This window comes from Shewanella sp. SM74 (genome assembly GCF_025653725.1).
Taxonomy (GTDB): Bacteria; Pseudomonadota; Gammaproteobacteria; order Enterobacterales; family Shewanellaceae; genus Shewanella; species Shewanella oncorhynchi.
In genome coordinates this window covers 230,686-288,356 of sequence record NZ_JAKKRZ010000003.1, presented here as the reverse complement: position 1 = coordinate 288,356, position 57,671 = coordinate 230,686, and the positions used below count along the sequence as shown (strand labels likewise).

Below are 57,671 nucleotides of genomic sequence, written 5' to 3'. Positions count from 1 at the left end.
AACTATGGCGGTTCAATCGCTTAGGGATGAGCTATTTCTAGCTCACCTTGGGCAACAATCTGTATTTAACCGCGGCAACCACAGCCGCCATTGCCGTCACAACCTGTTTTAGGTGTGTCACAGGCTTCGTGCTCTTCATGGTGATGTCCATGATCGTGGTCTGAACCACCACAACAGCCGCCAGCTTCTTCTTTGCCTGAACCGCCACAGCATCCACCACCGTGGTCGTGATCATGTCCATGGCTTCCACAACCGCCTTGGGCATGAATGTGGCCATGAGCGATTTCTTCGGCTGAGGCTTCACGAACGTCAACGATTTCGACGCTGAAATTGAGTGATTGGCCCGCTAAAGGATGGTTGCCATCGACGATAACCACATCGTCTTTCACTTCCATGACTTGAACTGGGCGCTGACCCATTTCAGTTTCAGCGATGAAGCGCATACCTGGGACGATATCTTCGATATCACCAAAGGCTTCTAATGGCACGGCTTGACGTAGGCCATCGTGATAAGGGCCATAGGCTTCTTCGGCACTAATAGTGACATCGAGTTTTTCGCCTTTGCTTTTACCGTCTAATGCGGCTTCTAAACCTGGGATCAGGTTTTCAGTGCCGTGTAGATATAGCATAGGTTCAGAGTCGAAAGAGTCTTCTAATAGTCTGCCTTCTTGATCTGATAAACGGTAATGAATGGTTACCGCGCTGTGTTGAGTGATCTTCATATCGCCTCCAATTCGTAATGTGCGCGCATAATAACGTGCTTTTTTAGTGCTGGCGATAATTTGAAGTGGCTTATGTTAGATATCGCACAGGTTTTTTTTAGGAAAATTTGTCGGTGCTTTACGGTAGAAAGGATGAGTAATGTGATTTTTGCTCGTTAGCCGGTCAATTTAGCCTGAGTGATGAGGTAGAACAAATAACGCATTATTTTAAAGTGCATTATAAATAATTAGATGTAAAACAAATGATTATCTAATGTTTTTCGTGCAGCGTTACGTTGACGTTAACAGTTATCTATTGAGTAAATCGCATTTTTACCCCTAGAAAACTTCATATTAACGAATCTTGATGCAGTATTTTATCGAGCGTTAATATTTACCTATAAATAATCCATTTTAGGGGTTGACAAGCGCGGGTAAAAAAAGCAATTCTGTTTATCAAGAAATTAACATGGATTAGCCCAAACACATGCATAGCCTAGGTTTCGTAGTAACTACCATTATTACAACCACCACTACAACAACAGTGGGGGCGGGCTGATACACCCTAAAGAATTTTAACGATGAGCCCGCTTCCCACAAAGAAGCGGGCTTTTTTGTTTCTAGCTCTTATTTCTAAGTCGGGCGCGGTACAGGAGAACAAGATGAAAGTAATGAAATTTGGTGGTACCTCGCTTGCAAATTGGCAGCGATTCTCGATGGCGGCGGATATCGTTGCCAAGTCATCTAAGCTTGAGCCAATAGCCACAGTGCTATCTGCCCCGGCGACTGTGACCAATGCGTTATTAGAAATGGTCGACGTTGCAGTTAAAGGCGAAGATTATTCCCCAGTGATACAACATGTTGAACGAGTATTTACCTCGCTTTACCAAGATGCTGTTACTTCAATGTTGTCGAGTGAGCAGAGTGAACAGCTCTTTTCTGGACTTAATGCACAGCTGGTGATTTGGCAGGATAGATTACGTGGCATTAGCTTACTGCAAGAGTGTCCCGATGGCATACGTGCTGAAATCGTGGTGGCAGGTGAGCGTTTATCTGCAGCCTTGATGGAACAAGTGATGCTATCTAAGGGGATCACGTCTGCTCAACTCGATCCGCGCGCTTTGTTTCTAGGTCGTGGTCGGCCGTTAGAATCCGTGGTCGATATCGCTGTGAGTAAGCCAAGGTTTCGTGCGTTGGCATTAGGTGAAAAGCGCGTATGGGTAATGCCAGGATTCACCGCCGCCGATGAACAGGGCAAAGTGGTGACATTAGGCCGTAATGGTTCTGACTATTCTGCTGCAGTGCTCGCCGCCTGTTTAGATGCGTCAAGTTGTGAAATCTGGACCGATGTTGACGGTGTTTATAATACCGATCCCCGTGTGGTTGCCGATGCTAAGCTGTTATCACAACTCAGCTATCAAGAGGCGATGGAACTCTCCTATTTTGGCGCTAAGGTGCTGCATCCTAAGACGATTGCGCCTATCGCCCAGTTCCATATTCCCTGTTATATCAAAAACAGTTTTAACCCCGATGCGCCCGGCACTCTGGTATCAAACCAAGCCGATGAAACCGGCTTGCAGGTTAAAGCTATCTCCAATTTAGATAACCAGACCATGTTCGATATATCAGGCCCAGGCATGAAAGGCATGGTTGGCATGGCGAGCCGTACCCTCGCGGCGATTTCTCGCAGCGGCGTGTCTGTGTCTTTAATCACCCAAAGTTCCTCTGAATACAGTATTAGCTTCTGTGTGGCGACGTCTGATTCGGCCAAAGTGAAATGGGCCTTAGAGCAAGAGTTTGAATTAGAAATAAAAAGTGACTTGCTTGAACCTATCGCTATGCGTCATGAGCTCGCCATCGTTTCTTTGATTGGTGATGGCATGCGCACTCACAAAGGGGTGGCGGCGCGTTTCTTCCAAGCGTTAGCACAGGCAAGCGTGAACATTATCGCCATCGCTCAAGGATCGTCCGAGCGGTCGATTTCGACTGTGATCGAGCAGCGTAAGACTAAGCACGCAGTAGCGGCTTGTCATCAAGGCTTTTTCGATGTGCAGCAGTATTTAGATGTGTTTTTAGTGGGTTGCGGCAATGTAGGGGCTGGCCTGCTCGAGCAGATAAAACAACAGTCTGCCATGCTCAAAGAGCAGCACATCAGTATCCGTGTTTGCGGCATAGTGAATTCGAACAAGATGTTACTCGACAGCGCAGGCATCGATTTAAGCAACTGGTCTAGCTTGCTTGCCGATAGTAAGCAAACCTGCGATATCCCAGCGTTACTCGCATGGGCAAAAGAGCAACAATTGCTTAATCCAGTGCTGGTGGATTGCACTTCCAGCGAGCAAGTATCGGATCTGTATTTGGATGTGATGAACTCAGGATTGCATGTGGTCACGCCGAACAAAAAGTCGAACACTCGCGATTATGCTTATTATCAAGCACTTCGCCAAACGGCATTAAAACAGCGTCGCCAATTCTTATACGAAACCACAGTCGGTGCGGGTTTACCTGTGATCGATAACCTGAAAAAACTGTTATTTGCGGGTGACAAACTGCATAAATTTAACGGTATTTTATCGGGCTCTTTATCCTTTATCTTCGGCATGCTCGATGAAGGTATGACGCTTTCTGAAGCGACTGGTCTGGCGCGAGAAAAATGTTTTACTGAGCCCGATCCCCGTGATGATTTGAGTGGTATGGATGTGGCGCGTAAGGTGCTCATTCTTGCCCGTGAAGTGGGACTAAAGTTAGAGCTCAGTGATGTGCAGGTTGAATCTGTATTGCCAGCAGAGTTTGATGATTCAGGTGATGTTGAAAGTTTTATGGCGCGTTTGCCGCAGGTTGATGCTGCAATTGCCGCAAAAGTGGCGCAGGCCAAAGCCCAAGGTAAAGTGCTGCGTTATGTTGGGCAAATTGAGGATGGTGTGTGCCGTGTGCGTATCGCCGAAGTCGATGCACAAGATCCTCTTTATAGTGTTAAAGGCGGCGAAAATGCCTTGGCATTCTACAGCCGTTATTATCAGCCCATTCCCTTTGTGCTGCGCGGTTATGGCGCGGGAACGGAAGTGACTGCCGCTGGCGCTTTTGCCGATGTATTAAGAACCTTGAATTGGACTCGTGAGGTGAGTGTATGAGTTTGACCGTTTATGCTCCAGCCTCTATGGGTAACGTGGGAGTCGGATTTGATTTACTGGGCGCCGCTTTGGCGCCTATCGATGGCAGTTTACTCGGCGACAGAGTGACTATCGCGGCGGCAGCGTCGGGTGTGAGTCTGGCGCAAACTGGTGCTTGGGCCCATAAACTGCCTGAAAATCCGCAAGATAATATAGTGTACCAATGTGCCGAATTCTTCTTAACCGCCCTGAGTAAGGAGTATTTAGAAGCGCTTGGTAAAGCAGATGAAGGCGTAGCGCTGACACTGGAAAAGAACCTGCCCGTCGGCAGTGGTTTAGGTTCGAGTGCAAGCTCTGTCGTGGCAGCGTTATATGCCCTGAATGAACATTTTGACAGACCTTACAACGAACAAGCCCTGCTGGAACTGATGGGCGAGTTTGAAGGTAAGATCAGCGGCAGTGTGCACTATGACAATGTCGCCCCTTGTTACTTAGGCGGCATGCAATTGATGCTCAATGTGCCGGGCACTGTATGTGAAGCGATACCGAGTTTTAAAGAATGGTATTGGGTTGTGGCCTATCCAGGGATTTCACTCTCAACGGCAATGATGCGTAAACTCATGCCTGATCAATATGATAAAAGTGTCACTATCGATTTTGGTCGTTATTTAAGTGCCTTTGTACATGCCTCTTATCAGCAGAATGCCAAGCTTGCGATCAGCGTATTAAAAGATGTGTTAGCCGAGCCTTATCGCGCAGCTGCGATTCCGGGTTATGACAATGCCAGAGTCGCTTTAGCCGATTTAGGCATGTTGACTACGGGGATTTCCGGCAGTGGCCCAACGCTGTTTTCGATTACCGATGATTTAGCCACGGCAAATACCGCTAAAGCTTGGTTAGAACAGCATTATCTCACCGAGGTGGGTGGCTTTGCCCACGTGTGTCGCCTCGATGAGCAAGGCACGCGTAGAGTCGATTAATCGTTAATTTAGCTAAGACTAAGTACCCCAAATTAGCATTGAAGGTTTAGCATCAAAAGGTTGAGTTGAGCATGGAACTATATAATTTAAAACACCCTTCGCAGAAAGTGAGCTTTAAAGAAGCAGTGCAATTAGGTTTAGGTCTGGACAGAGGTTTGTTCTTTCCCACCCAAATTCCGGTCTTGGACGATATTGAAGGGCTGCTGGCGCTGCCATTTGTTGAGCGCAGTAAGAAAGTGCTCGGTGCATGGCTTGCCTCTGAATTAGGGCAAGATGCGGTAGATGAATTAGTTGAGCGTGCCTTTAACTTCGATTTACCTTTAGTTGCCGTCGATGAGCAGCGCGCTTGCCTCGAATTGTTCCACGGTCCTACTCTGGCATTTAAAGATTTTGGTGCGCGTTTTATGGCGCAATGCGTCAATGCCTTTGTGGGCGACACGCGCTTAACCATTTTGACTGCGACCTCGGGCGACACTGGCGCAGCGGTTGCCGATGCCTTTTATGGGCTTGAAAAAGTCAATGTAGTGGTGCTCTATCCTAAGGGCAAGATCAGTGAGCTACAGGAAAAGATGTTCACTACGTTGGGCAAGAATATCCATACAGTTGCCGTATCGTCCGATTTTGATGCCTGCCAAGACTTAGTTAAACGCGCCTTTGATGATCCAGAAGTCCGCGAGGGGTTGAGCTTAAACTCGGCGAACTCTATTAACATCAGCCGCTTACTCGCGCAAATTTGTTATTACTTTGAAGCAGTTGCCCAGTCTAAACAACGCCACGACGCCGATCCTGTGATTTCAGTGCCAAGTGGTAACTTTGGTAACCTGACGGCGGGTTTATTCGCCAAAGCCATGGGGTTACCGGTTAAACGCTTTATCGCCGCAACCAATGCGAATGATACTGTGCCGCGCTATTTAGAAAACGGCCAATGGCAGCCCAATCAAACCCAAGCGACCATGTCTAATGCGATGGATGTGAGTGAGCCAAGTAACTGGCCGCGAGTGGAAGCCATTTGTGAGAAATTAGCATGGCCGCTGAGTAACTTAGTGGGCATGCGTTTATCTGAAGAGCAAACTTCACTGGCATTAGCTGAGTTGCATGCACAAGGTTATGTGTCTGAGCCCCATGCGGCGATTGCAGCTAAAGCCTTGTCTTTAACCTTAGTGCCTGACGAAGTGGGTATATTCTTGGGGACGGCGCATCCCGCTAAATTTAAGGATGTTGTGGATAGAGAATTAACGCTTAACTTACCCTTGCCGCCTGAGCTTGAAGCTGTTGCGAGTAAGCCCATCTTATCCGCGGAATTAGCGGCAGATTTTGCTGCATTAAAAGTGCATTTATTCAAAATATTAGCTTAAGGGCTTTAGCCCTACTGATGTCTGCCTAGCAGTGGAATAACATGGCGTAAAAGCAGGAAGGGAGCTTGGCTCCCTTTTTTTACAAGTGTGAATTTTATGGTGAGAAATTGATGAGCTTGTGTTAACGGTGAACATAAAACAACCATTGGTTAACTACATGATATTTAATTAATATTTGTAACTTTCTGTATTATCCTTGGTTTCTTATATGTGACATTGTTCACAATTTTATCGATTGCAATTAGTTATGTTCACCCGCGTGTTTAATCTGTGGGTTAATTGATTTGTCTAAATTTTTTCTGTTAAGTACATGTTTTTGCGTTTTAATATCTGGATGTGCGACCAAGCAGCATGAACTATATCGTCGCATTAACGTGGCCTACGATTTTGAAGTCACCCACTGCGATAGTTTTGCTTTAGTCACTGGGGTGAGCCGCCATGAAAACCAGCTTGATGAAGCTAAAGAGTCCGCCACGGCTCAGGGGGAGGAATTGGGGGGGACACACATAGTTTGGTTACAAGTCGATATGGGGGATCCCACTAAAGTTGTTGCTATTATTTATAAGTGTTTGATTTAATTTATAAAACTTTATTTTATCTCCTGCGTTCAGGCTTAGCCTTTATCGCAGTATAGTGAGTCGTTTAGATCTCACTCTTGGCTGTTGTGCTTTTTTGTTATAATTCCTCGCCCTTTTTTAGGCTAATTACTGTGATCTCGCCGGTGTTTATGGCGCGCTATCTAAGTGACAACTACGCTTACTGAGGTAGAACCCCCTCGCGGAAGTCTGACACTGAATCGTTATACTTCATCTTAATCAAGAGAGGATCGTCAACTTAAGAGGCAAGTAACTTAGCCTATGCCATGGTTTAAATACGTTCCTGTCTTATTTTTGCTTTTTTTAGTCTTGCCCGCTGTAAGTGCGCCGCAGGTCAATAGTTCTTTACCTTGTAAGAACATGATTAAAGTCGGTTACAACGATTGGCCTCCCTATGCTTGGCAAGATCCTCACGGAGAAGCCCAAGGCTTAGATGTGGATCTGATGCGGGCATTTGCAGTGTATCTTGGTTGTGAAGTTCATTTTATTAATGTGCCTGCTAAGCGCTCGCATCAGATGTTGCGAGCAGGACAGTTAGATGTGTTGATGGGAGCGACTATGACGGATGAACGTCAAAACTATGCTCTTTTTTCAACCTATTACCGAGATGAAGAGCTACGCTTATTTGTACTTTATGAGCAAAAAGATCAGATTAATATCGATAAATGGGAGGACATTTTTACCAAAAAATTGCGTCTACTTGTCCCTTCTAGCGGTTGGTATGGTGCAGATTATCAAGAATCTCAATATAGATTAGAGCAGGAGCACTTGTTAGTATTAAGTCCAGACTCAGATAAGTCTGTGCAAATGCTTATCTACGGTAGAGGAGATATGATCGTCGGAGATACCTTAGCCATGCCCTATATCGCCAGCCAGCATCAACGCATCAAGCTAGTGCCACTTAAGTTAGTGTTAGATCAAAACCATATTCATTTAATGTTCAGCAAAGCGAGTATCAAGACAAGCCAGTTAGAGCAGTTTAATCATGCGATTAAGGCATTGATGGATAACGGTGAAATTGCACGAGTGATCAATAAATGGCAACAAATGACACTGGCGAAACAGTCTAATATGAGCCGCCTAAACAGTCCGCTAAAGACGCTGTATGTCAGCCCTTAACATTAGCCCTTCACGTTAGCCACTCGTGTCCGACTCTGGTATATTTTTATCCTAGTGCAATATGGTAACGCTATGATCTTTGATGTTTTCCTCTAATGAATCCTGTCTTTTATTCAGTTGTTCCTCCGCGATTTAAGATGTGACACATTTGCTAAAACTTCTCTGACTTGAAGTTACTGAACTCTCTATCAAATTCTGCTAGCTTGTTGGGCTCAATTGTCATGCTTTGGACTTGATTGTGGTTTTTTACAAAAGCCCATGGCAAGAATTTCTTCGCTAAATCTGCTAGCAAAATCTCGTAGTAAAGAGTCTATTGCTAAAAATAACAATAGGATAGAGGTCATACATGAAACTTCGCCATTCTGTCGCCTGCTGTATGCTTGCCCTAGGCACATTAACAGCGTTCCAAACCATCGCTGCCGATGCGGTGAGCAATCAAGGGTATTACCGTGCGCCCGCGTTGCACGATCAAACCTTAGTCTTTACTGCAGAAGGGGATTTATGGACTCAGACCTTAGGTCAAAAAGCGGCGACTCGCTTAACGAGTTTACCTGCGGAAGAGCTAGGGGCGACTATTTCGGCCGACGGTAAGTGGGTTGCTTATGTTGCCAACTATGAAGGCGCGAGCGAAGTGTATGTGATCCCCATTACGGGCGGTGTTGCTAAACGGGTGACTTTTGAGAATAGCCGTGTACGAGTTCAGGGCTGGACTGCCAAAGGCGAGATTTTATATTCTACCGACACTGGTTTTGGTCCTGCTAATAATTGGATGCTGCGCAGCGTCGATCCTCAAACCCTCACCACTACAGATTTACCCTTAGCCGATGCGGTCGAAGGTGTGATTGATGATCGCAACGAATACGTGTACTTCACCCGCTTTGGTCTGCAAGTGACTGGTGATAACGCCAAAGTGTACCGTGGCGGTGCAAAAGGCGAATTATGGCGCTTTAAACTCGGCAGCAAAACCGAAGCACAGTTGCTCAGCGGCCAACACGACGGCTCAGTGCGCCAACCTATGCTATGGCAGGACAGACTCTATTTTATTAGCGACAGCGATGGCAACGACAACCTCTGGTCGAGTGCGCTCGATGGTTCAGATGCAAAACAGTTAACACAATTTAAAGATTGGCAGGTCCGCGGTGCGCGGATGGACCAAGGCAAAGTGGTATTCCAGTTAGGTGCGGATATCCATGTGTTTGATATTGCGGCCGCTAAAGACTCGTTACTCAATATTGAACTCACTTCCGATTTTTCCGAGCGCCGTGAGCATTGGGTGACAGAGCCTATGGATTACGCTTCTTCAACTAATTTGGCCCCCGCTGGCGATAAAGTGGTGATCACCGCCCGCAGCCACGTGGCGATCGCGGGTATTGATGGCTCGCGTTTAGTTCAAGTTGCACTGCCGGGGACTTATCGCGTAAGGGAAGCGGTGTTGAGCCAAGATGGCAAGTCGGTTTATGCGATTAGCGACATGACAGGTCAGCAGGAAATTTGGCAATTCCCTGCTGATGGCAGCAGTGGCGCTAAACAGTTAACCAAAGACGGTCATACTTTAAGAATGAGTCTTAATTTGTCCAGTGACGGTCGATTTATCGCCCATGACGATAACGATGGTAACGTTTGGCTGCTCGACTTAAAGAAAAATACCAATCAAAAAATCATCACTAACGGCGAGGGACTTGGGCCTTACGCCGATATCCGCTGGTCCGGTGACAGCCGTTTTATTGCATTAACTAAGTCGGAAATCGGTAAACAACGTCCGCAAATCGTCCTGTATTCTGTGGATGAAAATAAGGCCGAGACGCTCACAAGCGACAAATACGAGTCCTATTCGCCAACCTTTAGCAGTGACGGCCAGTGGCTATATTTCCTATCGAATCGCCAATTCAGCGCAACACCAAGTTCACCTTGGGGCGATAGAAACATGGGCCCTGTGTTTGATAAACGCAGCCAAATTTTTGCCATCGCACTGGTCAAAAATGCCAAATTCCCCTTTAGTAAACCCAATGAACTCGAATCTAATCAAGTTGAAAAAACCGATGTTAAGGATAAACCGAGTCTAGTGAAAATCGATTGGGCAGGGATCTCCCAGCGTTTATGGCAAGTGCCTGTCGATTCAGGCAATTACAGTAAGCTGCGCGTCGTCGATGATAGACTTTATCTGTTAGATCAAGCTATTGGTGACGATGTCGCACCTAATTTAATGACCATCAAATTTGACCGATTAAGCCCCAAAGCCGAGGTTTTTGCCGAGGACATTGGCCAATATGAGGTTTCTGCCGATGGTAAAAAGCTGATGCTACGTAAGCACAGTAATGAGAAATCTCTCCTGATTGTTGATGGCGGCGATAAATTAGGCGATACGGATAATGCCAAAGTGCAAACGGAACAATGGCAGTTAGCGATTTCTCCGCAGCTTGAATGGCAGCAAATGTTTGAAGATGCGTGGTTGATGCACCGAGAATCTTTCTTTGACAAGAAGATGCGCGGCCTCGATTGGCAAGCCACTAAGGCTAAGTATCAGCCTTTGCTCGACCGCCTGACCGATCGTAACGAACTGAATGACATCTTCATGCAAATGATGGGCGAGTTAGATTCTTTGCACTCACAGGTGCGCGGTGGTGATTTACCTCAAGATCCCGATGCGGCTAAAGCGGCAAGCCTTGGCGCGCGCCTACAACAAACTGCAGATGGCGTTAAAATCGCGCACATTTACAGTAACGATCCTGAGTTACCGGCTAATGCTTCACCGTTAAATCGTATCGAAGTCGATGCTAAAGAAGGCGATATGCTGTTGGCTATTAATGGCACGCCAGTGGTGAATGTGGCCGACGTCACGCGTCTTCTGCGCAATCAACAGGATAAGCAAGTATTACTACAGCTTAAGCGTGGTAGCCAAACCCATAAAACCATCGTCATGCCCGTTAGCGCTGTGGTGGACAGTCAATTACGTTACTTAGATTGGGTGAGCCATAACGCGGCTGTGGTCGAGGATGCAAGTCAGGGCAAGATGGGTTATTTGCACTTATATGCCATGGGCGGTGGTGATATTGAAAGTTTCGCCCGTGAGTTTTATGCCAACTACGATAAAGAGGGTTTGATTATCGATGTTCGCCGTAACCGCGGTGGCAATATTGACAGTTGGATTATCGAGAAGTTACTACGCCGCGCTTGGGCGTTTTGGCAACCGACCCACGGCACGCCAAACACCAATATGCAACAAACCTTCCGCGGTCATTTAGTGGTGTTAACCGATGAACTGACCTATTCCGACGGCGAAACCTTCTCCGCAGGGATTAAAGCACTCGGTATTGCGCCCTTAATTGGTAAGCAAACGGCAGGTGCGGGTGTGTGGTTATCTGGGCGAAATGCGTTGACTGATAAAGGGATGGCGCGGGTGGCCGAGTATCCACAGTATGCAATGGATGGCCGCTGGGTGCTTGAAGGCCATGGCGTAACGCCGGATATTGAAGTTGATAACTTACCTTTCGCTACCTTTAATGGCAAAGATGCGCAGCTTGAAACTGCAATAAGTTATTTGAAGGATGAGTTGGTTAAACAGCCAATCCCAGCCTTAAAAGTGCAACCTTTGCCTGTAAAAGGTATGGCACAGGATATTAAAGCTAAGTAATTGATATTTAAATTCAGTATTTAACCGAAATTTAAGGTATCTCGGCTAGCATGTCCGCGTACAAAGTTAGGGTGTTGTCTCTTGGTTCCCGAGACAACACCCATTTTTATGCCCATTCATTAATACTTCTATTCCCATTTTTACTTGTTTCCGCATAGGTTTGCATAGTGTTCACTTGCTGTTGTTGGGCAAGGTGATTCACTGTCATTGCTCTCGCGTCTTCGTTATGGCTTAGATAATAGGCCGTTGGTGCTGAAATCCCTTGGCTCGTTCCTGTCGCTAAATTGGTCATGTCGGCGATCACTTGATACTTCATCTTCGCGTGTTTCAATTCGACTAAGGTTTCTATGTTATCCCTCAGTGCTGGCATTTCTGCTGGTTTTTGCGTATTCGCCGCCAATTGTTTTGCATCGCTAGAAAGCGTTACTGTATCAGTTGACGCTGGTGCGCTGGTTTGAACGGCATTGTTAACTTGTGCAAATTCAGCAGTGGAGACATTTTTTTGTGGGCTTACAGACAGGGAATTTCGCAGTGGTTGAATGTGCATCTTTTAATTCCAACAGATGATACCAAGCTAAGATTGGCTTCTATCGTACTGTTTAAAAGCTGGACCTGAGCTGAATAATGGTGAAAAGTTAGACTCTGTGGATGGTTAGGTGGCGCGGATAATTCGATGATAGCAATGATTCAGACAGCTATTAATTTACGGTGCGGCAATAAAAAAGCCCGCTTAAGAAAACCATCAGCGGGCCATAAAGATCTGCTCAAATCCTAAAACTTGATTTGAATATCTGTTGCTAAACTATTAGCGATAAAGCAATTTGCATGTGCTTTCTCGTGAATTTTCTCAAGGGTTTCTTGGCTGACTTCGACCCCTTCAGCGAAAATGACCTTAGGATTGAGCACCATCTTTGTCACGGCCAACTTGCCCGCCTCGTTTTTACCCAGCTCTGCAGTGGCATTATCCACATAAGAGGTTACAGGTAAGCGCTTAAGATGCGCAATCGCTAGAAAGGTCAACATATGGCATGAGGATAATGCAGCCAACAGGCTTTCCTCTGGATTGACATTTTGCCCATTGCCTTTGTATTCCGGTGCCGACGAGGCTTGAATCGTCTGGCCGCTGCCAAAGGTAATACTGTGGTCTCGACAAAATTCGCCTTCTTCGGCGGGCGAGGTTTGCCAGTTAACCGTTAAGTTAAAGCCCATTATTTTCTCCTATCTGAAGGACATCAGGGCACTATAGCCTAGCGGTGCTCACTTAGCCATGATCGCCATGCCAGTGTTAGCTGGACATTAGATCCCAGCACTCAGTAATAGAGTGCCAGTGAGCACGCTGCCAGTGACGATTCCTATCGGTAAATGGCGCGGGCTGTAGCTTAACGTTAGGATGACCAGCATTGCCGCGAGGGAAATTATTCCCATAAACAAAATGCTCCCGTAGGCCCAGCCCTGATCGCTCGCGCAGGCACTTAAGCTAAATGCTAGTAGTAACCAAGCAAACAAGGTTAGCAAACGACTTTGCCATTGTGCTGGTGGACGATTGAACACATCCTTGAAGTGACCAAATTTAGCTAAGGCAAACAGGGCGAGGGAAAGATAACTCAAACCTAAGATCCCAAGTAGGGGAATAAATTCTGGCATCATGATTTGGCTTCCTCCAATGAAGATGACGAACTAAGGTCGCTGGCAAGGGATGTTTGGGATTCGCTTCTACGTGCATTTTTTGCTTTTGCTGGGCGTTTAGTGGGGGCCTTAGCAATCAAAGTCACTCTTTTACTGGCAAATAGCATAGCGCCACCAAGTAGCACTGCGAGCACGTCAAATCCGACTAAAGCCCATTGATGGGATTGGATATTGTCGATGATATTGCTTGGTGATGTGAAGGCATTGAGCACGGGCAGCGCACAGCACAAAGTCCCTGTGAGTCGTAATGCGGTTTGCCACTGGCGACGTGAACGACCCAAGAAAGCCCAAACTCCCATTGCCGCTAACGCGATAAAGAAACTGTGAACTTCCCATTCAGAGCGGCTTGCAAAACTTGTCGATAAGAGACGATTGGCGTAAAAGAAGGCTACAGTGCCTAAGGGTAATCCTAAGATAAACATGAAGTTTAACCCTTCAACTAAACGTAATCCAAAGCTTGGTTTCTCGCCTTTATCGATCAATTTTTGCTGTTTTTGACGTAGACGAATGGCCCACATCAAAGTGCCTGTCGCGATCATAGCGCAGCCTAATAAACCGCAGAAAAAGAATAAAAATCTTAGCAGCGGGGCGGCAAAACGTGCCGTGTGCAGCGACATCATAGTATCGTAAGTCGCGGATGCTCCAGAGGCTTCGTGCGGGCTGGCATATTTAAGCTCACCATTTACCCCGTTGAATATCAAAATATTGGCTTCATCGGTCACATCTTTACCTGTGTTTTGGTAAAAGGTCACTTGGCTATTTTGATCTTTAGGGTATGACACTATCACTTGCTTAATTGGCGCATCGCCCCATGCGGCTTTCACTTGAGGTAGTAATTGGCTCAGTTGCACCTGTGGCGCACTAATCCCCGCGGCTTTCTCGGTTTGTCTGGCGGGATTAAGTTCTTTTAAAAAAGCTTGGTTATCACCCGAATAGGCAGTATTAACCGTCCATGGGATATAGATAAGCATTAGGGTAATAAGCCCTGTATAAGTGATCATCAAATGGTAGGGCAGGGCGATGACAGAGCTCACATTGTGCGCGTCTAGCCAAGAGCGAGCGCCTTTATCCCGTCTAAAACTGAACAAATCTTTGAAGATCCGTTTGTGGATCACTATGCCACTGATAAGGGCGATCAGCATAAACATAGTGCAAACGCCGACGATATAGCGGGCTGTAATAGCGGACATATAGTGCAAGTCAAAGTGCAGACGATAGAAGAAATCACCGCCGCGACTCTCACGCACTTCAGAGATCATGCCGCTGCCATCTGCTAAGGCTACATGTTCTTCAGTCTTGCCACGACGCTGACCTTTTTCAGGTGGCAGTTGCCAGCTAACGCTTTGAAAGGGGGTCCGTTCAGTTGGAAAACCTATCATCCAGCGCTGCGCTGTTGCCGGCGAATGCGCTTCTATGTAACTTTGACCTTTATCTAATTGGTTTTCGAGGGTATCGGCTCGGTAGTCTTGATAAACCCCTTTGTGTAATTCGGGTTCATTCCAAAGGCTGATCTCATGGCGAAAATAGCTCAAGCTACCCGCAAAAAAGATCAACAATAATACCCAACATACCAGCAAGCCTGCCCAGGTATGTAGCCAAGATAAAGTTCTAAAAAATGTCTCTTTCATCTTATTGCCCACATACCTTGATCAATCCAAAACATAACAAACTCACTAAGCCTAAATCTCGCCATGCATGCCAGGTTTTACGCACACAAAAGGCATAAATAATAGCGACGGCATAAAACAGGAAAGCTAACATATTGGCCGTTATCGTGCTTTCAAAGCGCGGCATAGGTAGTACTAATGTCAGCAGGCAAGCCAAGGTTGCTGCCGCAACATAACCCGCCAGTAGAGCGGCACTCGCACGGGCAAAGACTTTGAAGGCAAACTGCGATTGCTCTTGCTTAAACCATTGCACAATTCCCCGCGAAATCAGCGAGAACGAGCGCATTTGAGTTGTAGAAGATTGCGTTGAGGTTTCAAACGCGGGTGTATTAGACATAAGTGCCACTTCTCATTTCGAGCCAATATGGGTCTGTTATGGCTATCCGTTACTGTTGATTCTGCAAAGTGTGCTTGAGCTTTTTGGCTTAACGACGAATGCATTTCTATAGCAGTAGATAGCTAACCGCGAGAAGTATAACTTAGTTAATTCAAATGATAAACGATATCATTTAGATTCGAATGTGAATTTGTGATCTTAAGCTGATCTGCTTTAGCGAGTGTAGGGTGACGAGTTTAACGTATGTAGCGTAACGAGCGCCCTGTCACAATTGTTTGTTTTTATTTGTTGATATGTGTTTAGTGGTTACTGCTTGTTTAGCATTAGGTTAATTTTTATGCTGCCAATGTGAGCTTTATCAATTTTGATAGACGACGGTTTTGGCAGAATGCGTTATCTTTTTTACCGAGACCTAGCCTGATAACCCTATGCATAAAAATTCTACAAATGGTGAAACACACCTGTCAGATAATGCGATTTTACTATCAACGACGGATCTGAAGGGAAATATTAAATATGTGAATCAGACCTTTTCGCAGATCAGTGGGTTTAGTGTTGCTGAGTTGCAAGGGAATCCACATAACATAGTGCGCCATCAAGATATGCCTGCGGCTGCATTTAAGATCCTCTGGGAGCGAATTAAGCAGGGCAAGCCTTGGATGGGGATAGTTAAAAATCGCACCAAAACGGGCGGCTATTATTGGGTGAATGCCTACGTCGCGCCAGTGTATGAAGATGGTAAAGTTCATGAGTATCAATCTGTTCGTCGCCAAGCTACCCCTGAGCAGATTAAAGCCGCTGAGAGTATTTACAGTGATATTAATCAGGGCAAGCAACCTAAAGTATTGCGTAAAGATAGGTTAGGTTTCAGTGGTAAAATACTGCTGGCCATGTTGGTTTCGATTACGGCTACGGCGATGATTGCCAGTTATTCCCCCATAGTTGCCGCGATGGTGGGAATGAGTCTCGCGTGCCTAGCATGGTATTACCTGATGCAGCCGCTGCAAAAGCTTGTGTCTATGGCAACCAACATTATTGACGATCCTGTCGCTACGGGCGTCTACACCGGCCGCCAAGATGAGATCGGTAAATTAGACCTCGCCCTACGTTTTTTGATCACTGAAATTGGTGGCGTTGTTGGCCGTATGGCTGATTCTGCCAGTGAGATCCAAGCACAAAGTGTCAGCCTTAAACAAACCATTACAAACACTTGGGAGCATGCCGATAGTCAGAGTGAACAAACCACGCAAGCTGCGACGGCGATGGAGCAGATGAGTGCCAGTTTTGCTGAAGTAACGGGAAACATTCATCGCACTGCCTCGGAAATGGTGTCGAGCCATGAGGCGGCTCAACGCGGTCATTCACGTTTAGAAACGGTTATTGATGCGATACATCAGTTAAGTGTACAAGTGAGCCACTTTTCCGATGTTGTACAAGCTATTGAACAAGATAGCAGTGCGATTCACCAAGTGCTCGAAGTCATACGTGCCATTGCCGACCAAACTAACTTATTAGCCTTAAATGCGGCAATTGAAGCGGCGCGGGCTGGGGAGAGTGGTCGTGGTTTTGCCGTGGTGGCCGATGAGGTCAGGCAGTTATCGAGCCGTACTAGCCAATCCACCTCGCAAATTGAGTTAATTGTTAGCCGTTTTAGGGAAAGCACTCAAAGGGCAACCTCGACCATGATGGCAGGGCAGGAGCAGGTAAAACGTTCGGTAAGCTTAGCGCAAGATGCGAGTGTGGCTTTTGGCGAGTTGCTTTCATCTATTTCGCGAATTAATTCTTTGAGTGATGATAATGCGGCGGCGATGACGCAGCAGACTTCGGTGGCCGCAGAAATTAGCCGAGCTATCCATGTGATCAGCGACTTGGCTCAGCAGAGTTTAGAGCAGACGCTCGATGCGGCAGCGCGGGGTGATCAAGTGTCGCGTTTATCGACCAAGACGCATCATTTGTCCCAACAGTTTTGGCAGCAGAGTGTGCAACGTAAATATTAAGCGTATTTACCTTATGTCGTATTGCATTTTGTGATTGATTTATTATTAATGCCTGTTTATAAATCAATCACTTAATCATGTTTTTCTCGCTGTTTTATTTTTGACTTCTTGATGGAGGTCACATTTAGGAGATGCTAATACCTGAGTTGACCGAAATATTTGCCAATAACCCTTGTGTTTTATCCTGCATGCCCCAAGCTCTATTAGTGAAGCAAAAATAAAAGTAATGACACTAAAAGGGACAACCTATGAAAATAAATATTTCTGGTCACCACGTCGATGTTACTGATTCTATTAGAGAAGATGTTAACGAAAAATTTGCAAAAATCGCCACCCATTTCCCCTCTCTGATCGCACTGGACATTATTATTGCGAAAGAGCATGGCGAGTATCAGGTTGAGCTTCGTACGAATTATGAAGGAAGCCGTATTTCTGCTTCAGGTACCGATGAGGTTATGTACCCAGCAATCAAAGCCGCATCGAAAAAATTAGATGCAGCACTTAAGCACCGTAAAGGTCAGTTAAAAGCGGATTTGCATGAAACCCCGAGCTGTACAACGCCAGCTATTGCCCATGAAATTATCCAAGAGATGGATCTTCGTTAGGTTTTAGCTATAACTCATTGCTTTAGATGAGCACAAAAAGGGCCTTAAATGGCCCTTTTTGTTGGCAATCGGGTTTGGTTTAATGCTAATGGGTTAAATCAATGCCAGTTGTAATCCCTTGAGCACAGCTTGGGTACGGTCTCGGCAATCGAGTTTAGTGAGTATGTTAGAGACATGATTCTTCACTGTGCCCTCGGCTAAAAATACCGCATTGGCGATTTCCTTGTTGGAGAAGCCGCCCGCCATAAAACTGAGAATTTCCCGCTCCCGTTCCGACAATAATTCATTTCTAGTTACCCCAACGCTAGGTGCAGGTTTAGGCTCACTCATCTGTTTGAGTACCGAAGGCTCTATCAAGTAGCCGCCTTTGGCGACGGTTTCGATGGCGTGCAGTAACTTGTCGAGTGACACGTCCTTGAGCAAAAAACCATTGGCGCCCGCCTGCAAACTATTGAGGAATAACTCACTGTCATCGAAGGTGGTTAACATGATGATAGGTAAACTATTGGCACTCTGGCGTATCTGTTTGAGCATGGCGATACCATCAAGATTTGGCATGCGGATATCACTGAGCAGTACATCGACGGGATTGCTGGCAAGCTTTTTGAGTGCATCTTGGCCGTCTTCGGCTTGCCATAACACGCGAATGTTGTCGGAAATGGCGAGCAGGCTGGCGATACCTTGGCGAACCAATTGTTGATCTTCTACTAAACCGACACTGATAATGTTGTTTTGCATATCCATAGAGATCCCAAAGCGTTTTTAATAAAAAGTTAAGCGAGTGCAGGGAGTGTGAGGGTGAGTTGGCAGCCGGGCGCCGAGTCATTTGCTCTTAACTCCAAGGTGCCATTAAAGGGTTGTAGCCTTTCCTGCATGCCGCCGAGCCCAGTACTGAACTGTCCAGTGCCGCTTTTAGCTGATGCGTTTCGCGCGGATCCCCGTGTTAGCCCCATGCCGTTGTCGCTTAGTTGCAATACCAGCGCGCTTTGGGAGTCTTGCATGCTCAATTGCAGTTGATTCGCCTTGCCGTGACGAACGGCGTTGCTGATGCCTTCCTGCAGCACTAACAGTAGTGCCTGAGTCAGTTCGGCTGTTTGCAGTGGCTTCATCCCTTTGCAGTTAAGAGTCACGCTGGGTAAGCGGGTCATCAGTGCCTCTAAAGGTGGGACTAAATCCAATCCCACTTGCACTCTTTGAGCCCTGACGACGGCGCGAATACTTTCAAGTAGCTCTTTAGCTAAGGATTTACTTTGGTTCACTTGAGGTTTGAGTTCCTCGGGCGCTGTATGGCTTAGTACTTCCAATTGCAGGGAAAGCGCTGTGAGTTGGTGGCCGAGAATGTCGTGCAAATCGCGTGATATCCGCAGTCTTTCTTGCTGTTCGCTGGCTTGGCTCAGTAGGGCGCGAGTGGCAATAAGCTGTTGGTTTAGCTGTTCTTGTATCAAACGTGATTTACGTTCAGAAAGCCTTGCTTGGCTACTGCTGTAGGCAAAGAATTGAAAGCCAAGATAAATCAAAATATTGAACACATTGCTTTGTTCATGCAATTGCCATTTCAGCAGCGCGTAATAAACAAGGTTGGCTAGCAGCAGCTGTGAAATAGCTTGGCGACGACTAAAAAACTCAGGCAACAGTGACGCCCAAATGACGAAGAGGATCGGCAGCAATGCATGGTTTGCCGTGAGTAATAAGCTCAGTACGATCAAGGGCATTGCTAGCGTGGTTATGCGGCGAAGTTGAATATTATTATGTGGAGCTATGTCCGTTGCTATTAGTATAAATTGCACTAAAAACAGCCCATACAGTACGGCATTTAGCATGCCTTGCCATGTATGCAATGCGGCTTGGGTTATTCCGACCCAAGCGATTAATGCCCAAGTGATCACTCCAGCGGCAATCAACATGCTCTCTTCTTTTGCTAATCGATTTTCTAGCACGAATGTCTATTCCTTAATCCGATTCTGCCGACCATTCTAAGGTATCAGCGCCAGATGTCACTATGCCAAAAGTCATCTTGTTAAATTCTTGTTTCATGACTTTTGGCACCTGTTTTTCGTCCTGTGATTTTTTAAGCTAACTCCATCGCAGTCACTTATCAGCGCAAATAACAGGAGCAAGACATGAAACACGTGAACTTAACGATGACAACAACCCAGATTCGCCGAGCAAATATGACCAAAAGGACGTTATCAGCGATTTGGGGCGTAGGCTTAGCTTGCTTGCTCTTGTCGGCTGGAAGTGTATCGGCTGGAAGCATGTCGGCTGAGAGCCAGGCACATACCCTGACTGTGGATATCGATAATATTCAAGTACAAACCGGCGCCTTGATGGTTGAGCTTTACGCCAATGCCGAGGATTACGCCGCAGGCCACAATCCTAGTGCGTCTATGATAAAACCCGTCACTAAGACAGAGCATAGGCTGGTATTTAGCGATCTCGCTGATGGCCAATATGCGGTCAAGGTCTTTCACGATGAAAATGGCAACCACAGCTTAGATACCAATATGTTAGGTGTGCCGAGTGAAGGCTATGGTTTTAGCAATAACGCCGGCAGTTTTGGACCTGCGAGCTTTAAAGACGCCAGCTTTAGTTTGCAGGCCGATGCGCAAATCACTATACACATTCGCTAAGGGAGGGCTGCACCATGGATAGACGTCAATTTCTAGCAGGCTCAGCCGCCCTAATGACGACCGCTGTTTGGGCCAGTTCAGTGGATAAATTGCTGGCGCTGGATAACGCACAAACGGTCGCACGTGAGCCATGGGCGATTGGATTTAGTGGTGCTGAAGCTGACTATCAGCCACTGACTATGCAGGTTTCAGGCGAGTGGCCAGCGCAGTTGAGCGGCAATCTATATCGTAATGGGCCAGCGAAAATGTCTCGGGCAGGTAAGGCATATCAGCATTGGTTCGATGGCGATGGCATGGTGCAGCAGTTTAGTGTGAGCAATAGGCAAATTCAGCATCAGGCTAAGTTTATCCAAACAAAGAAGTTTAAAGTGGAAGAGGCCGCTGGCGCGTTTAAGTACACGACTGCAGGCACAGTGATCCCCAATGCTTTACCTATTCGAAATAACGACGATTTGAATGTGGCCAATACTAGTTTATTGCCGCGCCACGGCGAGTTGCTCGCTTTATGGGAGGCGGGTTCACCCTATCGACTTGATGCTCAGACCTTAACCACGCTTGGCGTGAAAAGTTTTGGTGACAAATTTAAGGGCTTGCCCTTTTCTGCTCACCCACTCGATGACGGACAAGGTGGACTATGGAATTTTGGCGTCTGGTATGTCGGTGGTGATAAGCAATTACTTGTGTATCAAGTGGCAGCCGATGACAGCATTGCCAGAATGGAAGTGATTGAATTACCTCAAGCTAGCTATTTACATGCCTTCGCGCAGAGTGAGAGTAAGCTGGTGTTTTACATTTCATCCTGCGTGTATGAAGAGGGCGAAACCTATGTTGATGCCTTTAAATGGCGCCCCGAATTGCCATCGCAATTACTAGTCATCGACAAAGCTGATTTTAGCGTGCGCCAGTTGCACCTGCTACCTGCGGGATTTGTATTTCACTTTGGTCAAGCCATTGAGAAGAATGACGAACTTTCGGTGCAGCTTTGCCTCTATCCCAATTCTGCTATTTTAACCCAAGGGATGAAGGGGTTGCTGACGGGGGAGCGAAAAACTAAGACACCCCATGCAGAGTTAGTGACGATCACAGTACCGCTCACAGTAGCACTTACAGCAGCTAGCAAAGCGCAGTTTGCGGAGACCTTGTCTTCCTTTGCACGTATTAACCGCAGCGGCGTGATGATGGAGTTTCCCCAGTTTTCGCAGCACATTATGAGTAAAAAACAAACTAGCGGTGAAAAAGCGTTTGCAGAGAAAACAGGTGGGGCTTCGGAGTTGGTTCCGTTATTTGGCGTTGGAGCAAGATCAGATTCAGCTGTTAACTCTGGCTCCAGCTCTAACTTTAAATATGAAGCAGAATCTGACTCTGAATCAGGGCTAAGTAACACTCTGTATTGTATTCATAATGCAAAAGACAGCAGCAAGCACAGTGCGGATACACTTGGCGACGCGAGCTATAGCGCGTTTTATCTTGGCAAAGGCAAGATTGCCGAAGAGCCGCTCTATATCCCCGCCACTGAGCAGCACGAAGCCTATTTACTGATGACTTGGCTCGATTACCATAATGAACAGTCTGGTTTGTCTTTGTTTCGTGCCAGTGATATCAGTGCGGGCCCCATCGCTTCGGCTCAAATGAACAGGGTATTGCCACTAGGGTTTCATGGCTGCTTTATTGAAGCTTAATATTTTGATCTATAAATAAAAAAACGCAGCTCTTAGCTGCGTTTTTGTTTCAGGCGAAAGAAACGTTTAGTCATCAATTTCCGCATTGTGATAGACGTTTTGTACGTCGTCACAATCTTCAAGTGCGGCAATAAACTTTTCAAACATAACGACATCTTCACCTTCAACTTTAGTCATGTCCTGCGGTACGAAGGTGATATTGTCAAATTCAAAGTTAACCTCTGGCATCGCTTCGGTCAGTGCAGTTTTGACTTTAAAGTATTCAGTGTGCGGCGCGTAAACTGTGATTAAGCCATCTTCAAGCTCAACATCGCTTACATCAACGTCAGCCATCATCAGCAGTTCTAAAATCGCATCTTCGTCATCACCCGCAAACACGAACACGGCTTGATGATCAAACATGTGGCCAACTGTACCTGGGCCGCCGAGTTTGGCATCGTTTTTCACGAAGGCTTGACGCACTTCGGTGAAGGTACGTTTTACGTTATCGGTTAAGCAGTCAACAATGACCATGCAGTTGCCTGGACCAAAACCTTCGTAACGGGCGGTATCGTAATCTTCACCACCGCCGCCTTTGGCTTTTTCAATTGCGCGTTCAATAACATGCGCAGGCACTTGGTCTTTCTTAGCGCGTTCAATTAAGCGACGCAGTGATAAGTTTCCATCGGGCTCAACGCCGCCTTGCTTAGCGACAACGTAAATCTCTTTACCGTAGCGTGAATAAATGCGGGTTTTTTGACCGGCTGTTTTCGCCATGGATTCTTTCTTGTTTTGATATGCTCTGCCCATCTTGATCTCGTTAGCTCAAAAAAATTGCGCCGATATTAGCAGTTTTCTTGGCATAAGTGCAGTCGTCCCTATGTGATTTATTACCTAGAAGGCGACGGGGCACGCATTTCAGGGCAAAGTTGGTTTTATCAAGGAAGATCTGCTTTTAGATAGGCTAGGACTATATCGCGATAGATTAATACTAATGTCTAATGCCATACGCTCGTGAGACTGTTGATGATAGCTAACTTCTACTTTGTTTATTTAGCGAGATAAATTATCTAGCTTATTCAGAGAAATAGACTAAAACTATAAATCTTGAGCGCTATCATAGTTAGCCCTCCCTCGTCAGTTGTAAGCAATAGCCGCTGTAATTGATAGCAGCTGAACGAAGGCTAATGATTCGACTCTTAGCATTTCCCTTTCATTTTTACCTTGCGCAGTTACGGGAAGTATATGGAAATACAGCACAAAATTTTAATTTTCATCAGTTTCACGCTGGTCACTCTGGGGAGTTTATTACTTGAGGGACTGCATCTTCCTAGTATTGTGCAGGCGTTGATCTTGGGCGTTCTTGCCTGTGGCTTAGTGGTGTGGGTGTGTTTGCGCGCATCTAAGGCTAAGCTCGACACCGATGAGGCAAACATTAAGGCATTACAAGAGCAAAGCATTCCCGCCCACGACATTAGTGTGCAAACCAGCAAAATGGCTATCGGTTCGGCTGAGGTGTCGCATTTTATTGATTTATTGAATAAATCAATTGAATCAAATGGCGAGCATGCCAGCGCCATTGCGGTTGCTGCAGGGCAATTGAGTCACACTACGGCCCAACTTGGCGATAATGCCGCCGACATTTTAGGCCAAGCTCAAGAGGCTGAGCGCGTTAGCGTGCAGGGACGAAGTCAAGCTCAGAAAGGTGTTGCGGCCATTCGTTCACTGAGTACGGATATTGATACTGCCGCTGAGCAAGTGCAGGCGCTTAAATCAAGAGCCGAAGAAATCCAAAAAATTACCGAAGTGATTAACTCCGTTGCCGAGCAAACGAATCTGTTGGCGTTAAATGCGGCCATCGAAGCGGCTCGTGCGGGAGAGCAGGGTCGAGGTTTTGCGGTAGTGGCTGACGAAGTACGCAGCCTTGCGGGTAAAACCGCAGGTGCGACCCAAGATATCGGCAAGATGTTATTAGAAATCCGCAGTGAAACGGATAAAACTTCTGGGCTGATGGAGCGAGTCGTGACGCAAACAGCCGATGTGGTCGCCGCCATGGGCGAGTTAGACGCGCACTTCACTGAGATTTCGGCTTCTGTGACCCAATCGGCCCATGCCTTAGGTGATATGGAAGATTCACTCAAACAATATAACAACACTACTAACGACATTAGCCGCTCGGTGACTCAAATACGTGACTCATTAAATTCGACGGGTAAACAGAGTCATAGCGTATCCGAGCAGGCCTTTACTTTATCCTTGACCACTGAGGGTATTTTTAAAGCGCTGTCTAAATTGGATACACAAACCTTCGATCAGCAGGTTCTGCAATTGGCGAATGTTGCCGCTAAAGCGTGCGGTGACAAGTTAGCACAAGGTTTAGCCAGTGGCAGTTTTAGCGAGGCTGATTTGTTTAATCCTAAATACCAACCTATTACCAATACTCAGCCGCAGAAATACAGCACGGCTTTCGATCGTTATACCGATCAGCATTTTCCAACAATTCAAGAGCCCATTCTGGCAAAACACAGCGAAATTATTTATGCGGGAGCCGTTGATAGGAAAGGTTATTTTCCGACCCATAATAAACGCTTTAGCCAAGCACTGACAGGCAAAGTTGAGGTTGATATGGTGCACAATCGAACCAAACGCTTGTTTAATGATCCTACAGGGATCCGTTGCGGCGCCCATACTGAACCTGTGCTATTGCAAACTTATAAACGCGATACGGGCGAAGTGATGCACGACTTGTCGGTGCCCATTTTTGTAAACGGTAAACATTGGGGCGGATTTCGAGTGGGATTTAAAGCTAAGTAGATTACTGATAACTCAAATTTAGGTTATTTACTCTAAAAAATGCATAAAAACGCATCTTTATTTGTGTCTTATATGTGATCGATGGTGGGTAATTGATTAACATAATAGAAATAGATTGGCATCTTTTTGCCGAAGTGCTTAAATAGCCCAAGGTGTACAGTATAAGACAGTATTGTATCCAATAAAAAATCATAAAATTTGAATAAGACCTTAAGTAATTGATTTAAAATGTTTAAAATATCTTCCTGGATATTTTAAAATGTTGAGGACAGGGAGCTCTCTTGCGACGTAAATATAACGCAGTAGATGCTGCTTAATGTGAGTTAAATGTGATGCAAGCAAATCAAGCGACTGTAACTGTTTTATATTATGATGCGCCCGTAGGGTTAATTATGCACAACGCCGTATTAGGTAATTTGCCAGTGAGTGAAGCTGGGCGTGTGATGATACCTGCAAGTTTCCGCAAGGGAAAATCTATCATTGCTGTACTTGAAGGTGAGTGTAAGATATTGAATTCATTAGGCGAGCGAGTGTTTGCTCAAGCTAATATAGGTTAACATTTTAAACTAATCGTCATTCTTGGGACGAATAATTCACTTTGCTAAATTATCGTCCCGACATTTTCTGCAAAAACTCTATTCAATCCATCTATTTCTATTAATGTTAGCGCTTGTTCGCTTAATCATATTCGATTAGTCATTCAGATATTTACTGTCCCACAAATTAACGCACTTTAATGGCAGACTTCTACCAGCAATTGGTCTGCAAGATACTGTAAGGTTTCGGCATTAGGATGGGTGTGGGCGAAGGTTCTTAAACCATAAATTCCCATCATTAAATATTGGGCTCTTTGCTCGCTGCTGCGATCGCCTTGGAGGAGTCCTTGTAACGTTGCGGTGGCAAATTGTAGTGTGAGTGCTTGCTGCCAAGATTGTAGATACTGATTGATGATGTCCCGGATCTCAACATCTTGCTCTGCAATTTCATTTAACGCTTTTGTCAGTAAGCAAGCTTGGGCGCTATCGCAACTCAGACATTCAATAACGAGATGATCTAAGTAGGTTTTCAAATTAGTCAGCACATTCTCGCCATTGCCGAATAGATTGTTGAATTGCTCGTTTCTGTCGAGTTGATATTGCTCTATGGCCGCGATTAATAACCCGCGTTTATTGGTGAAGGCACAGTAAATCGACCCCGGATGTAATCCCGTGGCTTGAGTAAGATCTTGCATGCTCGTTTTGGTGTAACCCTTGTGCATGAAGGCGGCCATAGCGCCGCGAAGTACCTGTTCTCGGTCGAACTCTGCATTACGCATCGAATTTAATTCACTTGTATAGAAACGCTTAGGCCAGATTCTACCTAAATTTGAACAAACATTCAAAAATGAACTTGAATGATCGTTCAAATAATAATATCTTGAATGCATATTCAAGAATGGGACTGAGAAAATGACCACACAAACCACGCCAAATTCATTGGTAAATCTGTTCGATACCTACTCACTTAATGACACTATTACCTTAAATAATCGTATCTTAATGGCACCTTTAACCCGTTGTATGGCGGATGCCGATTTAGTGCCGACCGATGATATGGTTGCCTACTATGCACGCCGCGCTGAAGCGGGTTTGATCATCACAGAGGCGACTATTATTCGTCCCGATGCTCAAGGTTACCCAAATACCCCTGGTATTTTTACTCAAGCGCAAATTGCTGGCTGGCGTAAAGTGACCGATGCGGTACATGCCAATGGCGGTAAGATTTTTGTGCAGTTATGGCATACGGGCCGTGTTGCTCATCCACACTTTTTCGATGGTGGTGATGTGCTTGCGGCATCAGCACAGAAGATTGAAGGCAGCGTGCCAAGAATGCGCGAACTGACATATGTCACGCCAAAACCTGCCACACTTGAGGATATTCAAGGCCTAGTGCGTGATTACGCCAAAGCGGCGGAAAATGCCATTGAAGCTGGGTTCGATGGCGTCGAAATCCACGGTGCAAATGGTTATTTGATTGACACTTTCTTACACCATGACAGCAATCGCCGTACTGATGAATACGGTGGAACACCTGCCAATATGTCCCGTTTTGCGCTTGAGGTTGTCGATGCTGTTGTGGCTCGTATCGGCAAAGACAGAACCGGTTTACGGATTTCTCCAGGGGCTTATTTCAATATGGCGGCAGATAGTCGTGACCGCGAAGTGTTCGATTACTTCTTGCCTGAGCTGGAATCCCGCGATATCGCTTTTGTGCATATTGGGATTTTCGATGACAGCATGGAATTCGACTATCTTGGTGGCAGAGCTTCAAGCTATGTGCGCGCACACTATGGCAAAACCTTAGTGGGTGTTGGAAGCTACAGCGCTGAAACCGCCAGTGAAGCGATTGCGGCGAATAAGTTTGATTTGATTGCTATTGGTCGCCCATTCATTGCTAACCCTGACTATGTTGCTCGCGTGCGTGATGGCGTTGAACTTGTTCCTTACAGCGATGAAATGCTTACAAGCTTAGTGTAATTTCGCTTAATAGCTTTATAAAGAAAGGGTTAGCATGTGCTAACCCTTTTTTTGTCTCTCTCGTTTTTATTTAATCCGCTTTAACTAAGGATCTGAGTGCGGTGAGCTTTTGCTGAGCTATGCCAAAAATACTCTCGGGAGAATATTGCCCTTGGCTAGGTGCTGCCGTTTGCGGCAAACTTCCTGCGGTTTTACCGAGCAGTAATTCCATTGCTTGAGTCACATGGGTAATAGCCCAAATATGGAATTCCCCCTGTGCCACTGCATCGACAATGTCTTTGCGCAGCATAAGGTTGGCCATGTTCGAGGCAGGAATAATCACCCCTTGCTCCGGCGTACGGCCTTTTATTTTGCAGACATCGAAGAAGCCTTCAATTTTTTCATTCACGCCGCCAATGGGCTGAGCCTCACCAAATTGGTTCATCGAACCTGTGATGGCAATATCTTGCCTAATTGCTTGCTCGCTAATAGCCGAGATAATGGCGCAGCATTCGGCCATCGATGCGCTGTCACCGTCCACACCGCTGTATGATTGCTCAAAGGTGAGGTAAGTGGTGAGCGGGATTTGCGCCGTCTTACCTAAAACTGATGCTAAATAAGCGGTTAAGATCAACACGCCCTTAGAATGGATCCGGCCTCCAAGTTTGACTCTGTGCTCGATATCCATCACTTCACCCTTACCAAAGGCTGTGGTTGCTGTGATGCGATTGGGCATACCAAACTGATGATCTGAGGTCGAGATGACGGATAAGGCATTGATTTGCCCAACCACTTTGCCCTGAGTGCTAATCAAGGTCGTGCCGTTGGTAAAGCTTTGCATTATGTTGTCGTGCAGACGCGAGACTCTTTGCTCTTGATTTCGCAGTGCTTGCTCAACGTGCGGCACTAAAATTTGCTGACTGCCCGAAGATTTAGCGCAGTAGTTTGATTCCCGCAGTAGGTTGGCAATATTCGCCGAGTGTAGCGACAGTTTTTGTTGGTCTTCGGCTTCCCGCGAGCTGTATTCAATGATGCGCGCTATGGCGGCGCGGTCGCAGTGCAGCATGTTGTTGTCGTGAACTATGCTCGAAATAAAGCGGGCATAGTGCGCCTCAGAAGTTGAGGTTCTGTCCATCACATCTTCAAAATCGGCGGTAACGCGGAATAACTCACTGAAGTCAGGATCATAGTGCTGTAACAGCTGATAAGTTTCGTGATCGCCAAACAGAATAATTTTCACATCTAAGGGGATAGGCTCAGGCGCCAATGAAATCGTGCCCGACAGTGACACTTCCCGCTCCAGCGAACTTAAATCGAGTTTGCGTGAACGCAGGGCGCGTTTTAGTCCGTCCCACACGTAAGGGCGCTCTAATACTTTAACGGCATCCATTAATAACACGCCACCATTCGCCTTGTGCAGGCTGCCGGGACGGATAAGCGAGAAGTCGGTGAACACTGTGCCTCTAAATGTGGCGTTCTCCACATAGCCAAATAGGCTGTGATAACTCGGGCTTTCTTCGACGACTATGGGGAATTTTTGAGTGCCTTGGCCGACCAAAACGTTAACTTGGTAGCGGCGGGGCATTTTCTTTTCAAGGGAAGCGTAGGCTAGGCCCAGTTGTTCTTCACTTTCTTCTAAAAAGATATCTAAATTGTCTAAGATATCCGCCTGCATACCGGTTAAGAAAGTCCGTGCTTCGGGCTGGTGCTTGAACTTATCTTTGAGTGGCTTAATAAAATGAATTAACACTTCTTTGGCGACTTGTTCGTCATGCTCTTGCTGCTTGTCGCTGAATTCTTCTTCCCATTCAGTGATTTGGCGAATAATACCGCGCAGTTTAACCTCTAGGCCATTGATATTACTTTCAAATTGACTACGTTCAGTCTCTGTCAATGCTTCGAATGAAGCTTCGTCATGGGGTTCTTCACCATTGAGCGCTACCATTTGATAGTCGCCCTGCATGGTTAAACTGAGGCTGATGCCTTTTTGTTTCGCTTCTTCGGTTAATTCAGTGAGTGCGACTTCTTGCTTCTGTGATAATTGGCTTTTGAGCTTTTCGGTGCGGGCATAATACATTTCATTATCAAAGGCTAAAGGCATAGCTTTGACAAGTTTAAGCATCAACTTTTCGACGGCTTTTTTAAATTCAAGTCCAGTCCCTGCGCTCAGTTTCAGCACTTTAGGGCAACGGGTATCATCGAAATTGACCACATAGCACCAATCGTACAGGGTATGGTCGTTTGGCTCGTGACGGCTTAGGTAACGCAGCATCATGGTTCGTTTGCCGAGGCCGTTCTGACCTATGGCGTAGATGTTGTAACCCTTTTCTTTAATTCCCATTGCAAACTCTACTGCTTGCTGGGCGCGTTCTTGGCCGACAATATCATTGAGAGGTGTGAGTTCTGCTGTCGATTGGCAATCTGTGCTTAATTGGTCGAGTTCGCAAATGCGATATAATTGTTTACTGTTGAGCAGGGTAGCTTGGCTTGATACGACGTCAGTGGGCATAAATATCCTTGGTTTTTCAGCCTTATTATTTCCATTGTAGACAATAAGATAGCATTTTTGTCAATCAAAACTCTGTTATTGCTGATATATGTCTTTAGGGATGGTTTTCTCTCGCTAAGAAAGTGCTGAATTATCGGGGGAAGACTTAATTGATTAAGTCTAACTAATTGTTACTCAATAAACTTATCGCGATACTGACACTAAAATTTTGTGCTAAAGTAGCAAATGCAATGTTAGTTGGATTTACCCGTGCAAGCAGTCTGCTGAGTGTGAGTAAGTTAGTGTGAATTTTGATGGTTTGACCTCTACCACCCTAAAAGGTGGATATGATGGAGTAAGTTTTAGATCCAACCTTAGTGCCAATTGAGATGTATTGATTTGATGTTAAACGTAAAATTTTATGAGATTTTACTGCTTGGTTAACGTTTTCCCTCTGTAGCAATATTGGGCATGTGTTTAAGGTCTTACGGTATTCTCGCCGTAGGCCGATTGAGCAGTAACGAGATCTGAGTTGGCAAGATGATGATAGATGTACCTATTACGCAGCAACAGCTGGATAACTGGTTGAGTGACTTAAATTTAGTCGCTGAGATATCAAGCAGTAAAGCAATGTTATTAGCATGGAATGCTGCGGGTGAACTTAGCTGCATGTTAAGTTCAGACTCTGCGGCTGAAAGTGAAATACAGGCAATACTTAGCCACCTAAGTGGCAACCCCCAGCCTGCGATAAGCCAGTCCGTTGTGATGCCCTCAATGCTCACACCATCAGAAGTTGTTCCAAATACCTTTGATATTATTGATAAATCTACTATTCCTCCTCTAAGCAATGCTAAATTGTCCAGCCTGAGTGAGCCAATTTCAGCATTGCCCCGATTAGGCAGTCATCAAATCACGGCTGCATTATCTGTATCACAGCTAACTGAGCAGGTACGTGAGCCTCTGTTAATTATGGATACTCGGAAGCACTCAGATTGGCACACTTGCAACTTAGTCGGCAGCGTGATTTGTTTGTCTCTCGCTTGGCCATCTGGGGCAAATTTTGGCTTTTTATGTTTCTATCATAACGAGGCTCACGGCGTAGATTCAAAAACACTACAACTCGCTAAGCTTATCAGCGATAGCATTCAACACCAGTTAGGCGAGATATTGAGCCAACATAATGCGGCTGAAACATTAAGCCGAGGTTCACCGAGTCGTGTCGAAACGGTCGATTTACAAACTTTTATCGATAGTTTTGACGAACATATTTGGATGAAAAATGCCGCTGGCATTTACACTCTTTGCAATCGTAGTGTTGAGAATGCGTGGGAAATGCCTCGTAGTGAGATTGTTGGTAAATCCGATGTTGAACTCTTTGGTGCTGATATTGCAGAGATTTTTCTAGAGGGTGATAGGCTCGCTATCGAGTCTGGTACGCCTATCATTGTCGCTGAGTGTTTAGATGGCAGTGAAGCTAAAAATCATCTTTGGCTAGAAACGCTAAAACTCCCAACACTCAATGCCCAGGGTGAGCTCGTGGGCGTTATCGGTATGACTCGCAACATCTCCAAGCATAAAGCAGTTGAAGAACAACTGACACTGGCGACCAATGTGTTTAAAAACTCGGTTGAAGGTGTCGTTGTGACCGACCGGCATGGCAATATTACCGACGTTAACGGTGCATTTTTTGAGATCACAGGTTATGTGAGGGAAGAGTTACTCGGCCAGAATCCTCGGATTTTTAGTTCGGGTCGGCATGATAAAGATTTTTTCGATAAACTCTGGAATACCTTGTTTACTCAAGGTAAATGGAATGGCGAAATTTGGAATCGGCGCAAGAACGGCACGATTTTTCCGCAAAATATCACCATAAGCACTATTTATGATGACGTTGGAGATGTGCGTTATTTTGTCGCTGTATTTGCCGATATTTCAGCCCAGAAAGAGAATGAAGCGCAACTCACGCACTTAGCGTATTTTGACCCGCTAACGCATTTGCCCAATCGCATGAAGTTCATGATGCAGCTTAAGCAAGAAGTACGGCATGCGAAGCGGCTGAATTTGCAATTAGCGACTGTGATGATTGATGTCGATCTGTTCAAGCATATCAACGACAGTTTTGGCCACAGTATAGGCGATGAAATGTTGGTCGAGCTCGCCAAGCGTTTACGCAGTCAAGTAGGCGATCAGGATGTGTTATCACGGATTGGTGGCGATGAGTTTGTGGCATTGATTTCAGGGATTGACAATAGTGCCGATGCCGCAGTTGCCATAAATCAATTGCGCCAAGTGTTTGAGCAACCTTTTATTGTGAGCACGGGCGACCACTTACGTTTAACGGCGAGTATGGGCGTTTCTTTGTATCCAAATGATGGAACCGATGCGGACACTTTACTGCGTAACGCCGATGCGGCCATGTATCGCGCCAAAAATGATGGCCGCAATAATTATGCTTTTTATACTGAGTCCTTAACTCAGCAGTCGTTTGAGCATCTTAAGTTGCAAAGTGCCCTCTATGGCGCGATTGAGCAAAATGCTTTGTACTTAATGTACCAGCCAAAACTCGATTTAGTGACTCGACAAACCGTGGGATTTGAAGCATTACTGCGTTGGCACGATCCTCAACTGGGTTTGATTTCTCCAGCGATATTTATACCCGTGGCAGAAAAAATAGGTCTTATCCATGAAATTGGTTTATGGGTGTTAGAAACCGCTTGCCGTCAGGGAATGCGTTGGCTTAGTGAAGGCAAACACTTTGGCCGCATTGCCGTGAACGTGGCAGGACAACAGTTACAGCGCAGTTCCTTTGTGGATGATGTGAAACGTGTCTTAGCTGAAACGGGTTTGCCCGCCAAGCATTTAGAGCTTGAAGTGACTGAAAGTGTGATGATGCAGAATCCTGATCTTGCTATCCGTGACTTAAAGCGACTTGGCGATCTAGGTATCGAATTATCGGTTGATGATTTTGGCACTGGCTATTCATCGCTCAACTATTTGAAAAAACTGCCTATTCATAAATTGAAAATTGATCAGTCTTTTGTGCGAGACATTCCCTTCGATACCAACAATACCGCTATCGCTAAGGCTGTGATTGCACTTGGACATGCGTTGAAGCTGGAAATTATCGCCGAAGGGGTTGAAACTAAAGAGCAAGCTGATTTTCTGCAACAAAACCAGTGCGATCAAGCCCAAGGTTACCTTTTTAGTCGTCCGCAACTACCAGAAGATCTCGATGCATTTCTATCGTGATGCTGGCGTATTGCGAGACTGACTTATGGTAAGGCTAACTATCCTGAAATTGATTTAGTTTCACCCGATAGAACCACAGGGCTAGCGCTATGGCGCTAGTCGCTCGGGTTTGTGTCTGCTAAGATTCTGGTCATTATTTTCAGTGGTTAACCGCAATGTCTTTTAGTGTCTTATCCTTAAACTCCACATTAGTGAATACCTTAGCGAGCCTTGGCTATGAGTCGCCAACGCCTATCCAGCTAGAAGCTATCCCTGCCATCTTGGCGAAACGGGATGTGATGGCTGGCGCCCAAACGGGTACAGGTAAAACCGCGGCGTTCGCCTTGCCAATCTTGCATCATTTGTTGGCACTCAGCCCTGCGCAAGAGTTAACCGCGGTGAGACCTGTACGTGCATTAGTCTTAGTGCCGACACGTGAACTGGCGGTGCAGGTACAGCAGAGTTTTGTTAAGTACGCTAAAGGGACCGATATCCGTGTCGGCATCGCCTACGGCGGCGTGAGTATCGATGCGCAGGTCGCTGTGTTTAATGCAGGGATAGATGTGTTAATCGCAACACCGGGTCGCTTACTCGATCACCTCAGGCAAGGCGCATTGAGTCTTAAGCAATTGAGCGTGCTTGTGTTTGATGAAGCCGACCGTATGCTCGACATGGGGTTTATGGATGAAATTCAAGCCGTGCTCAAGCAAGTGCCGAGTGACAGACAAACGCTGTTATTTTCTGCCACCTTAGATGCCGCCATCTTTAGCTTAAGTAAAACCTTATTGCGCGATCCCAAGTTGATTGAAGTAGCCAAGCGCAACACGACCGCTGCCGAAATTGAACAAGTGGTTTATGCCGTCGACGCCGACCGTAAAACCGAACTCGTCAGCCATCTGGTGCGCAGTAAAAACTGGCATCAAGTGCTGATTTTTAGCCGCACTAAGCAAGGCGTCGATAAACTGGTTCAGCAACTCAATAAAGCCGATATTATCACTCAGGCGTTTCACGGTGACTTGTCCCAAGGTGCGCGCGAGAAAGTCTTGCAGGAATTTAAACAAGGCAAAATTCAAGTGCTAGTGGCTACGGATGTTGCCGCCCGAGGCCTAGATATCGTCGAGCTCAAGTACGTGATTAATTTTGAGCTGCCTTTTATCGCCGAAGATTACATTCATCGTATTGGCCGCACAGGTCGAGCGGGTAGTGCAGGGCTTGCCATCACCCTCTTTAGTCAAGAGGACGCCCTATTATTGGAAGAAGTTGAAGTTGTGCTCGACAAGCGTCTACCCCAACAATGGTTACCTGGCTTTGAACCCGACTTTAATAAGATGGATACCGAACCTAGACGTAACGGCAAAGCGGCTCAAAAACAACGTGCCAAAAAGCGCGCTCTGGGCGGTAAGAAGCGTTAATTTTTATAGGAGTTTGTGTAGTGGTGTAAAGTTAATCATGTTTATCGTTTCACCGTCAGTTAGCGTTTTAATAGGATTCGGCCTTTTTGAATTTTTTGGGTGTTGTATGAAGCGATTGATGCTGTTTTTGGTTTTTATCTTGTCTTTTCCTTCCGTGATCATCGCTGCATTTGTCTTTGAGGATATAGGAGGACATATTTTATTCTCTTGGTTCTCATTTACCCTTGGTCTCATCGGGATTGGTGGAATATTGAGATTTAGAGAGGATCAATTTTTAACATACGATATCGTTGAAGGGACTATTATTTCACTGGATGAAAATACCAGATACAGCCCAGAACATGAGCATTTCAGGTACCAACAAATTTTCATTAATCCGGTTGTAGAATATTTTTGGCAAGGAAAGCGTTATACAAGAGGAACTCTGATTAATTATGACGAACAAGCTTACACTCGGTTTGGACCTCAAATCGGTGACAAGATCAGTTTATGTGTTCCAATCAATTGCCCTGAAGAAGCGATTGAAAACAAATTCCTATCTAGATATATACATTTAATCATTGGTTTAATTTCTATTTCGATTTCAATCGCACTTGCTGTATTACTCTTCTCGTACTGATTTTTGCCGTTTTTTATAGGGTTTAGTTGTTATCTTGTATAGGCGGAGCCAATCGTTAGCAGCAATGCGTATGTCTTAGATGGTCAAGTCCAAGCTGGTGATCTGAGTTATATATCTCATTCTCAAACTACCCAAGCTAGAAAATCTCAAACCATCCGAGCTAGCAAAGCTTAATTGTGGAAATAGAATCTCAAACTGCGTTCCATGAGCAGAGCAAACAAAAAGGGCTTAACCTTGCGGTTAAGCCCTTCTGGTAAAATTGGTGGAGGCGGCGGGACTTGAACCCGCGTCCAGAACACCTACATCCAAGGCACTACATGCTTAGTCTCTCTTTTAATTAACCCGAATAAACTCCGAAAGACAGGATTTCATCGGGCGAGTCCGGTACTATTTCGCGGTTCACTCCCGGACGGAGTTCCCTCGCTATCAAATGTAAGATGACCATCTGTATACACCGCCCATTTGAGAGACCTGTGTCAGATGGCTAGCTAGCCTAAGCTGCTAGAGCGTAGTTATCGTCGTTTGCAACTATAACTGTGCGGCTTTTTACGAGGCCAACCGCCCCTCGGCATGCTCCCAGGGTTTCGTGAATCCTGTCGAATCCAGAATCGCCCCCAAGAATTTGATTGTAACCCGTAGCACTATGATCACCTAGCATCATTTGCTTCAAGTTCAATCGTTTGTTCATTATCCGTGCGTTTTTTCTTTTTTCATCACGCGGGCTTTTTCAACTTCCCATTCACGCGCTTTAGTATCTTCGCGCTTATCGTGATCTTTCTTACCTTTACCTAGACCAATTTCCACTTTCACCCATGCACCTTTACGCCAGTACATTGAGATAGGAATGATAGAGTAGCCTTGGCGCTCAACTAAGCCCGCTAGTTTATCTAGCTCTTTACGGCTGAGTAGCAGCTTTTTCAAGCGTAGGGGATCGCAGACAACGTGTGTCGATGCCGTATTCAAGGGAATAATGGTGCAGCCATGCATAAAGGCTTCGCCATTTTTCAGGAATACGTAACAGTCGGACAAGTTGACCTTACCCATACGGATAGATTTCACTTCCCATCCCATAAGGGATAGGCCGGCTTCCATTTTCTCTTCGAAACGGTATTCGAAGGTTGCGCGCTTATTACGTGCGATAGTCGCAGGCGCGGCTTTGCTTGAATTTTTCTTTACCATAGTGGCGCCATTATACGCACGGTGAATCAATTTGGTATTGATATAAGGGTTTATTTAGTTAATTTCAAGCCTCTATCGTGTTGTTGCTGGTTTTTTGAACGTGATTAGGGTGTTAAGTATCAGCCTAAGTGCACAAGGGGTGCGTTTTTTACGTATCGTGATAAAATCCGTGCAAATTTTGATTGCTGGCCTAAGTTGTTTATTGCACGTGCGTTATTTTCGTGCGTTTGAGTTTGCTTAGGTCGCTGTGAATACGTTAGTGAAGAGTACTAAGTCCTATGCCGCAAATTTCTCGAAGTGTGTTAGTCCGTTTTAGTGCGATGCAAATGTATGACTTAGTGAATGATGTCGAGTCGTATAAGGAGTTTTTACCCGGTTGTGTGGGTGGTAAAGTCTTAGAATTTGATGGCAAGACTATGCTGGCATCTGTTGATGTGAGTAAAGCGGGGATCCGTAAGACATTTACGACTCGCAACCAAGTGGTTCCTGGTAAGAGTATTGATTTAACATTGGAAAATGGGCCCTTTAAGCATTTATTGGGGCAGTGGCGTTTTACTGAGCTGACTGAAGAGGCCTGCAAGGTAGAATTCGAGCTGAGTTTTGAGTTTTCAAGCTCGTTAGCCGATATGGCCTTTGGTAAAGTGTTTAATGATCTTATGGTATCAATGGTGACGGCATTTACGAGTCGCGCTAAGGTGATTTACAGTGACAAATGAGACAGATAAGTTTGTAGTTGATGTGGTTTATGCCTTGCCTACACAGCAAAAAGTGATTTCGGTGAATGTGAATCCTGGCACGTCAGCGATTGAGGTGGTGCGTTTAAGTAACATAGTGAGTTTTTTTCCTGAGATCGATTTAGAGACGGTTAAGCTCGGTGTGTTTAGTAATGTGGTTAAGCATGACCAAGTGATTTTACCGGGGCAAAGGGTTGAGATTTATCGTCCTTTGATTGCTGATCCTAAGGATGTGCGTCGTCGCCGAGCAGATAAAGCTAAAGATGAAGGCCGCGCGAATAAAGTGACGGGCGGACGGGCTTAAATACTGACATCATAGCTCAATAAAAAAGCGCCCTTGGGCGCTTTTTTGTATTTGATTGACTGAGAAGAGCATAAGCAAAGTTTAGGATATTACTTAATTGGTTTTTGAACTTGCGCTTCAGCTTGATTTTCTTTCACTAATGGCTTTTCATCGGCGCGCTGTGCTGGAATTTGTGGCACTAGCTCAGTTTTATTACCTGTTGGCAAGCTGCTTTGTTCTAGCGGCGTACTAAATTCTTTGCTCAGTTCATAATCGCCTTTCACTGAGGTAAGTTTATCGCCCGTAAAGTGCAGTATGAGTTCTTTATGCGTAATGCTGGCATCACGCCCACTCTTGTAGTGATACACATAGTACCAAGTATCGTCAGCAAAACTATCTCGTAATACCGGACGGCCGAGAATGTATTCGGCTTGTTCTTTGGTCATGTCAATGCGCAACTTTTCAACTTGTTGCGGTTCCATGTAGTTGCCCTGTGGAATATCGGGCTTATAAATCAACCAATCGAACACGCTACAGGCACTGAGTGAAACAGAGAGCGCCACAGCGCCCAGTAGGGTAAGACTTTGCTTTTTATTGATCATTGTATGCGCTACTTCTGAAAATCTGGCGGCCATAATACCCAAGCATTCCCCCTCATGACAAGGGCAATCGGGCTTTGCTGCCGTCATAGATCGAATTGTGTGACTTTTCGACCCAGTATGTTGGCTTTAGTTCTCAATCTTTAAGGATATTTATTCGCTGAAGTCATATGGGGCTATGAGTATGATTTTCGGCGTCAGAGCCGTACAGGTTTACTGTTGGCTGGATTGGGAAAAAGAGTAAATGTGAGCGATTTCTTCTTTAAAGCCAAGCAATTAGTTAGCAAGTCGATAGACAGTATGTGTGGCGATAAGCATAGTAATCTCGTTAAAATCAGATTAAAGTTACCGATATGTTTTTATTGTGTTCTTGTACTGTGGTTTTTTGCCGTAAGTTTGCAGTGTTCGAAATAAAATAGTGGGATAGATGCATTGGGTTCTTTAGTTTGCGTAGGTACGGGTTTACAACTGGCCGGACAGATCAGTGTGATGAGTCGTAGTTATATTGAGCACGCTGATGTCGTGTTTTCACTCTTGCCCGATGGTTTTTCGCAGCGTTGGATCCAGAAAATTAATCCCAATGTCATCAATTTACAGCCGTTTTATGCACAAAATGGTGAAGTTAAAAATCGCCGAGAAACCTACGAACAAATGGTTAATTCTATATTGGAGGCCGTAAGGGCTGGCAAAAAAACCGTTTGTGCGCTCTATGGTCATCCTGGAGTCTTTGCCTGTGTTTCCCATATGGCGATTACGCGGGCGAGGGCAGAAGGGTTTTCAGCGAAGATGGAGCCGGGGATTTCGGCTGAGGCGTGTTTATGGGCTGATCTGGGTATTGACCCCGGCAGCTCTGGGCATCAAAGTTTTGAAGCTAGCCAGTTTATGTTTTTTAATCATGTGCCCGATCCGACAACCCATTTATTGTTATGGCAAATTGCGATTGCTGGTGAACATACCTTAACTCAGTTCCATACTACGAGTGACAGGCTGCAGATTTTGGTTGAACAACTGAATCAATGGTATCCGCGAGATCATCAAGTGGTGATCTACGAAGCTGCTAATCTGCCAGTTCAAGCCCCTAGAATTGAGTATTTGCCGTTGAGTAAGCTGCCCGAGGCAAACTTGTCTCCGATCAGTACTTTACTGATCCCGCCAGCAAAAAAACTCGAATACAACTATGCTATTTTAACTAAATTAGGCATTAGACCTGAAGATTTAGGCTAATTGTGAGTGCTGTACTTCTGAGCTGAATTCGGGAGTCATCATATAAATAAGGAAAGGTATGTCTGCATTATCGGATTTTTTTACCCAGTTAGGTCAAGATGCACAACTGATGGAAGCGTATCAACAGGACCCGGAGGCCGTAATGCGCGCCCATGGGTTAACTGATGAAGAAATTAGCGCTGTAATGACAGGGGATATGACAAAACTAAAAGTTTTGAGTGGCGACCAAAATTATCAAACATTTGTTTTAGTCAATCATGGTAATAATTAACTAATCTTGAAACGGTTACGTTGTGCCCTATTAGCCATCTTCGCCTTGTGTTCGACAGCTTTGATGGCTAACTCTCTCGATTTTGATCAGGCACTCAATGAGCTTGATGTATTACTGCAATCTGATCTTAGTGCTGCGCAGAAAAAGCTTGCCGAATATGAGAAAGAATTCAGTCGTTTAACTACAATACAACAAGGACGACTGAGGATAGATAGAGCGATAGGTTATTTTTTCATCGGTGAATATACTAAAGCGTTAGATGATCTACACCAAGCCGAAACCTTAGTGCCAAATACTGATTTATTGGCGTCAGTTTATAGTTACAAAGCCACGGTATATATAGGGATACGTGACTATGACAAAGCCTTGGCTGCAGTTGCTCAAGCATTAGCCTTAGTGGTGAATATTGATGATGTCACGATTAAACGGCACTCATATCTAAGAATTGCCAATATTTATTCCGAAATGGACGCTTATAGCGATATGGGCCTTTATGCCAATAAGGTGTTACAACTCGCAAAGGAAACCGATGTCCGCGATATTTGCCATGCCAAATTGCTGCGCGCTATTTATTTACTCGGCGTGAAAAATCCCGACGCCTTCGATGCCTTCGAAGATAGCCGTCAATACTGTGATGCGAAGCAATTCCCCCTTCTGGCGACTATGTCGATGAAAGGCAAAGCTATGGTTTTGCAGGATCGGGGCGACTTTTTAGGCGCGAGAGTGATTCTGCTATTAGCCTTAAAAGGGTATGAAGCTTTTCAATTTCAGTTAGAAATTAGCCATGTGCATGCACTACTTGCCGAGAATTACTTTGCCATGGGTGAGCAGGTTCAAGCGAAAAGTCACGCCGTTAAAGTGCTTTCATTCCCCGATGATAATAGCTACATCGAATATAAGCATATTGCATATAAGGTATTTGCCGAACTGATGGCGGCGGATAAACAATTTGAGCAAGCCTATGAATACACAAGAAAAGAACAATATTATAATCAATTGATTTTTGACCAATCTAGAATGAAAACTCTCGCTTATCAGGCGGCTAAGTTTAATGCCGATGAACAGGCGCGTGAAATCAACTTACTCAATAAAGAGCGTGAACTTTACATCGCTCAGCAAATGGTAAAAGAGCGGGAATACACCAATATGCTGATGTTTATCACTATTCTAGTGGGTGGGCTATTCTTCCTTGGGATTTTGTTAGCCGTAGGTCAGATGCAGAAACGTAAGTTTATGCGTATGGCGAGAATGGATGCCTTAACAGGCATATTGAATCGTGGTGCAGGGCAAGAGTTGGGAGAAAACCTTTTTGTGCAAGCCACGGCTCGTAGCGGGGATTTCTGTGTCATTTTATTCGATTTAGATTTCTTCAAACGTATCAACGATTCTTTTGGTCATGGAACTGGCGATTGGGCGCTTAAAAAGGTGGTTGACTCCCTTAAATCCCATATCCGAAATGGTGATGTTTTTGCTCGTATCGGCGGTGAGGAGTTTGCAATTTTATTACCCTATGCCGATGAAGCGAAAGGCATGGAAGTGGCGGAGCAATGTCGAGCTCGTATCGAGGCCATTGATACCCAACATTCAGGGCATAAGTTCGTCATAACGGCGAGTTTTGGCGTGAGCGGTTTAATGGCTGATGATCTGAGTTTGGATCCATTATTCCACCGAGCCGACATGGCGCTCTATGCCGCTAAGGCCAATGGCCGCAACACCGTAGTACGCTATTCTGACATATTAAAATGTAACAAGCAGGCGACTGATTTACGGCGTCATATCACATCGCCCTCTGTGTAATGTAAGTCGAGTGAGCATTTAGTCTCATCCAGAGTTGGCAAGCCCTTACTGGTTTTATCCTTCCTTAGTTATTGCTCGTTTTTTATTTTGCAACCACTCACTAAAATGCAATAACAGTCTAAGGTGTCTTTAAGCGCACTTTTACTCTGCTTTGTTACTCCAGTTGATTTCCCCTACGCTTAAGTGTTTTTCGTATCAAAAATTTCTCATTTTTAATGAATTGCCTTGACCTTGTTAATAAATAAATGGGATATCATAGCTGATAATTGCCTAGCTATTGCTGGGTCCTTACATAGAACAATGCGCATTCCTTTTTCCGTTGGAGCCTTCATGGAACAGTCGAGTTTACTCACGTCGGTGCTGCTATTTTTATTGGCGGCGGTTATTTTTGTTCCCTTGGGTAAACGTTTTGGCGCGGGCCCTATTCTTTCCTATTTGGCCGCAGGGATTATTTTAGGCCCAGGTGGTATGGCGTTGGTTTCTGATCCTGCAGCCGTGTTGCATTTTGCCGAGTTAGGTGTGGTACTTATGCTGTTTGTACTTGGACTCGAATTGAATCCAAGTAAATTATGGGAACTTCGCAGTGCAATCTTTGGTTTAGGCAGTGGTCAGCTGTTGTTGTCATGGGCTGCGATTGGAGGTTTGGCTTGGGGCTTTGGCTTGTCTATTGAGGCGGCTTTAGTGGTTGGCGCCGCGCTATCTTTATCATCGACAGCCTTTGCCGTGCAGTTAATGAGTGAGCATAGGTTGCTTACAACCCCACTTGGACGTGATGCTTTTGGGGTCTTGTTAATGCAAGATCTTGCGGTTATCCCTATGTTGCTGCTGACAGCATATTTGGCGCCCAATTCTGCTCAGATTGAACATCATGCGGTGCCTTGGTACTGGACGTGTCTTGCGCTCGTTGGTTTTGTGTTAGTGGGGAAATATTTACTGCCTAAATTCCTTAAACTAGTGGCAAGCAGTGGGGTGCGTGAAGTGCTGACCGCTTTTGCATTATTGCTGGTCATGGGTAGCGCTGAGTTAATGGAGTGGTTGGGGCTTTCCGCGGGTATGGGGGCATTTTTGGCGGGTATTATGCTCGCTAACTCAAGTTATCGGCACCAGCTCGAAACTGACATAGAACCTTTTAAAGGCTTATTGCTTGGGCTGTTTTTCATGGCTGTCGGTATGAGTATGGATTTGAAATTATTGATATCTGATCCGTTACTTATTCTGGGTATTTTAATGGCTATGTTGCTGATTAAAACCTTTGTGCTTATGGTGTTGGGTCGCATTCGGCACCACAAATGGCGACCGAGTATTGCATTGGGGTTGATCCTTGCAGAAGGCGGTGAATTTGCCTTTGTGCTTTTATCTCAGGCGCAGCTATCTGGTATTGTCGGCGATAAAATTGCGCAAGTCCTTGTGCTTGCTATTGGTTTGTCTATGGCAGTAACGCCTCTATTGTTTACTTTGTTCCGAGCAACTAAAGCCAAAGTGGTGGATACTCGTCTGCCAGATACGATTAATGTCACCGAATCTGAAGTGGTGATTGCTGGATTTGGTCGAGTAGGCCAGATCACGGGTCGTATTTTGGCCTCATCAGGTATCCCTTTTGTCGCATTGGATAAGGATGCGAGTCATGTGGATGTTATTCGTAAATACGGTGGTGAAGTGTATTTTGGTGATGCCAGACGCTTAGACATGTTGATGTCGGCGGGGATTGCTCGGTCTAGATTATTATTGCTTGCCGTGGACAGTGTTGAGGATTCCATTGAAATTGCTCAGCAAGTGAAAACACATTTTCCCCATATCAACATAGTCGCGCGGGCGAGGGACCGTAACCATGCTTATCGTTTGATGAGCCTTGGGGTGACGGATGTGTTTCGTGAGACCTTTGGTTCGGCGCTATCGGCCAGTGAGAAGATTCTCCAAGGTCTAGGTTTATCGCAGGTACAAGCCAATGAGCGGGTAAAAATCTTTGCTGAACATGATAAGAAACTGGTGATTGCTAGCGCAGCCCATCAAAATGATTTGGCGACGTTAATCAATCTATCGAATAAGGGTAAGGCAGAGTTGGAATCCCTCATGCGTGGCGATAGGGAGAATGTGAGTTAATGTTGTCACTCTGATTTGGATATAAAAAAGAGAGCATAAATGCTCTCTTTTTTATTGGTTTACAACATCAAATTTAACGCTGATGTTTAAGTGTTAAAAGCTATAGCTGTATTGCAGTTTGACGTTGCGTTCTTCACCCGGCATACCACCGAGGAACATGGCTTTACTGTAATAGTCTTTATTGAAAAGGTTATTGATGTTCAGCTGGATTTTCCAAGAATCCGCGTTGTAGCTCACCGCCGAGTCAACGACGGTATAGCTAGGCACATAACCGTCTGGAATACCAAATGAGCTTGAGTGCGTACTGCGATCATCGACAAATTTTGCACCAAGGCTCAGCTCGATTGGGTTTGATAATCTAAACCAATCCGCGCCATAGGTAACCCAAGCACTGGCGGTGACATAAGGCACACCTTTTTGACGGCTGTCGTAATTTGCGACGTCATTCGGGTTTTGCTTATCCCTTGCATCTTGGTACATGCCATTAAGGTTAACGCGCCATTGATCATTCAGGTGGGCATTGAGATCGAGTTCGACCCCCTGAGTATCTTCGCTGCCATCGTAAAAATATACGGGAATATTAGGGGTTAATATGCCATTGGTATAATCAGGGTTGTTATAGGCGACATTAGTACGCGAGCTTTTAAAGAATACCAGTGAGCCAAGCAATTGATCCTCAAATGCTTTAAAGCGCATACCTAGATCATTGCTAATTGATTCTGAATCATCTCGGTCGGTAGCATTATCTTTTACTGCATCAAGTACACTGTAAGCGGTGCGCCCTTTAGAATGGTTGATGAAAAATGATAAATCCTCAATTGGCATGTAGGTTAACCCTAGGTTATAGGTCATACCGTTATCTGTGGTATCGGCTTCTGGTGTCGCTTGGGATTGGCTAGTGCTATAGCGTGGATCAACACCAAAGTGCTCATAGGCTTGTTTAATCTCATTAAAGGCAACACCAATACGCGTGGTAAAGCCGTATGGCAGATAACTGACATGTTGTAAACCTACGCCCCAAGCGCTGACTTTTTTGTCATAGTTCGCTGTTTTGAGTGGGTCATAGTCCTCGAATTTACCTGTGCCCCAGTTAGGATTGCGGATGTCGTATATATAAGGCAGAGATCCTTGGTAAATGATTTTGCCATCTTTGTTTTTATAGATTTGATCGGCATCGAAGATAGAATATTGCTGGAAGCGAATATTACGGTCTTCGTAGTTGGCATTGACCAATAATTCATTGTCTATATTGCCAATTTGGAAGTCATAACGTAAATCGGCAAAGTACTGCCACGAAGTCTCGTCGGCATCCACTTTACGGTATTCCTGACGTCTTGCAGCAAAAGGATAAAGTACGCCGTTTTCAACTAATGGCGCGCGGGGATCAGCGTTGATCGGGTTTTTGCCTTGTTTCCAGTAGACGTAGTTATAAGCACCTGTTTGGCGGGCGAAGCCTGAAGTGTAGTCGCGATACTGTAATTGCTGATTAAGAAACAGATTATCGTTGAAGTAAATATTATGGGTTAGTTTAAATCTTAACTCTTCGCCTTCATTGTCCTTCGCCATGGGTGAAATCAGCCCTGCATCACCAAACGAATAGGGCCTTAAGCCGTCAGCGCCCGATAACGAGGCCGCTAACTGCTGACGCTGTGCATCGGTGAGTTGTAGACCATTACCGTTGGGATCATTAACCAGATCTTGCCACGTGACCTCGCCCGCGCTCTTACCGCCGACTGAATCGGCATTGTAAATTCGAATCGGGTGGCCAATAGAGTCAACGGCAATAGCATCTTTGATGTAAGCACCTGAAAGCATTAAATCTTGGCTATCACTTAATACCCATTTCAAGGCGCCATAGATTTCGTCTCTGTCTGTACCTATATCGCGATAGCCATCACTGCGGCCGGATTTTGCCACTAAACGGTAGGCGACATCATCGCTCAGACCGCCCGTGCTATCCAGAGCAAGGGAGTAGGTATCCCATTGCCCAACTTCGGCGGTAAATTTGTTTTTTGACTCGAATTGCGGTTTTTTCTCAATTAAATTGATGACGCCGCCAGCACTCCCCATGCCATAGAGTCCAGTCGCTGGGCCTTTTAATACTTCTACGGATTCAACGTTGGTTAAAGAGCGCGTGGGGTTGAAAGTGTTACCAAGGCCAGCACCGCCATACATACCGTCATAGGTGTAATTTGCGCCTAAACCACGGATGACTATGTTGTCACCGATGCCATAGTTATTACCCGCTTGAGTCACACCACTGATGTTACGGATCAAGTCTTGCAGATTATCTGTACCTTGGGTTTCGATCAGTTCTTGGTCAACAATCACTACAGCTGCAGGGGTTTCCATGAGAGACATGTCTGATTTAGTCGCTAGCCCTGAATTTTTCACCACTGAGTTTTGTCTGCCATAAACCGTGATGCGCTCAACGTTGGCTTCAGTATTTGCTGATACCGAGTTAGCTTCGGCGGATGCAGTTTGCGATAAAACGGAAAGGCAGGCGAGTGCAGTTAGTGACAAACGAAATGATTTCATTAATGGTTCCCCCAAATAAATAGGTCGCGAATAGTAATGATTTGCATTTAAGTTGGCAACATATGTTTCAGATGTCGTGGTTGAAATGTGCAGTGCTGCGAATAAGTGTTACGAAAAGGCATGTATTTGAGGAAGTAAGGTATGGGTTCTCGCAGGATAAAAGCTTCATAAAAAGTCGCGTCTAAGCTCCATCCCGCTGTAATGTCAAATTTGTTTCATTTTTTTTATAAAAAAGTAATTTATTTTTTGAGTTAACCATCACATCCCACCTTGTTGATCGGGAAACGCAACCTGGTACTTAGTTTTAATCGCACATGACACTTATTTCGTTTACGTAAACGTCAAAATGAAACGGTCGTTTTAATTTGTGACAATGGCAAAAGTCTTTATCATTATGATTTATATGAATTTATCTAACTTACCTCTAGGTTAGTTCAAAACATTGAGCATTTTCTACTTAGGTCTAATAGAGTAAAAATGATGTAATAATAAATTTACTATTAGTTATTTAATTACGTAATTAATTACTTGGCATGGTGGTTGGTAAAGTTGTCCGACAAGTTTCATTTAACTGCAATTGTCATATGTGATTAAAATGTTTAATTACATATTTATCAGTTATTTGTTGTTTATTTTATTGCTTGGTCAGACCAATTTTAGCATGGTTTTTACTTAGGTTAATGCATGTTTTTGTCAATCTTGGACTGTTGCAAATACAAACGTTTGTCGGTAAGTTTTAGTTCTAAACAAACATTTGATGGTTTTTTGGTGAGTTTATAAGCAGTGGTGATTGGGGATGCTACTGCTTTATATGTCAGCGTTAAGCCTGTGATAGTGGAGCCTCTTGGGAGGGCATCAAGATGACGGAACACACTTTGAGTGAACAGCAATTGAATTCGACACTGGGTAAAGCTACAGCAAACGCCACGCTTAATATTGTGGGTCGTGACATTCCAGGCCAAGAAGTCATATTTACCGAAGGGGCTGTCGCCTTACTCGAATCCCTTTGTCGTGAGTTTGCCGACGAAGTACCTGCCTTACTCGCTAAACGTAAAGATAAACAAGCACGTATTGATAAAGGATCATTACCTGACTTTCTGCCTGAAACCCGCGCTATCCGTGATGGTGCATGGCAGATTCGTGGTATTCCCGATGACTTACTCGATCGCCGCGTGGAAATCACAGGTCCCGTTGAACGTAAAATGGTGATTAACGCACTCAACGCCAACGCCAAAGTGTTTATGGCCGACTTTGAAGATTCCTTAGCACCGAGCTGGGAAAAAGTCGTCGAAGGTCAAATCAATCTACGTGATGCCGTGCGTGGTGATATTGAGTACACAGCGCCGGACACGGGTAAGCACTATAAATTAGGGCCAAATCCTGCAGTGCTTATCTGCCGCGTTCGTGGTCTGCACCTTAAAGAAAAACACGTGCAGTTTAATGGAAAAGCGATTCCTGGCTCACTGTTTGATTTCGCCCTGTATTTCTACCACAACTACCGCCAGCTTTTGGCCAAGGGCAGTGGTCCATATTTTTATATTCCTAAGTTAGAAAGTCATATTGAAGCGCGCTGGTGGGCAAAAGTGTTTGCTTTTGTTGAGGACAGATTCTGTCTGCAAGCGGGCACGATTAAATGTACTTGCTTGATTGAGACTTTGCCTGCGGTATTCGAAATGGACGAAATTCTCTATGAACTGCGTTCCAATATCGTCGCGCTCAACTGTGGTCGTTGGGATTACATCTTCAGCTATATCAAGACATTAAAGCGTCATGGCGACCGAGTCTTACCGGATCGCCAAGCCGTCACTATGGATACGCCTTTCTTAAGCGCTTATTCAAGACTCTTGATTAAGACCTGCCATAAACGCGGTGCCTTAGCGATGGGCGGCATGGCAGCCTTTATTCCTGCTAAAGATCCTGCTCAGAACGAAGCCGTATTGCAGCGGGTGCGTAAGGATAAAGAGCTTGAGGCGCGTAACGGCCACGATGGCACTTGGGTAGCGCACCCTGGCCTTGCCGACACCGCTATGGGGATTTTCAACGAATACATAGGCCAAGATCACTGTAATCAATTACATATTACCCGTGATGTCGATGCGCCGATCCTTGCCAGCGAGTTACTTAAAACCTGCGACGGTGAGCGCACGGAACAAGGGATGCGTCTGAACATTCGTATCGCCCTGCAGTATTTAGAGGCGTGGATCAGCGGCAACGGTTGTGTACCTATTTACGGCTTAATGGAAGATGCGGCTACGGCTGAGATCTCTAGAGCATCAATTTGGCAATGGATCCAACATGGTAAGTCGCTGTCAAACGGCAAATTAGTGACCAAACAACTCTTTAAAGACATGTTGGTTGAAGAGCTGTCGAACGTGAAAAAAGAAGTGGGTAGCGACAGATTCACCCATGGCAAATTCACCCAAGCGGCGGTATTGCTCGAAGACATTACCACCTCCGACGAGCTGGTCGATTTCTTAACCTTACCCGGTTACGAAATGCTGACTGCCTAGGATGAACCCATTTGCTTGAACCGTTTTATATCAATCAGATTTAGCTGTGGCGGGGCTACCGCCAACCAAACAATTTAGCAGAGTGAAACTGGGGGGCAGTTTCATGATAGCTACAACATCAAAGAGAAAGGAGCGACACTATGACTAAGGCAACGACTCAGACTTCACGTCAAGAGCAGATTGATGCAATCAAGAGAGATTGGGCAGAAAACCCACGTTGGAAAAACGTGCGTCGTCCTTACACCGCGGAAGAAGTGGTTGCACTTCGCGGTTCAATCGTGCCTGAGAATACTATCGCTAAGCGCGGTGCTGCTAAGTTATGGGAATTGGTTAACGGTGGCGCTAAAAAAGGCTATGTGAATTCATTGGGTGCGTTAACGGGTGGTCAAGCGGTACAACAGGCGAAAGCGGGTATCGAAGCGATTTACCTTTCAGGTTGGCAAGTGGCAGCCGATGCTAACTTAGCCGGCACTATGTACCCAGATCAATCTTTATATCCAGCTAACTCAGTGCCAGCTGTGGTGTCACGCATCAATAACTCATTCCGTCGCGCTGACCAAATTCAGTGGGGCAATGGCGTTAATCCAGAAGATGAAAAATTTGTTGATTACTTTCTGCCAATTATTGCTGACGCAGAAGCGGGCTTTGGCGGCGTATTAAATGCCTTCGAACTGATGAAGTCGATGATCGATGCAGGCGCTGCCGGTGTTCATTTTGAAGATCAGTTAGCGTCAGTGAAGAAATGTGGTCACATGGGCGGCAAAGTATTAGTACCAACCCAAGAGGCGGTACAGAAGTTAGTCGCCGCCCGTTTAGCGGCAGATGTGAGCGGTGTAGAAACCTTGGTTATTGCCCGTACGGATGCGAACGCAGCCGATTTGCTGACTTCAGATTGTGACCCATACGATCGTGATTTCGTCACTGGAGAGCGTACTACTGAAGGTTTCTATCGGGTTAGAGCCGGCCTTGACCAAGCGATTTCTCGCGGTTTAGCCTATGCGCCGTACGCCGATTTGATTTGGTGTGAAACCGCCAAGCCAGATTTAGAAGAGGCGCGAATTTTCGCCGAAGCGATTCATGCTAAGTACCCAGATCAACTGCTCGCCTATAACTGTTCACCGTCTTTCAATTGGAAGAAAAACTTAGATGATGCCACTATCGCGCGCTTCCAACAGGCGTTGTCAGACATGGGTTATAAGTACCAGTTCATCACGTTAGCTGGTATTCATAACATGTGGTACAACATGTTTGATTTAGCTTACGACTATGCTCGTGGCGAAGGCATGAAGCACTATGTTGAGAAAGTTCAAGAAGTTGAGTTTGCTGCGGCCAAGAAGGGTTATACCTTCGTTGCCCACCAGCAGGAGGTCGGTACTGGTTATTTCGACCAAGTGACGACGGTTATTCAAGGTGGTCATTCATCGGTTACCGCGCTGACTGGCTCTACCGAAGAAGAGCAGTTTTAAGCAGTAAGCAGCGCTTAGGATGATCCATTGTGATTGTGGATCACTCCTTAGCACGCCTTATGCTGATGTATCTGGTGAGGCGTGGTTAAAAACTCGAAATAGAGGGCAAGAGCGGACTGTGATGAGTTACCGATCTTGCGACTTAAATTTCAAGTCGAGTATGAAAGAGTGTTACCCGTAAGCCTGTGTTTAGCTGCTTTGCAGCTGTTGTCCCCGTGCAGTTCGCCTACATGTGCTGTGCGGGTTTTTAAGTCAAACCTTGTGACTTAACTTCCTACCCAGTAAGTTTTGCTTGTCTTAGCTTGGCGACTCTATGAGTCGCTATTTTTTTTGCTTATTGGTTCATTATCGCGCTGATTAATATGGTGCAACTCTGATACGACTTGGTGCAGTAATCGGATTATTTTACAGCAGCTTATTGCTATCTCATTGTTATTTAATGGCTATCAATTGTGGCCTGAAAAATGCTCTGAATAATGTGGAAAGTTATAGCGCATTAAAGCTGATTGTTGGCATTCACATTGAGGTCACCGCCATGAAATATTACAGTCGCCGTTTAGTTAAACCTGAACATTTAAATCCAGCAAATACGCTGTTTGGCGGTCAGTTGCTCAGTTGGATAGACGAGGAGGCCGCGATTTTCGCTGCCTGCCAGATGAAGAGCACCAGCCATGTGACTAAGCTGATTTCTGAAATCAACTTTATGACGCCAGCGCATCAAGGTGATGTGATCGAGTTTGGTCTGGAGCTGGTGAGCCTCGGCCACAGTTCGATTACCGTAAGCTGCCAAGTGCGTAATAAGATGACGCAGGCGCCGGTGGTGAGCATAGATAAGATGGTGTTTGTGCATGTGAATGCCCAAGGATTGCCTGTGCCCCATGGTATTCGGGCGAATGCGGCTTAGCGGGCGCGGAGCTTGAAATGCGTGACGTTTGAATAGATAAGATACTTAAAACAGACTGTGACGCCTAGGCGTCACTGTAATTAGTCTTTGGTTAAATCTTCTTTTACCGATTTGACGGCATCCCGTGAGGCATGACCTATGGCTTTGGTGGTGTCTCGGGTCGCGTGGCCTATCTCAGTGGTGACATCTTTAGTGGTTGTGCCGATGGCACGGCCTGCGTCCTTTAAATCCGCACAGGCGGATGTAGCGAGCAATAAAGGAATAATAATGAGCGTCGCTTTATTCATTGTGATGCTAATCCTCAATTTAAGTTCGTAACTCAATTTACTGAGCCCTGCCATTTTTACAGTGCCAAATAACATTCGGGACAATATAACAGATCTTGAGCTTAATCACGCTATGGCACCATTATTTGCCGAATCGCTGTCGTAATGTCTTTAGGCAAGTTTGAGCAAGAGGTGTGGAGCAGATGGGGCGAAATGACGTCGGAGTTTAAGTTTTATAAATTCAGCAAATAAAAACGCCAGTGGCGTTTTGCGCACTGGCGTCTAAGGTCGCTAAATAATACTGCAAAGATTATTCGAGTTTGGCTAAGCGTTGTTGATAGTCTTCAATCAGGTGCTGCATGATTTCTTCCGGTGCGGCATCGTCACAGCAATCATCTAAAAAGATTTTAAAGGTGACTAGGGCATGGCCGTCATTTTTGAGTCTGTCACTCTGCATCGAGAAGTAGGCATCTTCATTTTCGGCTTTGCGAACCACAAACTTATTTGTTTCGAAGGACTTATCCCCAGAAAGCTCGTGCCACTTAGTGATGCGATTTAACGCGATTTCACAGGACTGGTTCATTTCAATATGATTTAACCAAGTAACGGGATGTTCAGGATCTTTGTAATGTGGACATCTAACTGTGTAGTTATATACATGGGTGATTGCAGTCATAGCGTACCTACCTGTTCGAGGATATTGTTGCCATCATAGGCATCGTTTTTGAATTCGGTCAATCATTAATTAAGTCTATATAGCCTTGATGTTTTTTGACGGAGAAGGATAGTTACTGCATGAAAATTAACCATTTACTTAATCTGTCATGTCTCTATTTAGCATGAGTTTTATGCCAATAACTTTGTGCTAGATCTCAGTTTTGGGTGAAGTTTCGCTTTTGCTGAATTACTGATTAATAAAGCAACAACTTGGTCGTCAGTAAGTCTTATTGATAAAAAGAGCGAACAGCGGAGTAAATAGGTTAATTAGGCTTTGGTGGGCGCAATACGATTAAGTGGCAGCATAAGTTGTCGCAGAGGAAACGCAGAAGGCAGAATGGACAGAGGCCCATTCGTTAGAACGGGCCTCTCAGCTGGCTTCATCTTTTGCAGGGAAAAAGCGAACTGGGGCCATCTTATCGGATCTGTAACAGTCTGTAACCCACAGAGATCACGTTTTTTATATCATTTTGCTATGAATATTTTAGGTTCAGATCCTTTCTTCTTGAATATGCTGATTTGTGAGTGTTTTGTCAGTGCAAAGGTGCATAGACACTGAGTTTTATGTTGGTTTTTGTTACTTAATTTTTAAGATAGCAACTTACCTCGCCATCTTGTTGATACAGGTGTAAAAAAGGCCCCAATAGTGCAGCAATAATCTGTGCACTATTGGAGCCTAAAACGAATTCATTGGAGGATGAAGTCGTGTTTACGCACTAGCAGGACAATAAGTCGTTATCCAGCAAGTTAGCGCACGATTGTAGTGTGCTAACTTGCGATTGGTAAGGTATGGCGATTACAGCGCACAATTACAGCGCATTAGTGAAGATCTGACAGATCTCCGCATGGGTCGCTTGTTTTGGATTGGTGAATCCACAGGCATCTTTTAACGCGTTATCCGCAAGTGTTGGAATATCTTCCGCTTTCACGCCTAATAAGGTCAGGTTTTCAGGGATCTTAACCGCAACAGACAGCTTTTTGATTGCCGCTATCGCCGCACTGGCACCTTGCTCATCTGTCATCGCAGACACATCCACACCCATAGCCTTGGCAATGTCTTTTAAGCGTGCAGGGACGACCTGGGCGTTATATTCCTGCACATGGGGCAGCAGCAGGGCGTTACACACACCGTGGGGCAGATCGTAGAAACCGCCTAATTGGTGCGCCATCGCATGCACATAACCTAAGCTGGCATTGTTAAACGCCATACCCGCTAAGAATTGGGCGTAGGCCATTTGTTCACGGGCGTTGATGTCTTGACCGTTTTCAACCGCGTTGACTAAGTTAGCCTGAATCAATTCCATGGCCTTGATCGCACAGGCGTCGGTGATCGGGTTGGCAGCAATAGACACATAGGCTTCAACCGCGTGAGTCAGTGCATCCATACCGGTTGCGGCCGTGAGGCTCGCAGGCTTTTTCAGCATTAACTCAGGGTCGTTGACCGACAGCAAAGGCGTGGTGTGTTTATCGACAATCGCCATTTTAATGTGTCGGGCTTCGTCGGTAATGATACAGAAGCGCGTCATTTCACTGGCAGTACCTGCCGTCGTATTAATGGCCACTAACGGCAACTGTGGTTTTGCGGATTGATCTAACCCTTCATAGTCTTTAATGCTGCCACCATTGGTGGCAACAAGGGCGATACCCTTGGCGCAATCATGGGGTGATCCGCCGCCGAGTGAAATCACAAAATCACACTTGTTGGCTTTTAACAGGGCTAAACCCGCTTCGACGTTGGTCACTGTTGGGTTAGGTTGTACGCCATCATAGATGGTGGAGGTAATGCCATTTTGACCGAGTTTTTCGGCCACTTCACCCACTAAGCCAATCTTGACTAAGGGTTTATCTGTCACTATGAGTGCGTGTTTAAAGCCTAAGGTTTTGATGTCACCGATAGCATCATCCACTGCGCCTTGGCCTAATACGTTGACAGAAGGAATAAAAAATTTAGCAGCCATAAAATCCACCTATTTGCTTGTAAAGATTAAGTTGTGTTCTTTTCTGGTGATCAAGCTACCAATTTGGAGGTAGTGAAAGTGTGAGCTTGATCGAGTTCGGCGCTTATCTGAGGGTAATTTCCCACTAAAGTTGGAACTGGGTAACTAAATTTCGGACTTTTATGACGGGTATTAGTGTTGGCGTACGATATGGTTTTTTTAGCGTTGTTAGCGCCCCTGGTGATGCATCATTTCTGTGCATTTTTCGTTTACTTTTTATCCCACTTTCTTATCCAGAGTTTGACGGCTCAATTGTTAAATCTAACAGAGGTTAAGCCTCATGAATACTCTCATTTGTAGCATTAACTCCAATTAATTAGTTTGATATCTAATATTAATTTATGCGTGCTGCTGTGGTTGTGGTAGGGCCGTAAGTCAAAGAAATCTATACATTTAACTTGTTTTTACACATTAATTCTTTTTTACATAACTAACTTGTGAGCTTTGTCACTGTGCTATTTTAGGTTGATAGTTACATCACTAATCATTATCATGATTGTTAATTGAACGTTCAATTAACGTCGTTCAGAGTATTGAGAGAGTGGTTATTCCTTGAGTATTTATGCCTAAAACCGCCATGAAATTGATACGCAGACAGCAGCTTATTGATGCGACATTAGCATCGGTTGCCTTGCATGGATTGCAGCACACGACCATCAACAGCATTAGTCAGTTGGCGGGGATGTCGTCGGGGATCATCAGTCATTATTTCAGTGGTAAGCAGGGCTTGATCCAAGCGACGCTGCGCCACTTGCTCGAGCAGTTAAAGCAAGCATTGCTCAATCGAATCCAAGGACAAGTGTTGGCGCCAACAGAGCGCTTAATGATGATAGTTGAAGCGAATTTTACCGAGTTACAGCGCTCACGAAATGTCACTCACACTTGGCTGAGTTTTTGGGCACAGGCCGTCCACGATCCCCAGTTAGCCCGTTTGCAGAATATCAATAGTCGCCGCTTATACAGCAACTTACATTTTTCCTTTCGGCACGTGTTGCCCAAAGAGTTTGCCCTGATGGCTGCTGAGCAAACGGCGGCGATGATCGATGGATTCTGGTTACGCAGCGCCTTAAGTGAAACCCCTGAGCAGGATTTTGTTCAGGCCGAAAAATTATGCAAAACCTTTATCCACAATGTGATAAAGCAGCATGGAGTCAAAACATGTCAGTAGAAGTACAGTACAACTTTATTGCGGGTCAGTTGCTCGCAAACGATAGCGGCGAAATCTTCGACGTCGTCAATCCTGCCACTGGGCAATTGGCGTATCGAGTGCAAGTGGCCGATGAAAAAATTCAGCAAGCGGCCATCGAGAGCGCCAAAAAAGGCTTTGCGATTTGGTCTGCCATGAGTGCCACTGAACGCAGCCGAATTCTGTTAAACGCGGTCGCATTATTGCGCGCCCGTAATGATGAACTCGCGGCAATCGAAGTGTGCGATACAGGTAAACCTTGGCAAGAAGCCTCAGTGGTTGATGTGGTCACAGGCGCAGATGCTATCGAATTTTTCGCCCATATTGCCCCTGGGCTTGAAGGCGCGCAGCAGCAAGTCGGTGGGGATTTTTATTACACCCGCCGCGAGCCCTTAGGTATTTGTGCTGGCATTGGCGCGTGGAATTATCCATTGCAAATCGCTTGTTGGAAGGCCGCACCTGCCTTAGCCAGCGGCAATGTGATGATTTTTAAACCTTCGGAAGAAACGCCGCTTGGCGCACTGAAATTAGCGCAACTCTTAAGTGAGGCGGGTTTGCCCGATGGCGTATTTAACGTCGTGATGGGCGATGGCAAGGTTGGCGCTTGGTTAACGGGACATCCGGATATTGCCAAAGTGTCTTTCACTGGTGAAGTCGGTACTGGCAAAAAAGTCATGGCCGCGGCGGCAAGTTCATTAAAAGACGTCACTATGGAACTCGGCGGTAAATCACCGCTTATCGTGTTTGACGATGCTGATATCGACAATGCGGTTTCCGGTGCCATGCTCGGTAACTTCTACACCCAAGGTGAAGTCTGCACTAATGGGACGCGAGTGTTTGTCCATGAGTCAGTTTATCCATGCTTTATTGAGAAGCTGCTTGCCCGTACCCAAGCCAATATTGTGGTGGGCGATCCTATGGCGCCAGAGACTAATTTTGGCGCGTTGATTTCCAAAGACCACCAGCAAAAAGTGCTCGATTATATTCAGCAAGGTATCGATGACGGCGCAACTCTGCTCACTGGTGGCACAGCATTAACGCCTGATAATGCTCCCAATGGTTACTTTGTTGCCCCGACGATTTTCACCCATTGCACCGACGAGATGCGGATCTGTAAAAAGGAAATCTTTGGCCCTGTGATGTCGGTACTCACCTTTAAAGATGAAGCCGAAGTGATTGCTCGGGCAAACAATACCGCCATGGGCTTAGCTGCTGGGGTGTTCACCCAAGATATCAGCCGTGCACATCGGGTTATTCATCAGTTACAAGCGGGTATTTGCTGGATCAATGCCTATGGTGCATCGCCAGCAGAAATGCCTGTAGGTGGCTATAAGTTGTCGGGTATTGGCCGTGAAAACGGTAGCGAGACACTCAAGCATTACACCCAAGTTAAAGCCGTTTATGTGGGTCTGCAGCCCTTAGAAAGCCCATTTTAAGGAGGCATTTTGACTCAGTCATTAGAGCAAAAATATTATAACTACATCATAGTTGGTGCAGGATCAGCGGGTTGTGTGCTCGCCAATCGCTTGTCAAAGGATCCTAAAAACGAAGTGCTGTTATTAGAAACCGGAGGCAGCGATAAGAGCATCTTTATTCAAATGCCTACGGCGTTATCAATTCCGATGAACAGCCCTAAATATGCTTGGCAGTTTGAAACTGAGCCTGAGCCGTATTTAGATAATCGCAAGATGCATTGTCCTCGGGGCAAGGTGCTTGGCGGTTCATCGTCGATCAACGGCATGGTATACGTTCGTGGTCATGCCAGGGACTTTGATGAGTGGCAGGCGCAAGGGGCGACCGATTGGGATTATAGCCACTGCTTACCGTACTTTAAGAAGGCGGAAACCTGGGCCTTTGGTGGTGATGAGTATCGCGGTGAGTCTGGGCCGTTAGGCGTGAATAACGGCAATCAAATGCAAAACCCCTTGTACCAAGCCTTTGTGGATGCGGGCATTGCGGCGGGGTATTTATCGACCGCCGATTATAATGCGGCGCAGCAAGAAGGTTTTGGCCCTATGCATATGACGGTCAAAAAAGGCGTACGCTGGTCAACCGCCAATGCCTATTTACGCCCAGCGATGGCTAGACGTAACCTCACGGTTGTGACCCATGCCTTAGTGCATAAAGTGTTATTGGAAGGCCAAATGGCCGTTGGCGTTCGCATTGAACATAAAGGTAAAGTTGAAGATATTCGTTGTAACAAAGACGTGATTTTAGCTGCAGGTTCAATAGGTTCGCCGCATTTGTTGCAATTGTCGGGCATTGGCGATCCCCAAATATTGGCTGATGCTGGGGTCGAGTTACAACATGAGTTACCCGGTGTTGGTCAGAATTTACAGGATCATTTAGAGTTTTATTTCCAATTCAAATGCCTTAAACCGATTTCACTCAATGGCAAGCTAGATCCTTTCAGCAAGTTCTTAATCGGTGCCCGTTGGATCTTAGATAAGTCTGGCCTAGGGGCCACGAATCACTTTGAATCCTGTGGTTTTATTCGCTCAAAAGCGGGTCTGGAGTGGCCAGATTTGCAGTACCACTTTTTACCTGCGGCTATGCGTTACGATGGCAAAGAAGCCTTTGCGGGTCATGGGTTTCAGGTGCATGTGGGCCATAACAAGCCTAAAAGTCGTGGTGCCGTGACCTTAGTGTCGGCAGATCCAAAAGTGCCGCCCAAAATTCAGTTCAATTATTTACAGCATCCCGATGATATTGAAGGCTTTAGGGCCTGCGTGCGTTTGACTCGTGAGATCATCAATCAAGCGCCATTCGATG

At 45.6% G+C, this 57,671-nt stretch carries 45 protein-coding genes and 1 other RNA gene (1 of these 46 running past the window's edge); 28 read left to right on the top strand and 18 right to left on the bottom strand.

The annotated features are described in order from the left end of the window. Window positions 1-65: 65 nt before the first annotated feature. Window positions 66-722 (bottom strand): peptidylprolyl isomerase, encoded by a 657-nt coding sequence (gene slyD / locus L5M49_RS05120; protein ID WP_263236486.1) that lies wholly within the window; start codon window positions 720-722, stop codon window positions 66-68. Between the two features lie 641 nt (window positions 723-1,363). Here slyD and thrA point away from each other — a divergent pair. The 6 genes from thrA (at window position 1,364) to L5M49_RS05090 (ending at window position 11,492) form a co-directional block, all read left to right on the top strand. Beyond that, complete coding sequence (thrA, locus tag L5M49_RS05115) at window positions 1,364-3,832, top strand: bifunctional aspartate kinase/homoserine dehydrogenase I (RefSeq protein ID WP_263265578.1); 2,469 nt, start codon at window positions 1,364-1,366, stop codon at window positions 3,830-3,832. Next, on the top strand, window positions 3,829-4,791 hold the full coding sequence (gene thrB, locus L5M49_RS05110; protein ID WP_263265577.1) for a homoserine kinase: 963 nt from the start codon (window positions 3,829-3,831) through the stop codon (window positions 4,789-4,791). The genes thrA and thrB overlap by 4 nt, the downstream gene beginning before the upstream one ends. A 71-nt stretch (window positions 4,792-4,862) precedes the next feature. Continuing rightward, complete coding sequence (gene thrC, locus L5M49_RS05105) at window positions 4,863-6,146, top strand: threonine synthase (RefSeq protein WP_263265576.1); 1,284 nt, start codon at window positions 4,863-4,865, stop codon at window positions 6,144-6,146. Window positions 6,147-6,430: 284 nt separating this feature from the next. Then, window positions 6,431-6,724, top strand: a complete 294-nt coding sequence (locus L5M49_RS05100) for a hypothetical protein (protein ID WP_113940650.1) — start codon at window positions 6,431-6,433, stop codon at window positions 6,722-6,724. Window positions 6,725-7,003: 279 nt separating this feature from the next. Then, on the top strand, window positions 7,004-7,861 hold the full coding sequence (locus L5M49_RS05095) for a substrate-binding periplasmic protein (RefSeq protein ID WP_263206033.1): 858 nt from the start codon (window positions 7,004-7,006) through the stop codon (window positions 7,859-7,861). A 346-nt stretch (window positions 7,862-8,207) separates the two neighbouring features. Then, window positions 8,208-11,492: a S41 family peptidase gene (locus L5M49_RS05090; RefSeq protein ID WP_263265575.1), complete on the top strand. Its 3,285-nt coding sequence runs from the start codon at window positions 8,208-8,210 to the stop codon at window positions 11,490-11,492. A 106-nt stretch (window positions 11,493-11,598) separates the two neighbouring features. Here L5M49_RS05090 and L5M49_RS05085 read toward each other — a convergent pair whose 3' ends face one another. From L5M49_RS05085 to L5M49_RS05065, 5 genes are all read right to left on the bottom strand, one after another. Beyond that, window positions 11,599-12,039 (bottom strand): hypothetical protein, encoded by a 441-nt coding sequence (locus L5M49_RS05085; protein ID WP_219253032.1) that lies wholly within the window; start codon window positions 12,037-12,039, stop codon window positions 11,599-11,601. 224 nt (window positions 12,040-12,263) lie between these two features. After that, window positions 12,264-12,701, bottom strand: a complete 438-nt coding sequence (locus L5M49_RS05080; RefSeq protein ID WP_028760789.1) for an OsmC family protein — start codon at window positions 12,699-12,701, stop codon at window positions 12,264-12,266. A gap of 87 nt (window positions 12,702-12,788) precedes the next feature. Beyond that, entirely contained in the window at window positions 12,789-13,139 is a 351-nt protein-coding gene (locus tag L5M49_RS05075; RefSeq protein ID WP_113940646.1) for a DUF3325 domain-containing protein, read from the bottom strand. Next, entirely contained in the window at window positions 13,136-14,806 is a 1,671-nt protein-coding gene (locus L5M49_RS05070; RefSeq protein ID WP_263265574.1) for a PepSY-associated TM helix domain-containing protein, read from the bottom strand. Before L5M49_RS05070 ends, L5M49_RS05075 begins: the two co-directional genes overlap by 4 nt. A gap of 1 nt (window position 14,807) precedes the next feature. Beyond that, window positions 14,808-15,182 carry a DUF3649 domain-containing protein gene (locus L5M49_RS05065; RefSeq protein ID WP_263265573.1) on the bottom strand — a complete coding sequence of 125 codons (375 nt, stop codon included), beginning with the start codon at window positions 15,180-15,182 and terminating at the stop codon, window positions 14,808-14,810. 428 nt (window positions 15,183-15,610) lie between these two features. Here L5M49_RS05065 and L5M49_RS05060 point away from each other — a divergent pair, with 428 nt between their 5' ends. Continuing rightward, window positions 15,611-17,179, top strand: a complete 1,569-nt coding sequence (locus tag L5M49_RS05060) for a methyl-accepting chemotaxis protein (protein ID WP_105249832.1) — start codon at window positions 15,611-15,613, stop codon at window positions 17,177-17,179. A 248-nt stretch (window positions 17,180-17,427) separates the two neighbouring features. After that, entirely contained in the window at window positions 17,428-17,784 is a 357-nt protein-coding gene (gene hpf / locus L5M49_RS05055) for a ribosome hibernation-promoting factor, HPF/YfiA family (protein WP_028760784.1), read from the top strand. 93 nt (window positions 17,785-17,877) lie between these two features. Here the strand turns inward: hpf and L5M49_RS05050 are convergent, their stop codons facing one another. Both L5M49_RS05050 and L5M49_RS05045 read right to left on the bottom strand, forming a co-directional pair. Continuing rightward, entirely contained in the window at window positions 17,878-18,528 is a 651-nt protein-coding gene (locus L5M49_RS05050) for a response regulator transcription factor (RefSeq protein ID WP_198572112.1), read from the bottom strand. Window positions 18,529-18,557: 29 nt separating this feature from the next. Further along, the gene (locus L5M49_RS05045; RefSeq protein ID WP_198572111.1) at window positions 18,558-19,721 is read right to left on the bottom strand and encodes a sensor histidine kinase; all 1,164 of its coding nucleotides are present in this window, start codon (window positions 19,719-19,721) and stop codon (window positions 18,558-18,560) included. Between the two features lie 183 nt (window positions 19,722-19,904). Here L5M49_RS05045 and L5M49_RS05040 point away from each other — a divergent pair, with 183 nt between their 5' ends. Both L5M49_RS05040 and L5M49_RS05035 read left to right on the top strand, forming a co-directional pair. Further along, window positions 19,905-20,414, top strand: coding sequence for a DUF2141 domain-containing protein (locus tag L5M49_RS05040; RefSeq protein ID WP_198572110.1), 510 nt, complete (start codon window positions 19,905-19,907; stop codon window positions 20,412-20,414). A 14-nt stretch (window positions 20,415-20,428) separates the two neighbouring features. Next, window positions 20,429-22,093, top strand: a complete 1,665-nt coding sequence (locus L5M49_RS05035; protein ID WP_263265572.1) for a carotenoid oxygenase family protein — start codon at window positions 20,429-20,431, stop codon at window positions 22,091-22,093. 66 nt (window positions 22,094-22,159) lie between these two features. Here the strand turns inward: L5M49_RS05035 and L5M49_RS05030 are convergent, their stop codons facing one another. Continuing rightward, window positions 22,160-22,882 carry a YebC/PmpR family DNA-binding transcriptional regulator gene (locus tag L5M49_RS05030; RefSeq protein WP_028760779.1) on the bottom strand — a complete coding sequence of 241 codons (723 nt, stop codon included), beginning with the start codon at window positions 22,880-22,882 and terminating at the stop codon, window positions 22,160-22,162. A 435-nt stretch (window positions 22,883-23,317) separates the two neighbouring features. On the opposite strand from L5M49_RS05030, the gene L5M49_RS05025 reads away from it, so the two are divergent. Further along, window positions 23,318-24,886: a methyl-accepting chemotaxis protein gene (locus L5M49_RS05025; protein WP_263265571.1), complete on the top strand. Its 1,569-nt coding sequence runs from the start codon at window positions 23,318-23,320 to the stop codon at window positions 24,884-24,886. Between the two features lie 332 nt (window positions 24,887-25,218). Beyond that, entirely contained in the window at window positions 25,219-25,443 is a 225-nt protein-coding gene (locus L5M49_RS05020; protein ID WP_028760777.1) for a TIGR02922 family protein, read from the top strand. A gap of 176 nt (window positions 25,444-25,619) precedes the next feature. On the opposite strand, the gene L5M49_RS05015 is transcribed toward L5M49_RS05020, so the two are convergent. Beyond that, a complete protein-coding gene (locus tag L5M49_RS05015; protein ID WP_173246058.1) occupies window positions 25,620-26,201 on the bottom strand; it encodes a TetR/AcrR family transcriptional regulator in 582 nt (193 codons plus the stop codon). 133 nt (window positions 26,202-26,334) lie between these two features. Here L5M49_RS05015 and L5M49_RS05010 point away from each other — a divergent pair, with 133 nt between their 5' ends. Then, a complete protein-coding gene (locus L5M49_RS05010; protein ID WP_198572107.1) occupies window positions 26,335-27,402 on the top strand; it encodes an alkene reductase in 1,068 nt (355 codons plus the stop codon). A 70-nt stretch (window positions 27,403-27,472) separates the two neighbouring features. On the opposite strand, the gene L5M49_RS05005 is transcribed toward L5M49_RS05010, so the two are convergent. Continuing rightward, complete coding sequence (locus L5M49_RS05005) at window positions 27,473-29,890, bottom strand: Lon protease family protein (protein WP_263265570.1); 2,418 nt, start codon at window positions 29,888-29,890, stop codon at window positions 27,473-27,475. A gap of 519 nt (window positions 29,891-30,409) precedes the next feature. Between L5M49_RS05005 and L5M49_RS05000 the strand changes: the two genes are divergently transcribed. From L5M49_RS05000 to L5M49_RS04990, 3 genes are all read left to right on the top strand, one after another. Further along, the gene (locus tag L5M49_RS05000; protein WP_263265569.1) at window positions 30,410-33,118 is read left to right on the top strand and encodes a putative bifunctional diguanylate cyclase/phosphodiesterase; all 2,709 of its coding nucleotides are present in this window, start codon (window positions 30,410-30,412) and stop codon (window positions 33,116-33,118) included. A 155-nt stretch (window positions 33,119-33,273) separates the two neighbouring features. Beyond that, window positions 33,274-34,509: a DEAD/DEAH box helicase gene (locus L5M49_RS04995; RefSeq protein ID WP_263265568.1), complete on the top strand. Its 1,236-nt coding sequence runs from the start codon at window positions 33,274-33,276 to the stop codon at window positions 34,507-34,509. A 106-nt stretch (window positions 34,510-34,615) separates the two neighbouring features. Beyond that, complete coding sequence (locus tag L5M49_RS04990) at window positions 34,616-35,128, top strand: hypothetical protein (protein WP_263265567.1); 513 nt, start codon at window positions 34,616-34,618, stop codon at window positions 35,126-35,128. 260 nt (window positions 35,129-35,388) lie between these two features. Here L5M49_RS04990 and ssrA read toward each other — a convergent pair. After that, window positions 35,389-35,744, bottom strand: a transfer-messenger RNA (tmRNA) gene (gene ssrA, locus L5M49_RS04985). Window positions 35,745-35,815: 71 nt separating this feature from the next. After that, window positions 35,816-36,307, bottom strand: a complete 492-nt coding sequence (gene smpB, locus L5M49_RS04980) for an SsrA-binding protein SmpB (protein WP_006080832.1) — start codon at window positions 36,305-36,307, stop codon at window positions 35,816-35,818. 278 nt (window positions 36,308-36,585) lie between these two features. On the opposite strand from smpB, the gene L5M49_RS04975 reads away from it, so the two are divergent. Both L5M49_RS04975 and L5M49_RS04970 read left to right on the top strand, forming a co-directional pair. Next, window positions 36,586-37,023 carry a type II toxin-antitoxin system RatA family toxin gene (locus tag L5M49_RS04975; protein WP_028760728.1) on the top strand — a complete coding sequence of 146 codons (438 nt, stop codon included), beginning with the start codon at window positions 36,586-36,588 and terminating at the stop codon, window positions 37,021-37,023. Next, window positions 37,013-37,345, top strand: coding sequence for an RnfH family protein (locus L5M49_RS04970; protein WP_106651167.1), 333 nt, complete (start codon window positions 37,013-37,015; stop codon window positions 37,343-37,345). Before L5M49_RS04975 ends, L5M49_RS04970 begins: the two co-directional genes overlap by 11 nt. 89 nt (window positions 37,346-37,434) lie before the next feature. Here L5M49_RS04970 and L5M49_RS04965 read toward each other — a convergent pair whose 3' ends face one another. Continuing rightward, a complete protein-coding gene (locus tag L5M49_RS04965) occupies window positions 37,435-37,926 on the bottom strand; it encodes an outer membrane protein assembly factor BamE (RefSeq protein ID WP_028760727.1) in 492 nt (163 codons plus the stop codon). Between the two features lie 429 nt (window positions 37,927-38,355). Between L5M49_RS04965 and L5M49_RS04960 the strand changes: the two genes are divergently transcribed. From L5M49_RS04960 to L5M49_RS04945, 4 genes are all read left to right on the top strand, one after another. Beyond that, the gene (locus L5M49_RS04960; protein WP_198572105.1) at window positions 38,356-39,147 is read left to right on the top strand and encodes an SAM-dependent methyltransferase; all 792 of its coding nucleotides are present in this window, start codon (window positions 38,356-38,358) and stop codon (window positions 39,145-39,147) included. A 58-nt stretch (window positions 39,148-39,205) separates the two neighbouring features. Further along, complete coding sequence (locus L5M49_RS04955) at window positions 39,206-39,418, top strand: hypothetical protein (RefSeq protein ID WP_105249796.1); 213 nt, start codon at window positions 39,206-39,208, stop codon at window positions 39,416-39,418. A gap of 63 nt (window positions 39,419-39,481) precedes the next feature. Next, window positions 39,482-41,215 carry a GGDEF domain-containing protein gene (locus L5M49_RS04950; RefSeq protein ID WP_263265620.1) on the top strand — a complete coding sequence of 578 codons (1,734 nt, stop codon included), beginning with the start codon at window positions 39,482-39,484 and terminating at the stop codon, window positions 41,213-41,215. Window positions 41,216-41,545: 330 nt separating this feature from the next. Next, on the top strand, window positions 41,546-43,315 hold the full coding sequence (locus tag L5M49_RS04945; protein ID WP_105249794.1) for a monovalent cation:proton antiporter-2 (CPA2) family protein: 1,770 nt from the start codon (window positions 41,546-41,548) through the stop codon (window positions 43,313-43,315). Between the two features lie 93 nt (window positions 43,316-43,408). On the opposite strand, the gene L5M49_RS04940 is transcribed toward L5M49_RS04945, so the two are convergent. Then, entirely contained in the window at window positions 43,409-45,853 is a 2,445-nt protein-coding gene (locus L5M49_RS04940) for a TonB-dependent receptor (protein ID WP_263265566.1), read from the bottom strand. Window positions 45,854-46,713: 860 nt separating this feature from the next. Here L5M49_RS04940 and aceB point away from each other — a divergent pair. The 3 genes from aceB to L5M49_RS04925 all read left to right on the top strand — a co-directional run bounded on the left by aceB (window position 46,714) and on the right by L5M49_RS04925 (window position 50,733). Next, a complete protein-coding gene (gene aceB / locus L5M49_RS04935; RefSeq protein ID WP_263265565.1) occupies window positions 46,714-48,363 on the top strand; it encodes a malate synthase A in 1,650 nt (549 codons plus the stop codon). Between the two features lie 140 nt (window positions 48,364-48,503). Continuing rightward, window positions 48,504-49,829, top strand: coding sequence for an isocitrate lyase (aceA, locus tag L5M49_RS04930; RefSeq protein ID WP_263265564.1), 1,326 nt, complete (start codon window positions 48,504-48,506; stop codon window positions 49,827-49,829). A 535-nt stretch (window positions 49,830-50,364) separates the two neighbouring features. Continuing rightward, complete coding sequence (locus L5M49_RS04925) at window positions 50,365-50,733, top strand: acyl-CoA thioesterase (RefSeq protein WP_006080843.1); 369 nt, start codon at window positions 50,365-50,367, stop codon at window positions 50,731-50,733. An 80-nt stretch (window positions 50,734-50,813) separates the two neighbouring features. Here the strand turns inward: L5M49_RS04925 and L5M49_RS04920 are convergent, their stop codons facing one another. The 3 genes from L5M49_RS04920 to yiaY all read right to left on the bottom strand — a co-directional run bounded on the left by L5M49_RS04920 (window position 50,814) and on the right by yiaY (window position 53,674). Continuing rightward, window positions 50,814-51,020 carry a hypothetical protein gene (locus tag L5M49_RS04920; RefSeq protein ID WP_006080844.1) on the bottom strand — a complete coding sequence of 69 codons (207 nt, stop codon included), beginning with the start codon at window positions 51,018-51,020 and terminating at the stop codon, window positions 50,814-50,816. A 289-nt stretch (window positions 51,021-51,309) separates the two neighbouring features. Next, on the bottom strand, window positions 51,310-51,675 hold the full coding sequence (locus tag L5M49_RS04915) for a hypothetical protein (RefSeq protein WP_006080845.1): 366 nt from the start codon (window positions 51,673-51,675) through the stop codon (window positions 51,310-51,312). 850 nt (window positions 51,676-52,525) lie between these two features. After that, window positions 52,526-53,674 (bottom strand): L-threonine dehydrogenase, encoded by a 1,149-nt coding sequence (yiaY, locus tag L5M49_RS04910; RefSeq protein WP_028760717.1) that lies wholly within the window; start codon window positions 53,672-53,674, stop codon window positions 52,526-52,528. A gap of 601 nt (window positions 53,675-54,275) precedes the next feature. On the opposite strand from yiaY, the gene betI reads away from it, so the two are divergent. The 3 genes in view from betI to betA are tightly spaced (at most 9 nt apart) and all read left to right on the top strand, a layout consistent with a single transcriptional unit that may run on beyond the window. Further along, window positions 54,276-54,881, top strand: a complete 606-nt coding sequence (betI, locus tag L5M49_RS04905) for a transcriptional regulator BetI (protein WP_198572099.1) — start codon at window positions 54,276-54,278, stop codon at window positions 54,879-54,881. Continuing rightward, window positions 54,872-56,335 (top strand): betaine-aldehyde dehydrogenase, encoded by a 1,464-nt coding sequence (betB, locus tag L5M49_RS04900; RefSeq protein ID WP_263265563.1) that lies wholly within the window; start codon window positions 54,872-54,874, stop codon window positions 56,333-56,335. Before betI ends, betB begins: the two co-directional genes overlap by 10 nt. A 9-nt stretch (window positions 56,336-56,344) precedes the next feature. Beyond that, on the top strand, window positions 56,345-57,671 hold the 5' portion of the coding sequence (betA, locus tag L5M49_RS04895; RefSeq protein ID WP_263265562.1) for a choline dehydrogenase. Its footprint extends 359 nt past the window's final position; the window shows 1,327 of its 1,686 coding nt (coding positions 1-1,327); the start codon lies at window positions 56,345-56,347; its stop codon lies beyond the right edge, outside the window.

Bases quoted from the DNA above. Each gene is read 5' to 3' on its own strand.
- slyD (WP_263236486.1), bottom strand. From the start codon at position 722: ATGAAGATCACTCAACACAGCGCGGTAACCATTCATTACCGTTTATCA.
- thrA (WP_263265578.1), top strand. From the start codon at position 1,364: ATGAAAGTAATGAAATTTGGTGGTACCTCGCTTGCAAATTGGCAGCGA.
- thrB (WP_263265577.1), top strand. From the start codon at position 3,829: ATGAGTTTGACCGTTTATGCTCCAGCCTCTATGGGTAACGTGGGAGTC.
- thrC (WP_263265576.1), top strand. From the start codon at position 4,863: ATGGAACTATATAATTTAAAACACCCTTCGCAGAAAGTGAGCTTTAAA.
- L5M49_RS05095 (WP_263206033.1), top strand. From the start codon at position 7,004: ATGCCATGGTTTAAATACGTTCCTGTCTTATTTTTGCTTTTTTTAGTC.
- L5M49_RS05090 (WP_263265575.1), top strand. From the start codon at position 8,208: ATGAAACTTCGCCATTCTGTCGCCTGCTGTATGCTTGCCCTAGGCACA.
- L5M49_RS05085 (WP_219253032.1), bottom strand. From the start codon at position 12,039: ATGCACATTCAACCACTGCGAAATTCCCTGTCTGTAAGCCCACAAAAA.
- L5M49_RS05080 (WP_028760789.1), bottom strand. From the start codon at position 12,701: ATGGGCTTTAACTTAACGGTTAACTGGCAAACCTCGCCCGCCGAAGAA.
- L5M49_RS05075 (WP_113940646.1), bottom strand. From the start codon at position 13,139: ATGATGCCAGAATTTATTCCCCTACTTGGGATCTTAGGTTTGAGTTAT.
- L5M49_RS05070 (WP_263265574.1), bottom strand. From the start codon at position 14,806: ATGAAAGAGACATTTTTTAGAACTTTATCTTGGCTACATACCTGGGCA.
- L5M49_RS05065 (WP_263265573.1), bottom strand. From the start codon at position 15,182: ATGTCTAATACACCCGCGTTTGAAACCTCAACGCAATCTTCTACAACT.
- L5M49_RS05060 (WP_105249832.1), top strand. From the start codon at position 15,611: ATGCATAAAAATTCTACAAATGGTGAAACACACCTGTCAGATAATGCG.
- hpf (WP_028760784.1), top strand. From the start codon at position 17,428: ATGAAAATAAATATTTCTGGTCACCACGTCGATGTTACTGATTCTATT.
- L5M49_RS05050 (WP_198572112.1), bottom strand. From the start codon at position 18,528: ATGGATATGCAAAACAACATTATCAGTGTCGGTTTAGTAGAAGATCAA.
- L5M49_RS05040 (WP_198572110.1), top strand. From the start codon at position 19,905: ATGAAACACGTGAACTTAACGATGACAACAACCCAGATTCGCCGAGCA.
- L5M49_RS05035 (WP_263265572.1), top strand. From the start codon at position 20,429: ATGGATAGACGTCAATTTCTAGCAGGCTCAGCCGCCCTAATGACGACC.
- L5M49_RS05030 (WP_028760779.1), bottom strand. From the start codon at position 22,882: ATGGGCAGAGCATATCAAAACAAGAAAGAATCCATGGCGAAAACAGCC.
- L5M49_RS05025 (WP_263265571.1), top strand. From the start codon at position 23,318: ATGGAAATACAGCACAAAATTTTAATTTTCATCAGTTTCACGCTGGTC.
- L5M49_RS05020 (WP_028760777.1), top strand. From the start codon at position 25,219: ATGCAAGCAAATCAAGCGACTGTAACTGTTTTATATTATGATGCGCCC.
- L5M49_RS05015 (WP_173246058.1), bottom strand. From the start codon at position 26,201: ATGCGTAATGCAGAGTTCGACCGAGAACAGGTACTTCGCGGCGCTATG.
- L5M49_RS05010 (WP_198572107.1), top strand. From the start codon at position 26,335: ATGACCACACAAACCACGCCAAATTCATTGGTAAATCTGTTCGATACC.
- L5M49_RS05005 (WP_263265570.1), bottom strand. From the start codon at position 29,890: ATGCCCACTGACGTCGTATCAAGCCAAGCTACCCTGCTCAACAGTAAA.
- L5M49_RS05000 (WP_263265569.1), top strand. From the start codon at position 30,410: ATGATGATAGATGTACCTATTACGCAGCAACAGCTGGATAACTGGTTG.
- L5M49_RS04995 (WP_263265568.1), top strand. From the start codon at position 33,274: ATGTCTTTTAGTGTCTTATCCTTAAACTCCACATTAGTGAATACCTTA.
- L5M49_RS04990 (WP_263265567.1), top strand. From the start codon at position 34,616: ATGAAGCGATTGATGCTGTTTTTGGTTTTTATCTTGTCTTTTCCTTCC.
- smpB (WP_006080832.1), bottom strand. From the start codon at position 36,307: ATGGTAAAGAAAAATTCAAGCAAAGCCGCGCCTGCGACTATCGCACGT.
- L5M49_RS04975 (WP_028760728.1), top strand. From the start codon at position 36,586: ATGCCGCAAATTTCTCGAAGTGTGTTAGTCCGTTTTAGTGCGATGCAA.
- L5M49_RS04965 (WP_028760727.1), bottom strand. From the start codon at position 37,926: ATGATCAATAAAAAGCAAAGTCTTACCCTACTGGGCGCTGTGGCGCTC.
- L5M49_RS04955 (WP_105249796.1), top strand. From the start codon at position 39,206: ATGTCTGCATTATCGGATTTTTTTACCCAGTTAGGTCAAGATGCACAA.
- L5M49_RS04950 (WP_263265620.1), top strand. From the start codon at position 39,482: ATGGCTAACTCTCTCGATTTTGATCAGGCACTCAATGAGCTTGATGTA.
- L5M49_RS04945 (WP_105249794.1), top strand. From the start codon at position 41,546: ATGGAACAGTCGAGTTTACTCACGTCGGTGCTGCTATTTTTATTGGCG.
- L5M49_RS04940 (WP_263265566.1), bottom strand. From the start codon at position 45,853: ATGAAATCATTTCGTTTGTCACTAACTGCACTCGCCTGCCTTTCCGTT.
- aceB (WP_263265565.1), top strand. From the start codon at position 46,714: ATGACGGAACACACTTTGAGTGAACAGCAATTGAATTCGACACTGGGT.
- aceA (WP_263265564.1), top strand. From the start codon at position 48,504: ATGACTAAGGCAACGACTCAGACTTCACGTCAAGAGCAGATTGATGCA.
- L5M49_RS04925 (WP_006080843.1), top strand. From the start codon at position 50,365: ATGAAATATTACAGTCGCCGTTTAGTTAAACCTGAACATTTAAATCCA.
- L5M49_RS04920 (WP_006080844.1), bottom strand. From the start codon at position 51,020: ATGAATAAAGCGACGCTCATTATTATTCCTTTATTGCTCGCTACATCC.
- L5M49_RS04915 (WP_006080845.1), bottom strand. From the start codon at position 51,675: ATGACTGCAATCACCCATGTATATAACTACACAGTTAGATGTCCACAT.
- yiaY (WP_028760717.1), bottom strand. From the start codon at position 53,674: ATGGCTGCTAAATTTTTTATTCCTTCTGTCAACGTATTAGGCCAAGGC.
- betI (WP_198572099.1), top strand. From the start codon at position 54,276: ATGCCTAAAACCGCCATGAAATTGATACGCAGACAGCAGCTTATTGAT.
- betB (WP_263265563.1), top strand. From the start codon at position 54,872: ATGTCAGTAGAAGTACAGTACAACTTTATTGCGGGTCAGTTGCTCGCA.